This window comes from Rosenbergiella sp. YN46, from assembly GCF_036620675.1.
Taxonomy (GTDB): Bacteria; Pseudomonadota; Gammaproteobacteria; order Enterobacterales; family Enterobacteriaceae; genus Jejubacter.
The window spans coordinates 1-56462 of record NZ_JAZHEE010000027.1 but is presented as its reverse complement, the minus strand read 5'-3'; the positions used below and the strand labels follow the sequence as shown (position 1 = coordinate 56462).

At 57.0% G+C, this 56462-nt stretch carries 59 protein-coding genes and 1 pseudogene (1 of these 60 running past the window's edge); 45 read left to right on the top strand and 15 right to left on the bottom strand.

Annotated features, from left to right (window positions below; all coding sequences use genetic code 11):
- The 5 genes from V3W49_RS16945 to trxC all read right to left on the bottom strand — a co-directional run.
- Positions 1-197: the 5' portion of a YfiM family lipoprotein gene (locus tag V3W49_RS16945; protein WP_500147044.1), read on the bottom strand. The gene continues 133 nt to the left of window position 1, outside the view; only the first 197 of its 330 coding nucleotides appear in the window; its start codon is at positions 195-197; the stop codon falls past the left edge of the window.
- Positions 198-244: 47 nt separating this feature from the next.
- Entirely contained in the window at positions 245-1600 is a 1356-nt protein-coding gene (pssA, locus tag V3W49_RS16940) for a CDP-diacylglycerol--serine O-phosphatidyltransferase (RefSeq protein ID WP_500147053.1), read from the bottom strand.
- A gap of 111 nt (positions 1601-1711) precedes the next feature.
- A complete protein-coding gene (locus V3W49_RS16935; protein WP_500147043.1) occupies positions 1712-4372 on the bottom strand; it encodes a bifunctional acetate--CoA ligase family protein/GNAT family N-acetyltransferase in 2661 nt (886 codons plus the stop codon).
- A gap of 31 nt (positions 4373-4403) precedes the next feature.
- Entirely contained in the window at positions 4404-5105 is a 702-nt protein-coding gene (locus V3W49_RS16930) for a tRNA-uridine aminocarboxypropyltransferase (RefSeq protein ID WP_500147042.1), read from the bottom strand.
- Between the two features lie 78 nt (positions 5106-5183).
- On the bottom strand, positions 5184-5603 hold the full coding sequence (gene trxC, locus V3W49_RS16925) for a thioredoxin TrxC (RefSeq protein WP_500147041.1): 420 nt from the start codon (positions 5601-5603) through the stop codon (positions 5184-5186).
- Positions 5604-5808: 205 nt separating this feature from the next.
- On the opposite strand from trxC, the gene V3W49_RS16920 reads away from it, so the two are divergent.
- The gene (locus V3W49_RS16920) at positions 5809-6831 is read left to right on the top strand and encodes a tRNA/rRNA methyltransferase (RefSeq protein ID WP_500147040.1); all 1023 of its coding nucleotides are present in this window, start codon (positions 5809-5811) and stop codon (positions 6829-6831) included.
- A gap of 21 nt (positions 6832-6852) precedes the next feature.
- Here the strand turns inward: V3W49_RS16920 and ung are convergent, their stop codons facing one another.
- A complete protein-coding gene (gene ung, locus V3W49_RS16915; protein WP_500147038.1) occupies positions 6853-7545 on the bottom strand; it encodes a uracil-DNA glycosylase in 693 nt (230 codons plus the stop codon).
- Between the two features lie 320 nt (positions 7546-7865).
- On the opposite strand from ung, the gene grcA reads away from it, so the two are divergent.
- Complete coding sequence (gene grcA, locus V3W49_RS16910; RefSeq protein WP_500147037.1) at positions 7866-8249, top strand: autonomous glycyl radical cofactor GrcA; 384 nt, start codon at positions 7866-7868, stop codon at positions 8247-8249.
- 109 nt (positions 8250-8358) lie between these two features.
- On the opposite strand, the gene srmB is transcribed toward grcA, so the two are convergent.
- Entirely contained in the window at positions 8359-9696 is a 1338-nt protein-coding gene (gene srmB, locus V3W49_RS16905; RefSeq protein WP_500147036.1) for an ATP-dependent RNA helicase SrmB, read from the bottom strand.
- Between the two features lie 131 nt (positions 9697-9827).
- On the opposite strand from srmB, the gene trmN reads away from it, so the two are divergent.
- The gene (trmN, locus tag V3W49_RS16900; protein ID WP_500147035.1) at positions 9828-10565 is read left to right on the top strand and encodes a tRNA(1)(Val) (adenine(37)-N(6))-methyltransferase TrmN; all 738 of its coding nucleotides are present in this window, start codon (positions 9828-9830) and stop codon (positions 10563-10565) included.
- On the opposite strand, the gene nadB is transcribed toward trmN, so the two are convergent.
- Entirely contained in the window at positions 10558-12168 is a 1611-nt protein-coding gene (nadB, locus tag V3W49_RS16895; RefSeq protein WP_500147034.1) for an L-aspartate oxidase, read from the bottom strand. The genes trmN and nadB overlap by 8 nt on opposite strands.
- A 309-nt stretch (positions 12169-12477) precedes the next feature.
- Between nadB and rseD the strand changes: the two genes are divergently transcribed.
- The 12 genes from rseD (at position 12478) to acpS (ending at position 22000) form a co-directional block, all read left to right on the top strand.
- Positions 12478-12609 (top strand): rpoE leader peptide RseD, encoded by a 132-nt coding sequence (gene rseD, locus V3W49_RS16890; protein ID WP_500147033.1) that lies wholly within the window; start codon positions 12478-12480, stop codon positions 12607-12609.
- Positions 12606-13181 carry an RNA polymerase sigma factor RpoE gene (rpoE, locus tag V3W49_RS16885; protein ID WP_154774607.1) on the top strand — a complete coding sequence of 192 codons (576 nt, stop codon included), beginning with the start codon at positions 12606-12608 and terminating at the stop codon, positions 13179-13181. The genes rseD and rpoE overlap by 4 nt, the downstream gene beginning before the upstream one ends.
- 31 nt (positions 13182-13212) lie before the next feature.
- A complete protein-coding gene (gene rseA, locus V3W49_RS16880) occupies positions 13213-13875 on the top strand; it encodes an anti-sigma-E factor RseA (protein ID WP_500147032.1) in 663 nt (220 codons plus the stop codon).
- Positions 13875-14825 (top strand): sigma-E factor regulatory protein RseB, encoded by a 951-nt coding sequence (rseB, locus tag V3W49_RS16875; protein WP_500147031.1) that lies wholly within the window; start codon positions 13875-13877, stop codon positions 14823-14825. The genes rseA and rseB overlap by 1 nt, the downstream gene beginning before the upstream one ends.
- Positions 14822-15301, top strand: coding sequence for a SoxR-reducing system protein RseC (rseC, locus tag V3W49_RS16870; protein WP_500147030.1), 480 nt, complete (start codon positions 14822-14824; stop codon positions 15299-15301). The genes rseB and rseC overlap by 4 nt, the downstream gene beginning before the upstream one ends.
- Positions 15302-15489: 188 nt before the next feature.
- Positions 15490-17289 (top strand): translation elongation factor 4, encoded by a 1800-nt coding sequence (gene lepA, locus V3W49_RS16865; RefSeq protein ID WP_500147029.1) that lies wholly within the window; start codon positions 15490-15492, stop codon positions 17287-17289.
- An 18-nt stretch (positions 17290-17307) separates the two neighbouring features.
- On the top strand, positions 17308-18267 hold the full coding sequence (gene lepB, locus V3W49_RS16860) for a signal peptidase I (RefSeq protein ID WP_500147028.1): 960 nt from the start codon (positions 17308-17310) through the stop codon (positions 18265-18267).
- 157 nt (positions 18268-18424) lie between these two features.
- Positions 18425-19105: a ribonuclease III gene (gene rnc, locus V3W49_RS16855; RefSeq protein ID WP_500147026.1), complete on the top strand. Its 681-nt coding sequence runs from the start codon at positions 18425-18427 to the stop codon at positions 19103-19105.
- Positions 19102-20004, top strand: a complete 903-nt coding sequence (gene era / locus V3W49_RS16850) for a GTPase Era (protein ID WP_500147024.1) — start codon at positions 19102-19104, stop codon at positions 20002-20004. The genes rnc and era overlap by 4 nt, the downstream gene beginning before the upstream one ends.
- An 11-nt stretch (positions 20005-20015) precedes the next feature.
- Complete coding sequence (recO, locus tag V3W49_RS16845) at positions 20016-20735, top strand: DNA repair protein RecO (RefSeq protein WP_500147022.1); 720 nt, start codon at positions 20016-20018, stop codon at positions 20733-20735.
- Between the two features lie 153 nt (positions 20736-20888).
- Positions 20889-21620 (top strand): pyridoxine 5'-phosphate synthase, encoded by a 732-nt coding sequence (gene pdxJ / locus V3W49_RS16840; protein ID WP_500147021.1) that lies wholly within the window; start codon positions 20889-20891, stop codon positions 21618-21620.
- Complete coding sequence (gene acpS, locus V3W49_RS16835; protein ID WP_500147020.1) at positions 21620-22000, top strand: holo-ACP synthase; 381 nt, start codon at positions 21620-21622, stop codon at positions 21998-22000. The genes pdxJ and acpS overlap by 1 nt, the downstream gene beginning before the upstream one ends.
- Positions 22001-22136: 136 nt before the next feature.
- Here acpS and V3W49_RS16830 read toward each other — a convergent pair whose 3' ends face one another.
- Positions 22137-22406 (bottom strand): YfhL family 4Fe-4S dicluster ferredoxin, encoded by a 270-nt coding sequence (locus tag V3W49_RS16830; protein ID WP_500147019.1) that lies wholly within the window; start codon positions 22404-22406, stop codon positions 22137-22139.
- Between the two features lie 97 nt (positions 22407-22503).
- The gene (locus V3W49_RS16825) at positions 22504-23178 is read right to left on the bottom strand and encodes a S24 family peptidase (protein ID WP_500147017.1); all 675 of its coding nucleotides are present in this window, start codon (positions 23176-23178) and stop codon (positions 22504-22506) included.
- Between the two features lie 184 nt (positions 23179-23362).
- Here V3W49_RS16825 and V3W49_RS16820 point away from each other — a divergent pair, with 184 nt between their 5' ends.
- The 19 genes from V3W49_RS16820 (at position 23363) to V3W49_RS16730 (ending at position 37291) form a co-directional block, all read left to right on the top strand.
- Complete coding sequence (locus tag V3W49_RS16820) at positions 23363-23791, top strand: antiterminator Q family protein (protein ID WP_500147016.1); 429 nt, start codon at positions 23363-23365, stop codon at positions 23789-23791.
- 521 nt (positions 23792-24312) lie between these two features.
- Positions 24313-24765 (top strand): lysozyme, encoded by a 453-nt coding sequence (locus tag V3W49_RS16815; RefSeq protein ID WP_500147014.1) that lies wholly within the window; start codon positions 24313-24315, stop codon positions 24763-24765.
- 24 nt (positions 24766-24789) lie between these two features.
- A complete protein-coding gene (locus V3W49_RS16810) occupies positions 24790-25116 on the top strand; it encodes a phage holin, lambda family (protein ID WP_500147013.1) in 327 nt (108 codons plus the stop codon).
- 50 nt (positions 25117-25166) lie between these two features.
- On the top strand, positions 25167-26327 hold the full coding sequence (locus V3W49_RS16805; protein ID WP_500147012.1) for a lipase family protein: 1161 nt from the start codon (positions 25167-25169) through the stop codon (positions 26325-26327).
- 60 nt (positions 26328-26387) lie between these two features.
- Positions 26388-26888, top strand: a complete 501-nt coding sequence (locus V3W49_RS16800; RefSeq protein WP_500147011.1) for a DUF2514 family protein — start codon at positions 26388-26390, stop codon at positions 26886-26888.
- Positions 26889-27110: 222 nt separating this feature from the next.
- Positions 27111-27653 carry a phage neck terminator protein gene (locus V3W49_RS16795; RefSeq protein ID WP_500147010.1) on the top strand — a complete coding sequence of 181 codons (543 nt, stop codon included), beginning with the start codon at positions 27111-27113 and terminating at the stop codon, positions 27651-27653.
- 3 nt (positions 27654-27656) lie between these two features.
- Positions 27657-28802, top strand: a complete 1146-nt coding sequence (locus V3W49_RS16790) for a DUF3383 family protein (protein ID WP_500147009.1) — start codon at positions 27657-27659, stop codon at positions 28800-28802.
- Between the two features lie 10 nt (positions 28803-28812).
- Positions 28813-29253 carry a phage structural protein gene (locus tag V3W49_RS16785; protein ID WP_500147008.1) on the top strand — a complete coding sequence of 147 codons (441 nt, stop codon included), beginning with the start codon at positions 28813-28815 and terminating at the stop codon, positions 29251-29253.
- A 3-nt stretch (positions 29254-29256) separates the two neighbouring features.
- Positions 29257-29667 carry a phage tail assembly chaperone gene (locus V3W49_RS16780; protein ID WP_500147007.1) on the top strand — a complete coding sequence of 137 codons (411 nt, stop codon included), beginning with the start codon at positions 29257-29259 and terminating at the stop codon, positions 29665-29667.
- A 68-nt stretch (positions 29668-29735) separates the two neighbouring features.
- Positions 29736-29852, top strand: a complete 117-nt coding sequence (locus tag V3W49_RS16775; RefSeq protein ID WP_431810042.1) for a DUF6889 family protein — start codon at positions 29736-29738, stop codon at positions 29850-29852.
- Entirely contained in the window at positions 29845-31539 is a 1695-nt protein-coding gene (locus tag V3W49_RS16770; RefSeq protein ID WP_500147006.1) for a hypothetical protein, read from the top strand. The genes V3W49_RS16775 and V3W49_RS16770 overlap by 8 nt, the downstream gene beginning before the upstream one ends.
- Positions 31539-32171: a phage baseplate protein gene (locus V3W49_RS16765; protein WP_500147051.1), complete on the top strand. Its 633-nt coding sequence runs from the start codon at positions 31539-31541 to the stop codon at positions 32169-32171. Before V3W49_RS16770 ends, V3W49_RS16765 begins: the two co-directional genes overlap by 1 nt.
- A complete protein-coding gene (locus tag V3W49_RS16760) occupies positions 32171-32473 on the top strand; it encodes a phage baseplate plug family protein (protein WP_500147004.1) in 303 nt (100 codons plus the stop codon). The genes V3W49_RS16765 and V3W49_RS16760 overlap by 1 nt, the downstream gene beginning before the upstream one ends.
- Complete coding sequence (locus V3W49_RS16755) at positions 32474-33442, top strand: hypothetical protein (protein ID WP_500147002.1); 969 nt, start codon at positions 32474-32476, stop codon at positions 33440-33442.
- Between the two features lie 52 nt (positions 33443-33494).
- Complete coding sequence (locus V3W49_RS16750; protein WP_500147000.1) at positions 33495-34151, top strand: Gp138 family membrane-puncturing spike protein; 657 nt, start codon at positions 33495-33497, stop codon at positions 34149-34151.
- Entirely contained in the window at positions 34151-34504 is a 354-nt protein-coding gene (locus tag V3W49_RS16745) for a contractile injection system sheath initiator (protein ID WP_500146999.1), read from the top strand. Before V3W49_RS16750 ends, V3W49_RS16745 begins: the two co-directional genes overlap by 1 nt.
- A complete protein-coding gene (locus V3W49_RS16740; RefSeq protein WP_500147049.1) occupies positions 34504-35703 on the top strand; it encodes a baseplate J/gp47 family protein in 1200 nt (399 codons plus the stop codon). The genes V3W49_RS16745 and V3W49_RS16740 overlap by 1 nt, the downstream gene beginning before the upstream one ends.
- Positions 35700-36356, top strand: coding sequence for a baseplate wedge 1 family protein (locus tag V3W49_RS16735; RefSeq protein WP_500146998.1), 657 nt, complete (start codon positions 35700-35702; stop codon positions 36354-36356). The genes V3W49_RS16740 and V3W49_RS16735 overlap by 4 nt, the downstream gene beginning before the upstream one ends.
- A 2-nt stretch (positions 36357-36358) precedes the next feature.
- On the top strand, positions 36359-37291 hold the full coding sequence (locus V3W49_RS16730; RefSeq protein WP_500146996.1) for a phage tail protein: 933 nt from the start codon (positions 36359-36361) through the stop codon (positions 37289-37291).
- Between the two features lie 116 nt (positions 37292-37407).
- Here the strand turns inward: V3W49_RS16730 and V3W49_RS16725 are convergent, their stop codons facing one another.
- A complete protein-coding gene (locus V3W49_RS16725) occupies positions 37408-37848 on the bottom strand; it encodes a tail fiber assembly protein (RefSeq protein ID WP_500146995.1) in 441 nt (146 codons plus the stop codon).
- Positions 37849-37870: 22 nt separating this feature from the next.
- Positions 37871-38203: a gp53-like domain-containing protein gene (locus V3W49_RS16720; RefSeq protein WP_500147048.1), complete on the bottom strand. Its 333-nt coding sequence runs from the start codon at positions 38201-38203 to the stop codon at positions 37871-37873.
- Between the two features lie 104 nt (positions 38204-38307).
- Here V3W49_RS16720 and V3W49_RS16715 point away from each other — a divergent pair, with 104 nt between their 5' ends.
- A complete protein-coding gene (locus V3W49_RS16715) occupies positions 38308-38859 on the top strand; it encodes a recombinase family protein (protein WP_500146994.1) in 552 nt (183 codons plus the stop codon).
- Between the two features lie 3 nt (positions 38860-38862).
- Here the strand turns inward: V3W49_RS16715 and V3W49_RS16710 are convergent, their stop codons facing one another.
- Positions 38863-39711 (bottom strand): MurR/RpiR family transcriptional regulator, encoded by an 849-nt coding sequence (locus V3W49_RS16710; RefSeq protein ID WP_500146993.1) that lies wholly within the window; start codon positions 39709-39711, stop codon positions 38863-38865.
- A gap of 133 nt (positions 39712-39844) precedes the next feature.
- Here V3W49_RS16710 and murQ point away from each other — a divergent pair, with 133 nt between their 5' ends.
- The 4 genes and pseudogenes from murQ to tadA form a co-directional block, all read left to right on the top strand.
- On the top strand, positions 39845-40738 hold the full coding sequence (gene murQ / locus V3W49_RS16705) for an N-acetylmuramic acid 6-phosphate etherase (protein ID WP_500146991.1): 894 nt from the start codon (positions 39845-39847) through the stop codon (positions 40736-40738).
- Between the two features lie 16 nt (positions 40739-40754).
- Positions 40755-42119, top strand: a complete 1365-nt coding sequence (locus V3W49_RS16700) for a PTS transporter subunit EIIC (protein ID WP_500146990.1) — start codon at positions 40755-40757, stop codon at positions 42117-42119.
- A 3-nt stretch (positions 42120-42122) separates the two neighbouring features.
- Positions 42123-42758, top strand: coding sequence for a phosphatidylglycerophosphatase C (yfhb, locus tag V3W49_RS16695; RefSeq protein WP_500146989.1), 636 nt, complete (start codon positions 42123-42125; stop codon positions 42756-42758).
- Between the two features lie 12 nt (positions 42759-42770).
- A pseudogene (tadA, locus tag V3W49_RS16690) lies at positions 42771-43289 on the top strand (tRNA adenosine(34) deaminase TadA); the annotation flags it as partial.
- Here the strand turns inward: tadA and mltF are convergent.
- Positions 43201-44751 carry a membrane-bound lytic murein transglycosylase MltF gene (mltF, locus tag V3W49_RS16685; protein ID WP_500146987.1) on the bottom strand — a complete coding sequence of 517 codons (1551 nt, stop codon included), beginning with the start codon at positions 44749-44751 and terminating at the stop codon, positions 43201-43203. The pseudogene tadA and the gene mltF sit on opposite strands and share 89 nt — an antisense overlap.
- Before the next feature lie 267 nt (positions 44752-45018).
- Here mltF and purL point away from each other — a divergent pair, with 267 nt between their 5' ends.
- The 5 genes from purL (at position 45019) to glnB (ending at position 53382) form a co-directional block, all read left to right on the top strand.
- The gene (purL, locus tag V3W49_RS16680; RefSeq protein WP_500146986.1) at positions 45019-48903 is read left to right on the top strand and encodes a phosphoribosylformylglycinamidine synthase; all 3885 of its coding nucleotides are present in this window, start codon (positions 45019-45021) and stop codon (positions 48901-48903) included.
- A 551-nt stretch (positions 48904-49454) separates the two neighbouring features.
- The gene (locus V3W49_RS16675) at positions 49455-50888 is read left to right on the top strand and encodes a sensor histidine kinase (RefSeq protein WP_500147046.1); all 1434 of its coding nucleotides are present in this window, start codon (positions 49455-49457) and stop codon (positions 50886-50888) included.
- Positions 50885-51616, top strand: a complete 732-nt coding sequence (gene qseG / locus V3W49_RS16670) for a two-component system QseEF-associated lipoprotein QseG (RefSeq protein ID WP_500146984.1) — start codon at positions 50885-50887, stop codon at positions 51614-51616. Before V3W49_RS16675 ends, qseG begins: the two co-directional genes overlap by 4 nt.
- On the top strand, positions 51613-52950 hold the full coding sequence (gene glrR, locus V3W49_RS16665) for a two-component system response regulator GlrR (protein WP_500146983.1): 1338 nt from the start codon (positions 51613-51615) through the stop codon (positions 52948-52950). The genes qseG and glrR overlap by 4 nt, the downstream gene beginning before the upstream one ends.
- 93 nt (positions 52951-53043) lie before the next feature.
- On the top strand, positions 53044-53382 hold the full coding sequence (gene glnB / locus V3W49_RS16660; RefSeq protein WP_138098924.1) for a nitrogen regulatory protein P-II: 339 nt from the start codon (positions 53044-53046) through the stop codon (positions 53380-53382).
- A gap of 226 nt (positions 53383-53608) precedes the next feature.
- Here glnB and hmpA read toward each other — a convergent pair whose 3' ends face one another.
- A complete protein-coding gene (gene hmpA / locus V3W49_RS16655; protein ID WP_500146982.1) occupies positions 53609-54799 on the bottom strand; it encodes an NO-inducible flavohemoprotein in 1191 nt (396 codons plus the stop codon).
- Between the two features lie 295 nt (positions 54800-55094).
- On the opposite strand from hmpA, the gene glyA reads away from it, so the two are divergent.
- Positions 55095-56348, top strand: coding sequence for a serine hydroxymethyltransferase (gene glyA, locus V3W49_RS16650; RefSeq protein ID WP_500146981.1), 1254 nt, complete (start codon positions 55095-55097; stop codon positions 56346-56348).
- Positions 56349-56462 lie beyond the last annotated feature (114 nt).

Genomic DNA, 56462 nt, shown 5'->3' with positions numbered 1-56462 from the left:
GAAAACATCAGACCAATAGAGGTGCTGCGATCCCGACTGTAGCCCTGGTGCAGACCGAACTCGGCACCGGCAGCCGCCAGCATCGCGGATGCGATAAAGTGTTGCGCCTTATCCTCTCCTCCCCAACTGTCATTGGCCATATGGTGGCCGCAGCCGGACAGAAGCAGGGTGGCGATGACGACAGCGGAGCGACGCATAGCTTATCCCTGAACGTTAATGCCCCGCGGCACGGGGCCCGTAGTCATTAGAGGATACGGCTGATCAGCCTGTCGATACGGATGCGACGCAGGCGCCGTATCAGCTTGCGTACTTTTACCGGATAGTCTGCGATGCTTTGCAGATCGCGGTAGTGATGTACGACAGTGGTGTGGGTGCGAATCAGCGACAGCTCGTGTTCGCGCCGGGCAGCCAACTGATGCTGAGGATCGTGAATCAGTATGGCGTTTTCCAGATCCAACCGCCAGGCACGGGGATTCAGGTTATTACCCGTCAGCAGCATCCATTCATCATCTACCCACATCCCTTTCAGATGATAGCTGTTGTCCTCGTCTTTCCAGAGCCGGACGGTCAGTTGTCCGTTATTCACATAGTATTGCAGACGGCTGAGGAAACGGCGTAGGTTGATCTCGTAGAGGTAAGGCAGGGCGCCGATGATTTTAAAAGGCTGATCTTCGGGAATGTAGAAATCGTTAGCGGTCTTGTCGCCGACAATAATCTCTACCTGTTTCCCGGTACGTAGCAGATGAATAATACTGCGTACCAGCACGGCCGGCAGGTTGAAATAAGGGGTGCAGATGGTCAGCTTATGCTCGGTACAGGGCATCAGGTGATAGATGGCCTTATTCAGCTGGCTGGATTTACCCAGCCCCACCAGAGGCGTAACAGAAAGCCGATCGTCGCTGGCATCGCCCTTAAAGCGCAGCGGTGCATCGCGCAGCGCCTGGCGATAGAGGCGGATCTCGTTTTTTATCTCCGGGCTTTTGGGACGCGCTTTGCTGTCCAGCCGGTTTACCGCGCTGCCGTTCGCCAGCTGCGTTTGTACCCAGTCGTACATCACATCTGCAAGCCGAGAATTGCGGAGCAAATGATAGCGGTCGTAGCGGTACTTATCGTGCTGATGCAGATAAACATCATTCAGGCTGGCGCCGCTGTAAAGTACGCTGTCGTCAATGATAAAACCTTTAAAATGGAGTACGCCCAGGGCTTCGCGAGTGTTGATCGGCACGCCGTAAACCGGAATGCTGACGTCGGGGTTTTCCTGGGCCATGCTACAGTACCAGTCAGCGTTGGTTTGCGAAGCGGCATCGCCGATGCGTCCACGCTGGGCGCGGTGCCAGTCCACCAGTACGCTCACCTCCAGCTCGGGACGGCGGCGCTTAGCCTCATACAGGGCGCAGAGCACCCCTTTTCCGCCGTCGTCCTGCTCAAGGTAGAGCGCGACGACGCAGATGCGCCGGGTGGCGTTGGCTATCTTCTGGAGCAGCGTCTGCCGGAAGTCAGCGGGGGTATAAAAGAACTCTACGTCATCAACAGACTGAGAAAGTTTTGGTAGCTGAGCAAGATGTTGTTGATGTTTATTACGTTTAAATTTAGACAACATCACAGTGCGTTTCTTCTCTATTCATTAGATGGCCTTCTGTTCCATGCAGATGACAGAAGCTGACGATAATACCATTACTGCCCGCCGATGTGGGGGAAGATTTCCGCTTGCTCAGGAATCATCCTGACCGGACAACGGCAGCGTCAGGTTAACGATTCCGTCTTCAAGATCGGTTTTTATCTTAAAGCCGAGCTTGCGCGCCAGGGCAATCATTCCCTGATTGCCAGGCATGGTAATCCCATTGAGCTGCTGCAAACCGTGATCCCGGGTATAACCGATCAGTTTTTCCAGCAGTCTTCGACCCAGCCCCAGTCCTTTGAGATCCGATCGTATTAATACCGCAAACTCGGCATCGATATTATCCGGGTCGGAGATAGCCCGGGTTACGCCAAGGATCTCCGCGTTGTCGCCCTGGCGACGCACTGCAACGAACGCCATTTCCCGATCGTAGTCGATCTGGGTCATGTTGGCTAAATCGTCGTGAGTAAATTCGTTGATTTCACTGAAGTAGCGGTAGTAGAGATCCTCTTTGGTCACCTGAGCGATAAAGCGCTGCAGCAGTGGTTCATCTTCCGGAAGGATGGGGCGAAACAGGCAGCGTTCGCCGTTTTTCATCACCACCCGCTCTTCCAGCTGTTGAGGATAGGGGCGAATGGCCAGCCGACTGTCGGCGTCGCCGTGAAACTCCGCCAGCTGGAGCGTGACATCCAGCAGCGTAAATTCGCTGCCGGAAGCGAGCAGGGGATGAATATCGAGGCGTCGGATCTGCGGGCAATCCACCACCAGGTTGGAAACCTGCACCAGCAGGCGGCTCAGGCCGTCGATATCCAGCGGCCTGAGCGCGCTGCGCCCGCGGATCTTCTGGCGTTTAATGGCCTGGAGAACCAGATAGCGCGCCAGATTCATATTCAGCGGCGGCAGGGCTACGGCTGCCTGCTGGTCCGGCCGCCAGGCGACGCCGCCTTCACCCAGCATAATCAGCGGGCCAAATACCGGATCCTGCTCCACGACGACTCGTAATTCCTGGGCGCCGGCCCTGTTGGCCATGCTCTGAACCAGCAGGCCATGAACCCGTGCCTGAGGCCAGGTCAGGCGAACGCGATCGAGGATGGCATCGGCCGCCTGCTGAACTTCGGCCGGCGTTCGCAGATAGAGCATCACCCCCTGAACTTCCGATTTATGGGGAATATCTGGCGAGCGTAGCTTGAGCGCCACCGGATAGCCGATCTGTCCGGCGATATGCACCGCTTCTACGCTGTCGCCGGCAATCCAGGTCGGTAGCGTCGCCAGGCCATAGGCGCGCATAATCGGCTGTACTTCGTGGGTATCCAGCGTCGTAGCGCCATCCTGCAACGCCTGGCGAATCAGGCTGTGGGCCTCCCGTGTATCGGCCGTCAGCGTTGCGGGAAGAGCGGGGGTTTCACGTAGCTGCTTCTGGTTACGGCGGTATTCCACCATATGCATAAACGAGGTAACTGTGCCTTCCGGCGTGCGGTAGGTGGGAATACCGGCATCGCTGAATAACCGGCGGGCTTCCTGGGAAGAGAACTCTCCGCACCAGTTGGTCAGCAGCGTCACGCTCTTGCCGCGCGGATGGCGGCGAATGAGATCGATAATCTGGCGCGCGCTCTCGGTGCCTGGCGCCGCGGCGCTTGGGGCATGGATAACCATCAGCGCATCGACCTGTCGGGTATCCAGCAGAATCTCCAGCACCTGCAGATAGCGTTCTGCAGTGGCATCATCGCGTAAATCCAGCGGATTGCCGGAGGCTTCGCCTGCGGGCAGCACGCTATTCAGGCGAGCCAGGGTTTCTTCATCCAGTTGCGCCAGCTTGCCGTTGCGCGCTTCCAGTTCATCCAGGGCCAGTGCGGCGGGGGCGGCGCCGTTACTGATAATCATCAGCCGCTCGCCGCGTAGCGGTCGCATATGGCTGAGCGTTTCGACCGCCGAGAAGAGTTCGTGAGTATCCTGCACCCGCAGCAGACCGGCGCGCTGGATTGCCGCGTCCCAGGCGGCATCCAGCCCCGGTTGGGCTTTCAGTAGCGTCTGGGCCCGGGGGCCGCGGCCGCTTTTAATGACCAGGATCGGTTTATTGCGTGACGCGCTGCGCGCCGCAGAGACGAAGCGCCGAGCGTCGTTCAGGTGCTCCAGATGTAGCAGAATGGCGCTGGTTTTACTGTCACGGGCCAGGAAGTCAAGCAGCTCATCGACGTGAATATCCACGCTGTCGCCAAGCGCGATAAACCAGGCAAAGCCCAGCTGGCGCTGCTGCGCCCAGTCGAGAATGGTATTGGAAACCGCAGCGGACTGAGACACAAAGGCCAGTCGGCCTTTATGGATAGGCACAGGCGAGAAGCTGGCGTTCAGCCCCTGCCAGGGCGCCAGCAGGCCAAGACTGTTAGGGCCGAGCAGGCGAATCTGCCAGCGGGCAGCGCAGGCCAGCAATTCCGCATGCTGTTCCGGCGGGGAGGAGAGCACAATGCAGGCTTTGCATCCCTTACGTCCCAGCGCTTCCAGCAGTTCCAGGTTGCGCCGGGCATGGGTACAGATCACCGCCAGATCGGGGGTGAAGGGTAGACTAGCCACGTCCGGCCAGGCCAGCACGCCGCATACTGCCTTCCAGGAAGGCGTTACCGGAAGTATTGGCCCGGAAAACCCGCCGGACAGCAGGTTGCGCATCATCAGATAGCCGGTGCGCTGCGTTTTATTCGACGCGCCAATCACGGCGATCGATTTGGGGCGTAGCAGGGCCTCTAACCCGCGTTGACTCATGGCGCTCTCCTCCTGGAAATCTTCCCTGAGTTTAAACGCTTTCCCGTTCCGTTGCTGTGATGGCGTACTGATGATGCGGTTTTCCGGCAAGGTAACGTTCCCGGAATAGCGCGAAATGCTGTTGCAGTCCCCGGGCGGCCGCATCGTCACCGGCCAGAGAGAGCAGGGCGCTGGCCACTTCCGCCGTGCAGTAATGATCCCGGGCATGGGCTTCACGCAGTCGATAATCGCTCAGGCGATCGAGTTCGACGGAGATCACCGGAAAGCTATCCAGCCACGGGCTCTTACGGAACATTTTGCGCGCTTCCGACCAGGTGCCATCCAGCATAATAAATAGCGGCGTTTTACCATTATCCGGCGGCGTATTGATGACCTGGCGATCGGCGTTAGCGAAAGAAGCGGGGAAGACCACCATTGGCTGCCATTGAGGTTCGCGCAGCAGCGCGAGCATCTCTGAGGGGGGAGCTGTGCGCGACCATGCAAAAGCGAGAGTATCCGGTAGAATATCGGCGATCAGCCGTCCGGTATTGCTGGGCTTCATCGGCTCGGTATCGTACATCACCAGGCAGAAACGACTGCGGGCAGCCTGTGGTTGAATTACGCTGCACAGGCACCGCTTTAGCGGTAACAGACAGCGCTGGCAGCGGCGAACCCGGTTGCCGCGGGCGAGGAATGGGCGGGTCGCCCGCGCCAGGCGCTCGGCGCGCAGGCGAAGAACGGCGTTTTCAGTCATCAGGGACGATTCAGTCAGGGGGATATAATGAAAACGCCATTCTTACAGAGTAGGGGCGGTGGAACAAGCATCCGGGAATCAGAGATTCTCGTCCAGCCACTCTTCGAATGGCGCCTTCGGCATGGCGCCGCTCAGCATATCAACTAACTCGCCATGCTTAAAGATCATAATAGTGGGGATACTGCGAATGCGGAATCGGGCGCTTAGTTCCGGTTCAGCTTCGGTATTTACTTTCACAAAACGCAACTGTCCGCTACGCTCTTCGGCAACCTCTTCGAAGACGGGCGCAAAGTTGTGGCAGGGGCCGCACCAGGGGGCCCAGAAATCCACCACGACCGGCAGGGAATCCTTCAGTAGCGTATCCAGCGTGGCGCTGGAGGCATGAGTTACCTTGCCATCGAACAGCGCGTGGCCGCAGCGTCCGCACTTCGCCGCATCGCCGGTACGTTCATCGGGTACGCGATTAATTGCCTGGCAGGCGGTACAAACGGTATTCATAGTAACCTCAGAGTACAGATGTTCAGTCAATGGCCGGGGCCACTAATGTTTCAATTATGTTAAACAGTATTCGCAAAAAAGTCGTCCGGCACAATTCGTTTTGTTCAATGAGTACAATAGCCGTCGGCTTTTGATGAAAGACAATGGCTAACCGGGGGCAGTTCGGGTAATCTGCGCGCTTCGCGCAGAGCTGGTGGAGAAAAAAATGAGCGACGACGATTTCAAAGGTAAAAGCGGCAAGGTCAAAGTAATGTATGTCCGCGGCGGTGATGATGATGACAAACGCGGCCGTAATCCCCGCACCGGGAAAGGTGGGGCAAAAAGCAAGGTTTCCACCGGCGGCAAACGGCGTCCCACGCGCGACGATCGTGGCGGCGAGCGCGAGCGTTCACCATGGCGCACCGTATCCCGGGCACCGGGCGACGATGCATCGACCACGCCGGATCATGGCGGTATCAGCGGTAAGAGCTTTATCGATCCTGAAGTGCTGCGCCGCCAGCGAGCGGAAGAGACCCGGGTTTATGGCGAAAATGCCTGTCAGGCGCTGTTCCAGAACCGTCCTGAATCCATCGTTCGCGCCTGGTTTGTACAGAGCGTCACGCCGCGCTTTAAAGAGGCGCTGCGCTGGATGGCGGCAAATCGTAAAGCCTATCACGTGGTGGATGATGCTGAACTGGTGAAAGCTTCCGGTACCGAGCACCATGGCGGCGTTTGTTTCCTGATTAAAAAGCGCAATGGTGTGGCGGTCGAACAGTGGATCGAACAGGCCTCTGACCAGGAGTGCGTACTGGCCCTGGAAGAGATAGGCAACCCCCATAATCTGGGCGGGATCGTACGTAGCTGCGCCCACTTTGGCGTACGTGGTGTTCTGGTGCAGGACGCCGGGCTGCTGGAGTCCGGCGCGGCGGTGCGCACCGCCGCAGGCGGTGCTGAGCACGTTCAGGCCATCACCGGGCCGAGCTTTAACGGCGCGCTGGAACAGTTCCGCCAGGCCGGTTACCGTATTGTGACTACCTCCAGCCATAAAGGCACGCCGCTTTCACAGGTGGAACTGCCGGAAAAAATGGTTCTGGTGCTGGGGCAGGAGCAGGATGGAATTAGCGACGCCACCTTTGCGAACGCCGATCTGAATATCAGCATTGACGGCACCGGCAATGTCGAAAGCCTGAACGTTTCGGTGGCGGCCGGGGTGATTCTTTCCAACTGGTGGCGTCAGAACAGCCGCTAAATAGCGGGGGGCGCCCCCCCGCTATTCCGCTTCGCTTTCCGGCAGGCGAGGCGTCCAGTCAATGGGCGCCTCGCCGCGCGATTCCAGATACGCATTCGCCTTCACAAAGTGACCGCAGCCGAAGAAGCCCCGGTGGGCTGAAAGCGGTGAAGGATGCGGCGCCTGCAGCACGCAGTGGCGCTGGCGATCGATAATTTTACCTTTCTTCTGGGCATGGGCCCCCCATAGCAGGAAAACCACGCCTTCACGATGCTGGTTGATAATGGAGATAACCTTGTCGGTGAAGGTTTCCCAGCCAAGGCTGGCGTGAGAGTGCGCTCTTCCGGCTTCGACGGTCAGCACCGTATTCAGCAACATCACCCCCTGGCGCGCCCAGCTTTCCAGATAGCCGTGATTCGGCCGCACAAAACCAGGTATGGACTGTTCCAGCTCTTTATACATATTTTGCAGCGAGGGCGGCGTTGCTATACCGGGACGAACGGAAAAGGAGAGACCGTGCGCCTGACCCGGGCCGTGGTAGGGATCCTGACCGAGGATAACGACCTTAATATCGCCCAGCTCGGTATAGCGAAAGGCGTTAAAAACGTCTTTCTGCGGTGGGTAAATGGTCACGCCCTGCTCCCGCTTAATGGCGACAGTCTTAAGGGTTTCAATAAAATAAGGCTGTTGCTTTTCATCCGCCAGCACGTCGTGCCAGGTGAGGTTCGTTGTCATTCCGCTCTCCTGCGATTATTGTCTGCCATAGATTAACCTCTTCTTTCCTCACCACAAAATGAAGTCCGGAGTGCAGAGGCTATTCGCTTAAAAAATGTTGAAAATTTACAAAAATATTTGCGTACCCCTTTGGGGCTAAGTTGATGTAAAACAAATAAATGATTTTATCTCCACAGATAGCGGGTGGTTTTTATTGATTTAAATCAAAGAATGCCCCCATCCCGACTGGTATACAGAACAGTAAAGCAACAAAGGTTTTACCAATGAGCCAACAGGTGGCTCAGGCATCACCGAATAATGAAGCCTATAGGGAGACGAAAATGATTACTGGTATCCAGATTACAAAAGCCGCTAATGACTCACTGATGAACTCATTCTGGCTGCTGGACAGCGAAAAAGGCGAAGCCCGCTGCGTATGTGCGAAAGCCGGTTTTTCTGAAGATGAAGTTGTTCCGGTAAGCAAGCTGGGTGAAATCGAATACCGTGAAGTGCCGATGGAAGTTCAGCCTCAGGTTCGCGTAGAAGGCGGCCAGCATCTGAACGTTAACGTACTGCGTCGTGAAACCCTGGAAGACGCGGTTAAGAACCCGGAAAAATATCCGCAGCTGACCATTCGCGTATCCGGTTATGCCGTGCGCTTTAATTCGCTGACGCCGGAACAGCAGCGCGACGTGATTACCCGTACCTTCACTGAAAGCCTGTAATACTGGCTGAAGAGAACAGGTAAACGCCGTCGGGGCAACCCGGCGGCGTTTTTCTTTGTCTGGCCAGCAAGCAAAAAAAAACGCCGGGCGAACCGGCGTGGATAGGGCGTTATTTGCTCTCGTTCTGGGATTCAGACGGGCGGCTGGCGTTGGGCTTGCGGCGCTTACCGATATTCTTGGTATCGCGATGGCGTTTTTTGACTCGCGTCTTCCCCTTGTCCTGCTCTTTTTTCTTCTCTTCCCGTTTCAGTTTGGTCTTTTTGGACGGCTTGCCTTTGAGCTTATCGCTGGGCGCGCGGGTGGTGGGGCGCAGCTCGTCGATCACCCGAACTTTAAGCGGCTCCTGGATGTAACGGCTGATTTTGCCAAGCAGCAGGTGGTCGTGCGCTTCCACCAGCGAAATGGCGGTACCCTTACGGCCCGCACGACCGGTACGGCCGATACGATGCAGATAGGTGTCGGCGGTACGCGGCAGATCGAAGTTGAATACGTGGCTGACATCGGGAATATCGATGCCGCGAGCGGCGACATCGGTCGCGACCAGTACGCCTACCCGACCTTCGGTCAGACGTTTGATCGCCTCATTGCGCTTTGCCTGGGGCATTTCCCCTTCCAGCCAGCAGCTTTGGATCCCCGCTTCATGCAGCCATTTCACCAGCTCGTGCACCCGTTCGCGTTTGCGAACGAACACTATCGAGCGGCTGGCGTCCGGCTGTTTCAACATATGGGTCAGCAGCGCCGTTTTGTGTTCGATGTTATCGGCACGGTAGTACCACTGATGAATTTTTTTACGCTCGCGGGTGGATGGGTTAGCGGAAACCTCCACCGGCTCATTCAGCAGGCGCCGTGAGAAATCGGCGATGGCTTCGCCTTCCAGGGTCGCGGAAAACAGCATGGTCTGGTTACGCCAGCGGGTTTCGCCGGAGATATGCTCAATGTCCTGGGCAAAGCCCATATCCAGCATCCGGTCCGCCTCGTCCAGAATCAGCATTTCAACGGCGCGGCAGTCAAAATTCTCTTCTTTTATATACTGAAGCAGACGGCCGGTGGTGGCGACCACGATATCCTGGTTTTCGCTGAACACCTCGGCGTGGTTCATATAGGCAACGCCGCCGGTGATGGTGGCGATATCCAGATGGGTATGAGCGGCCAGCTCCCGGGCCTGGTCGGCAACCTGCATCGCCAGTTCGCGGGTTGGCGTGAGAATCAGCACCCGCGGTGGCCCCGATTTCTTACGTGGAAAGTCGATCAGATGCTGTAGCACGGGCAGCAGGTAAGCCGCAGTTTTACCGGTACCCGTCGGGGCGGAGCCGAGGACGTCGCGGCCGTCCAGCGCCGGCGGAATAGCGGCTGCCTGAATTGCCGTGGGGCGGGAAAAACCCTTCTCCTCCAGCGCGTCCAGCAGGCTTTCGTCAAGTTCGAGTTCGGAAAAAGTGGTTACGGTCATGGTCTACCTCTGTGTGGGGCGCCGATTATAGACGTAATAGCGCCGATGTTCGACCTCTTTCCGCCGCGGCCATCTTTTCCCCGCTGCGGCTTTCACCTATGCTACTGCGGTCTTTCTTCCTGGTGGTGAAAATGTCTCAACATAAAGCGGTTCTGCCAAAAAATGGATTTACCTTCAAACAATTTTTCGTCGCGCACGATCGCTGCGCAATGAAGGTAGGAACGGATGGCATTCTTCTGGGCTCCTGGGCGCCAGTGGCCGGGGCTGATAGCATTCTGGATATCGGTACCGGTAGCGGCCTGCTGGCGCTGATGCTGGCTCAGCGTACCGGGCCGGAAGTCGTCATCGACGCCGTAGAGTTGGATCCCGATGCCGCGACTCAGGCGATGGAGAACATTGCGGCGTCGCCCTGGTCTGACAGAATTCAGGTGCATCAGGAAGATATTCAGACCTGGACCAGGCGGCAGACCGGGCGCTATTCGCTTATCGTCAGCAATCCGCCTTACTACCCTCAGGGCGTGGCCTGCGCCAGTGAGGCCAGAGAGCGGGCGCGCTATACCAGTGAACTGGATCACAAGACGCTGCTATCCTGCGCCGCCCAGTTGATTACCGAAGAGGGCTTTTTCTGCGTGGTGTTGCCGGAATCTCTGGGGGAACGCTTTACCGTGGTCGCCCGGGAGCAGGGCTGGCACTGCCGTTTTCGCACCGATGTCGCGGAAAATGAGATGCGGCCGCCGCACCGGGTATTACTGGGGTTCTCCCCCAGGGCGGGGGAGTGTTTTAGCGAGCGTATCGTTATCCGCGATGCCCATCATAATTACTCGCAAGCCTGGTGTGGACTGACCCAGGATTTTTATCTGTTTATGTAGCTGACGGTACGAGCAGCGTTGGGCCGGACTCCGCCAGCGGCTGGGGATAGTCGAGCGTATAGTGCAGCCCGCGGCTCTCCTTACGCGCCAGTGCGCAGCGTACCATCAGTTCGGCCACCTGGGTGAGGTTGCGCAGTTCCAGCAGATCGCCGGAGACCCGGAAATTGGCGTAGTATTCGTCGATCTCCTGCTGCAGCATACGGATACGGCGCAGGGCGCGCTCCAGTCGTTTGGTGGTGCGAACAATTCCTACGTAGTCCCACATGCACAGCCGTAACTCATGCCAGTTGTGCTGAATCACCACCTGTTCATCGGCATCTATCACCTGACTTTCATCCCAGTCGGGCAGCGTCGCGGGCAGGGGAAGGTTCGGCAGCTGGCGTGTGATATCCTGCGCGGCCGACCAGCCATAAACCAGACATTCCAGCAGGGAATTCGACGCCATACGATTGGCACCGTGCAGGCCGGTATAGCTGACTTCGCCGATAGCCCACAGCCCGTCGACATCGGTTCGTCCATGGGTATCCACCACCACGCCGCCGCAGGTGTAGTGCGCCGCTGGCACAACGGGCACCGGATCGCGGGTTAAATCAATGCCCAGCGCGTTAAGTTTTTCAGCGATAGTGGGAAAGTGCTGGCGCACAAACTCCGCTGGTTTGTGGCTGATATCCAGATACATGCAGTCCACGCCCAGGCGTTTCATTTCATGATCGATAGCCCGGGCTACGATATCGCGGGGTGCCAGTTCGGCACGGGGATCGATTTCTGGCATAAAGCGAGAGCCGTCCGGACGAGTGAGCCAGGCGCCTTCGCCGCGCAGGGCCTCCGTTAGCAGAAAATTGCGCGCCAGCGGGTGGTAGAGCGCGGTGGGATGAAACTGGTTAAATTCGAGATTCGCCACCCGGCAGCCCGCGCGCCAGGCCATGGCAATACCGTCGCCGGAGGCAACATCCGGGTTAGTGGTATACTGATACACCTTAGCCGCGCCACCGGTCGCCAGTACCACGCTTCTGGCCTGGCAGGTCTCCACCCTGTCGGCCTGCTGATTCCAGATCCAGGCGCCGACCGCACGCCGTGGGCCGTCCATTGCGCACTTATCAGACAGGATGATATCCACTGCATGATAATGCTCGAGAATCTGAATCCTGGGGTGGTTGAGCGCCTTGCCGACCAGGGTATTTTCCACCTCTTTCCCCGTGGCGTCCGCCGCGTGCAGGATCCGGCGGTGGCTGTGCCCCCCTTCGCGGGTCAGATGATACTCCCGCTCGCCGTTAGGGCGAGGCTCTGTATCGAAAGCGACGCCGTTATCGATGAGCCACTGCACGCATTCCCGGGCGTGACTGGCAACGAAACGTACCGCTTCGGGATCGCAGATACCGGCGCCGGCGATTAAGGTATCGTCGACATGAGCGTCAATGCTGTCATCTTCATCAAACACAGCGGCGATTCCGCCCTGAGCATAAAAGGTCGAGCCTTCGCTGACCGGGCCTTTGCTCAGAACGACTACCCGGGAATGTTCGGCCAGACGCAAGGCAAGGCTAAGGCCCGCAGCGCCGCTGCCGATAATCAGTACGTCACAGGAGAGGTCATTGGCGTGGTTCATGATGCTTTGTTTAATTTACTAAACGATATTTGCGCAAGAATAGCACCGGAAGCTGAACATGCCCACGTTTTTTTCTTTTTTGTTATGTAAAATAAACACGTGATTGTCTGATGCCGTTTGAGTAAGGCATCCCGGGATTTAAGGATGAAAAAAGGTGATGCATGAGATACTCTGCTGATGTTTGTTTAGCGCTGGTTCATTTTGGTGCGTTACGCTTAACATCGCGAAATGAGAACGATTGATAACCCTGATTCGCGAAAACTGCAGAACTACAGTGGTTACACTCAATCATTCAAAGAGGCAGGCTGAATGATGCAGTGTATCAAGGGAACTAATTGGATAACCGGCACTCTATATCCTCTGCTTGCTCACGGTGCAGAGTTCGGGTGGCATTTCGATTACGCGTGGGAATTTAGTTTGAGGAGACATTACCTCGGATGAGCGAGCAGCTAACGGATCAGGTTCTGGTCGGGAGAGCGCAGAAAAACGATCAGCAGGCGTTTAACCTGCTGGTGGTACGCTATCAACATAAAGTGGCGAATCTGGTCTCCCGTTACGTTCCGTCGGGGGACGTGCCGGACGTGGTACAGGAATCATTCGTCAAGGCATGGCGAGCCCTGGATTCTTTCCGGGGAGATAGTGCGTTTTATACGTGGCTTTACCGCATTGCGGTAAACACGGCGAAGAATTACCTGGTGGCTCAGGGGCGGCGCCCGCCTTCCAGCGACGTGGATGCAAACGACGCGGAAAATTTCGAAAGCGGCGGTGCGTTGAAAGAAATATCGAACCCTGAGAACTTAATGTTGTCAGAAGAACTACGGCAGATAGTTTTTCGTACTATCGAGTCACTCCCGGAAGATTTACGCATGGCTATCACGCTACGGGAGTTGGATGGACTGAGCTACGAGGAGATAGCCGCCATCATGGATTGCCCTGTTGGAACCGTGCGTTCCCGTATTTTCAGGGCGAGGGAAGCTATTGATAATAAAGTCCAACCGCTTATCAGGCGCTAACGATAGCGGATACTGAAAAAGGTATTTAGGCATGCAGAAAGAACAACTTTCCGCTCTGATGGATGGGGAGATGCTGGACAGCGAGTTGCTGAACAATATCTCCGGCGATGAAAGACTGCAAGAAACCTGGCAGAGCTATCACCTGATCCGCGATACCATGCGCGGCGATACCAGCAAAGATATCCTTAACATCGATATTTCTGCTGGCGTGATGGCTGCCATTGCCAATGAACCTGTTCACCGAGCAACTCCCTCTATTGAAGAGTCACAGCCTGCGCCGCATCAGTGGCAAAGAATGTCATTCTGGAAAAAGATGCGTCCCTGGGCTTCCCATATCACGCAGATCGGCGTGGCTGCTTGTGTGTCGCTGGCCGTCATCGTCGGTGTTCAGCAGTATAACTCGCCTTCCACCGACAGCGATGGCCAGTCGGAAGCGCCGGCGTTCAATACGCTGCCGATGATGGGTAAGGCCAGTCCTGTCAGCCTCGGCGTTCCTTCCGGGAATGAGGTCAGCACTCAGGGCGGCCAGCAACAGCAGCTCCAGGAGCAGCGTCGTCGTATTAACGCTATGCTCCAGGACTATGAACTGCAGCGTCGTTTACACGCCGAGCAGCTCCACTTCGATCAGTCGCAGCACCAGCAGGCCGCGCTGCAGGTTCCCGGTAATCAATCATTAGGAAGCCAGTCCCAGTAATGAAGCAGCTTTGGTGTGCTCTTTCTCTGGTCGCTGGCTGTCTGTTCTACTCCAACGCCTCGGCGGATACCTCGTCCGGGGCGTTGTTACAGCAGATGAACCTGGCGAGCCAGTCCCTTGACTATGAACTCTCGTTTATCAGTATTAACGCCCAGGGCGTAGAGTCGTTACGCTACCGTCATGCCCGACTGAATAACAAGCCGCTTGCGCAGTTGCTGCAACTTGATGGCCCGCGTCGGGAAGTACTGCAACGCGGTGACGAGATCAGCTATTTTGAACCAGGGCTGGAACCCTTTACCCTGACTGGCGATTATATCGTTGATTCGCTTCCCTCTATCGCCTATAGCGATTTCCGTAAACTGGCGGCGTACTACGACTTTATCTCGGTCGGAAAAACGCGTATTGCCGATCGCCTGTGCGAAGTGATTCGCGTTGTGGCGCGCGACGGCACCCGATACAGCTATATCGTCTGGCTCGATTCTGAAACTAAACTGCCGATGCGCGTTGATCTGCTCGACAGAGACGGGGAAACCCTGGAGCAGTTCCGGGTTATTTCTATGACCGTGGACAGCCAGATAGGGCAGGGGATGGCGGAACTGACTCAGGCGAATCTGCCGCCGCTGCTTTCCATGCCGGACAGTAAGAAATCGACCTTTAACTGGGCGCCTTCCTGGCTGCCTCAGGGCTTCCGCCTGGTTTCCAGCAGCCAACGCCCTTTGCCGGGCGTTGGCGTACCGGTAGAATCACGCCTTTATTCGGATGGACTGTTCAGCTTTTCGGTTAACGTCAGTCGCGGCTCGGGCAACAACGGCGATCGGGTGCTACGCACCGGGCGGCGTACAGTTAGCACTGAACTGCGCAACGGAATGGAGATCACCGTGGTCGGTGAACTGCCGCCCCAGACCGCGAAGCGAGTCCTTGATAATGTAAAACTGGATAATGCGCAATGATTAAAGAGTGGGCGACCGTGGTGTCGTGGCAGAACGGTGAAGCGCTGGTAAGCTGCGACGTGAAATCCTCCTGTAGCAGCTGCGCTTCCCGCGCCGGCTGTGGCAGTCGGGTGCTTAACAAGCTGGGCCCCCGGACTGAACATACCATCGCCGTACCCTGCCGTGAGCCGTTAACTGTCGGACAAAAAGTAGAGCTGGGCATAGCGGAAAGCAGCCTGCTTGGTTCTGCTGTCCTGGTCTATATGACGCCGCTGGCTGGCTTGTTCCTGATGGCAGCGCTGTTTCAGGGACTATTCGGCACCGATCTGGCCGCAGTATGCGGCGCTCTGTTGGGCGGTGTGGGCGGCTTTCTGATGGCCAGGGGGCTGTCGCCGCGTTTTAGCCGCCGCCAGTCATGGCAGCCGGTGATTTTGAGCGTGGGGCTGGCACCGGATGCGCTGCGCGTCGATACCTCTCCCGCCGCGGAACACAAATAGACGCCGCCGCTCTTCTTTGATATCCCTCCTTTATTCTCAGGGTGTCGGTCAGACATGCAGTTTCCCCGCTTTCTGGTTGTAGTGTAGAATGCGGCATTTCCGGCACAATTAGGCTGCAGGCTCCCTGGCCCAGAATAGCGCAAAGCGCGGCGCCCTTGAGGCATAAGTAAGGCATAAAATCTCCAGATATGAAGAATATACGCAACTTTTCAATCATCGCTCACATCGACCACGGCAAGTCGACGCTGTCTGACCGTATCATCCAGATTTGCGGTGGTCTTACCGACCGTGAAATGGCGGCCCAGGTGCTTGACTCCATGGAGCTGGAGCGTGAGCGCGGCATTACCATCAAAGCGCAGAGCGTGACGCTCGACTATAAAGCCGCCGACGGCGAAACTTATCAGCTTAACTTTATCGACACCCCGGGCCACGTGGACTTCTCTTACGAGGTTTCTCGTTCTCTGGCCGCCTGCGAAGGGGCGCTACTGGTGGTGGATGCCGGGCAAGGGGTGGAAGCCCAGACCCTGGCGAATTGCTATACCGCCATTGAAATGGATCTGGAAGTGGTGCCGGTACTCAATAAAATTGACCTGCCAGCCGCCGATCCAGAGCGGGTAGCCGAAGAGATTGAAGATATCGTCGGTATCGACGCCAGCGATGCAGTACGCTGTTCGGCCAAGACAGGCGTTGGCGTACAGGAGGTGCTGGAGCGTCTGGTGCGCGATATTCCGCCGCCGGAAGGCGACCCGGATGCGCCGTTACAGGCGCTTATCATCGATTCCTGGTTCGATAACTACCTGGGGGTGGTGTCGCTGGTGCGTGTGAAAAACGGCACCCTGCGCAAAGGCGACAAAATTAAGGTAATGAGCACCGGTCAGGTGTATAACGCCGATCGCCTGGGCATCTTCACCCCGAAACGCGTCGATCGCTCTGAACTGAAGTGCGGCGAGGTGGGCTGGCTGGTCTGCGCCATTAAAGATATCCTGGGCGCCCCGGTGGGGGATACCCTGACCGGCGCCCGCGCCCCGGCTGATAAAGCGCTGCCTGGCTTTAAGAAGGTGAAGCCTCAGGTCTACGCGGGCCTGTTCCCGGTCAGCTCCGATGACTATGAAGCCTTCCGCGACGCGCTGGGCAAGCTGAGTCTGAACGACGCCTCTTTGTTTTACGAGCCGGAAAGCTCCAGCGCGCTGGGCTTTGGCTTCCGCTGCGGTTTCCTCGGCCTGCTGCATATGGAGATAATCCAGGAGCGTCTTGAGCGCGAATATGACCTGGATCTGATCACCACCGCGCCGACGGTCGTGTACGAAGTGGAAACTACTGGCGGGGAAACGCTTTACGTCGACAGTCCTTCCAAGCTGCCAGCGGTCAACAACATCGAGGAGTTGCGCGAGCCTATCGCGGAGTGCCACATGCTGATGCCGAAGGACTATCTGGGCAACGTGATCACGCTGTGTATCGAGAAGCGCGGCGTGCAGACCAATATGGTCTACCACGGTAACCAGGTGGCGCTGACTTATGAAATCCCGATGGCGGAAGTCGTACTCGACTTCTTTGACCGTTTGAAGTCCACCTCCCGCGGTTATGCGTCACTGGACTATAACTTCAAGCGTTTCCAGGCTTCCGATATGGTGCGCGTCGACGTGCTGATTAACGGTGAGCGCGTCGATGCGCTGGCGATGATCACCCACCGTGATAACGCGCCGTACCGCGGCCGCGATCTGGTGGAAAAGATGAAAGAGCTGATTCCGCGCCAGCAGTTCGATATCGCGATTCAGGCCGCCATCGGCAATCATATTATCGCCCGTTCAACGGTAAAACAGCTGCGTAAAAACGTGCTGGCGAAATGTTACGGCGGCGACGTCAGCCGTAAGAAGAAACTGCTGCAGAAGCAGAAAGAAGGTAAGAAGCGTATGAAGCAGGTTGGAAACGTCGAGCTGCCGCAGGAAGCGTTCCTCGCCATTCTGCACGTAGGTAAAGACGGCAAATAAACCTTTAAAGGAGTTGGCATGGCGAATATGTTTGCCCTGATCCTCGTGGTCGCCACGTTAATCACGGGATTATTATGGTGCCTTGACAAATTTGTCTTCGCGCCAAAGCGTCGGGCACAGCAGGAAGCGGCGCAGGCTGCGGTGACAGAACCGCTGGATAAAAAAGCGCTGAAAAAGGTGGGGGCAAAGCCTGGCTGGCTGGAAACCGGGGCGTCTATCTTCCCGGTGCTGGCGGTGGTGTTGGTGGTGCGTTCATTTATTTATGAGCCGTTCCAGATTCCATCCGGTTCGATGATGCCGACGCTGCTGGTGGGCGATTTTATTCTGGTCGAGAAGTTCTCTTACGGCATTAAAGATCCGCTGTTCCAGAAGACGCTGATTGAAACCGGCCACCCAAAACGCGGCGATATCGTGGTGTTTAAATATCCGCGCAATCCTTCCGTGGACTACATTAAGCGCGTGGTGGGGCTGCCAGGCGATCGCGTCAGCTACGACCCGCTGGCGAAAGAAGTAAGCGTTGCGCCGAACTGCAGTTCCGGCCAGGCCTGCGACAAGCAGGTACCGGTGGTTTACAGCGGCGTGGAGCCTGCCGAATTTATGCAGACCTTTGGTCAGCGCAGCAGCGGTTTCTGGCCGGTGCCGAAAGACGAAACCAAAGCGGGCGCTACCCGTCTGCTGGAACGTCAGGAGTCTCTGGGGGATGTCACGCATCGCATCCTGATGGTGCCTATCGCTCAGGATCAGCCAGGCGCATACTACCGCGAGCCAGGTCAGAGCGCGGGAACCTGGATAGTGCCACCGGGTCAGTACTTCATGATGGGTGACAACCGCGATAACAGCGAAGACAGCCGTTACTGGGGTTTCGTTCCCGAGAAAAATCTGGTGGGGAAAGCCGTCGCTATCTGGATGAGTTTCGAAAAACAGCAGGGCGAATGGCCAACCGGTGTCCGCTTAAGTCGTATTGGCGGAATTCATTAAAATCAAATAACGACATCCCCTGTCGTTACGTATAGAATATTTCCCCGGATTTTCAGGTGCGGCCCCCGAAAGGGGGCCGCGGCACACCAAAACGTTCTGTTTTCTTCAGCGCGGTTTGGTGTGCTGAATTGTTGACGCATCCATAAACTGGTATCACATGAACCCCATCGTAATAAACAGGCTCCAGCGTAAACTGGGCTACACTTTTCAACATCATGAGCTGTTGCAGCAGGCGCTGACTCACCGTAGCGCCAGCAGCAAGCACAATGAGCGTCTGGAGTTTCTGGGTGACTCCATTCTGAGTTTCGTTATTGCCAATGCGCTGTATCACCGTTTCCCGCGCGTTGATGAAGGTGATATGAGCCGCATGCGCGCCACCCTGGTGCGCGGTAACACGCTGGCGGAGATCGCCCGGGAATTCGAGCTGGGCGAATGTCTGCGCCTGGGGCCGGGTGAGCTGAAAAGCGGCGGTTTCCGCCGTGAATCGATCCTGGCGGACACCGTGGAAGCGCTGATTGGCGGCGTGTTCCTGGATAGCGATATTCAGACCGTCGAACGGTTAATCCTTGAGTGGTACCAGAAACGCCTTGACGAGATTAGTCCGGGGGATAAGCAGAAAGATCCCAAGACGCGGCTGCAGGAGTTCCTGCAGGGGCGTCATCTGCCGCTGCCCTCTTACCTGGTGGTTCAGGTGCGCGGCGAAGCGCACGACCAGGAATTTACCATCCATTGTCAGGTGAGTGGCCTGAGCGAGCCGGTTGTCGGAACCGGATCCAGCCGCCGCAAAGCGGAGCAGGCAGCCGCTGAACAGGCGCTGAAGAAGCTGGAGCTTGAATGAGCGAAAAAAGTTATTGTGGGTTTGTCGCCATCGTCGGTCGACCCAATGTGGGCAAATCGACGCTGCTAAATAAGCTGCTGGGGCAGAAAATCTCCATCACTTCACGCAAGGCGCAGACCACCCGCCACCGTATTGTCGGCATCCATACGGAAGGAGCGTATCAGGCTATTTACGTTGACACCCCGGGCCTGCATATGGAAGAGAAGCGGGCGATTAACCGGCTGATGAACCGCGCCGCCAGCAGCTCCATCGGCGATGTTGAACTGGTTGTCTTCGTGGTGGAAGGCACCCGCTGGACCGCTGACGACGAAATGGTGTTGAACAAGCTGCGCGACGGCAAAGCGCCGGTGATCCTGGCGGTCAATAAGGTGGATAACGTCACTGAGAAATCGGAGCTTCTGCCACACCTGCAGTTCCTGGGCAGCCAGATGAACTTCCTGGATATCGTGCCCATCTCGGCCGAAACGGGTATGAACGTGGATACTATCGCCGGTATCGTGCGTAAGCATTTGCCGGAAGCGATTCACCACTTCCCGGAAGATTACATCACCGATCGTTCCCAGCGCTTTATGGCGTCGGAGATTATCCGCGAGAAGCTGATGCGTTTCCTGGGGGCTGAACTGCCCTATTCGGTCACCGTGGAGATCGAACGTTTCGTCACCAACGAGCGCGGTGGCTACGATATCAACGGCCTGATCCTGGTAGAGCGCGAAGGGCAGAAGAAGATGGTGATCGGTAATAAAGGCAGTAAGATCAAAACCATCGGTATTGAAGCCCGTAAAGATATGGAAGAGATGTTTGAAGCCAAAGTTCACCTTGAACTCTGGGTTAAGGTTAAATCTGGCTGGGCCGATGACGAGCGCGCGCTGCGCAGTCTCGGTTATATCGACGATCTCTGAGGCAAATCGCGATGGAAGGCTGGCAGCGGGCTTTCGTTTTGCACAGTCGCCCCTGGAGCGAAACCAGCCTGATGCTCGATCTCTTCTCTGAAGAGTCCGGGCGGGTAAAGGTTATCGCCAAAGGCGCCCGTTCCCGCCGTTCCAGCCTCAAAGGGGCGCTTCAGCCCTTTACTCCTCTGTTGGTTCGCTGGGGCGGTCGCGGGGATGTCAAAACCCTGCGCAGCGCTGAAGCGGTTTCCCTTGCGCTGCCGCTCTCCGGCATCCACCTCTACAGCGCGCTCTACATCAATGAGCTGGTCTCTCGCGTGCTGGAGCAGGAGACGCGCTTCTCCGGACTGTTCTTCGATTACCTGAACTGTATACAGACGCTGGCGGCGGGCAGCGGCTCGCCGGAGCCTCAGCTTCGCCGCTTTGAGCTGGCGCTGCTCGGCCACTTGGGTTACGGCGTAGATTTTCTGCACTGTGCGGGCAGCGGAGAAGAGGTCAGCGATACCATGACCTACCGCTATCGTGAAGAGAAAGGCTTTATCGCCAGCCTGGTTGTCGATAACAGCAGCTTTACCGGCCGCGATCTGCGGGCGCTGGCGACCCGGGAGTTTCCCGATGTTGAAAGCCTCAGGGCCGCCAAACGCTTTACCCGCATCGCGCTGAAGCCCTATTTGGGCGGGCGCCCGCTCAAGAGCCGTGAACTGTTTCGTCAGTTTATGCCGAAAAAGCGGCCGGCGGTGTAGGCTGTGTCCCCGGCGGGCTTTTCGCTCAGCGCCAGCGTCATGAGGGGTTAAGGGACACAGCCTGGTAGCCCGCAGCGATATCGCGGTGTAAACTGCTGACACTGAAAATCGATTCTATGCCTGTCCCGTCAGGCGACGACGTAAGGTAAATTCATGGCTGAATTACTGTTAGGGGTCAATATCGACCATATCGCCACGCTGCGCAACGCGCGTGGTACCTGCTATCCGGATCCGGTTCAGGCGGCGTTTATCGCCGAGCAGGCGGGGGCAGATGGAATCACCGTACATCTGCGCGAAGATCGTCGTCATATCACCGACCGCGACGTGCGTCTGCTGCGCCAGACCCTTCAAACCCGCATGAACCTGGAGATGGCGGTCACTGATGAAATGGTGGCTATCGCCTGTGAACTGCGCCCCCATTTCTGCTGCCTGGTGCCGGAAAAGCGTCAGGAGGTGACCACCGAAGGCGGTCTGGACGTAGCCGGCCAGGCCGAAAAAGTGGGGGCGGCCTGCAGTCGTCTGGCCGGGGCCGGTATTCAGGTTTCTCTGTTTATTGACCCTGAAGAGCGGCAGATTGATGCGGCCGTTGCGGCGGGGGCGCCTTATATTGAAATTCACACCGGTGCTTATGCTGACGCGCCTGATGAGGAAACCCGGGCCAGGGAACTGGAGCGCATCGCTCACGCCGCTCGCTATGCCGCCCGGAAGGGCATTCGGGTCAACGCCGGCCACGGTCTGACTTACCACAACGTGAAGCCCATTGCGGCGCTGCCGGAAATGCACGAGCTGAATATCGGCCATTCGATTATCGGGCGGGCGGTCATGAGCGGCCTGAATGAGGCCGTGGCTGAAATGAAGCGCCTGATGCTGGAAGCGCGCGGCTAATGGCGGTGCTGGGGCTTGGTACCGATATCGTCGAAATCGCGCGTATCGAGGCGGTCATCGAGCGTTCCGGAGAGCGGCTGGCGAGAAGAGTGCTCAGCGATGGAGAGTGGGCACAGTATCAGGCGCATCAGCAGCCGGTGCGCTATCTCGCCAAACGCTTCGCGGTGAAAGAGGCGGCGGCCAAGGCATTTGGTACCGGTATTCGCAACGGTCTGGCGTTTGCTCAGTTTGAAGTCTTTAACGACGAGATGGGCAAACCGCAGCTGCGCTTTCACGGCGCAGCCCAGGCGCTGGCTATTCAGATGGGTGTGACGGCGGTACATGTTTCGCTGGCGGATGAACGGCGCTATGCCTGTGCGACGGTGATTATCGAAAGCTAATACCCGTCATACTGCGAGCTGCAGGTGTGTTGGCGGTACTCAGCTATGTGGCCCTGCCGGGCCACACCCCCTTCGGGGCCGTGCTGAAGCAGGTTCATATCTGCCAGTGGCGGATATGTCCTGCAACTCGAATTATTCAGGGTATAGATATTTTATCTGCATGATGAAGCAGCACAAACTTATCCCACAGCTGCTCCTCATCTTCGATGTGCGCCGGGTCCTTCACAATGGTATTGGGGATTGGACACACCTTCTGGCAGGTCGGCGTCTCATAGTGGCCGATGCACTCGGTACAGCGATCGCTGTTAATTTCATAGATACTTTCCCCCATGGAAATCGCTTCGTTCGGGCACTCCGGCTCGCACATATCGCAGTTGATGCATTTTTTCGTGATAAGCAGCGCCATGGGGCAAATTCTCTACGGCTGAAACGGGCGGCTATTATACGCCGCCGGGCGCTGAATGCCAGCGCCAGGGAGAGGGGATTTATGCGTTAACGCATTGTTACGGCATCCACAGCGTGGATTTGGCAATACCGGCCACATACTGGATCTTCGCCACATCGCTGCTGGCCAGCCGGATCGGTGCATGATCCTCATTGACCGGCAGCAGGTGGTAGTAGCCGTCGCGTTCGAACAGAAAGGTTTTCACCATCACTTCGCCGCCGTGGGTCACTACCAGTACCTCATCACCCGGATGATAGCTGTGGTTGGGTTCGATAATCACGAACTCTCCTTCTTTAATGCGCGGCATCATCGAATCCCCAACGCACTTCAGGGCATAGACATCGTCGTCGCTGGAAGGCCAGCGCAGATAGCCGTCACCGCTGCCGACCGGATATTCCATATCGCTCCAGTAGCCGCCATGGCCCAGTTGAGTATTGCCCAGTACCGGAACTCCTCGCGAGTGGAACTGCCAGGCCTGTTGCGCCAGTGAGTCGTTATTAGGCCCTTCCTGTTGCAGATCGCGCTCGATAAGATCGATGGGGGATACCTGAAAGAAGGCGGCGATATTGCTAAGCGTGGTGTATTTCGGATCCCGGACTTCGCCTGCCAGCATCCGGTGTAGCGTGGATTGCTGCATTCTGAGCTGGCGGGCCAGTTCGCTGACGCTGGCTACCCCGGATTTATCCATCAGGTATTTTATGTTTTTTTGCAGAATGTCCGCGGCCTGTCCCATCTCCTGCTCGCCTCCTTAATGTCTTTAATGCATAATTGCATAGAAAAATGCGGAATTCAAGGGAGGAGGGGTAGACGGTCTATGCGTTTTCGTATAATCTTCGAGTTGTGGTTATACGAAAGCGGATTTTACGCGGTGCGTTACCGCTGCGTAGGACAGGGTTTTCTGACGTGGAGGGGACATAATGCGCAATATTCAGCAGGTACTTGAACGCTGGGGCGGCTGGGCCGCCAGAGACAACAGCGGTCTGGACTGGTCGCCGGTGGCGGCGGGCTTTAAAGGTCTGGTGGCAACCCGGCGTTCTAACCGCCCCAACTGTAGTGATGATGATGGTCTGGCCATCGATGCCTGTATCTCAAGGCTGCGCCAGACCCGCCAGAGCGGAGAGTACGATCTCCTGATGGCACATTACGTATACGGCGTTCCTAAACGGACGCTGGCGAAAATGCTTAAACAGGATGAAAAAACGGTGCGGGTGCAGATGCAGGTGGCGGAAGGGTTTATTGATGGCTGCCTGAGCATGCTTAATATTCGGCTGGAAATGGACCCTGAAGTGGAGCTTCAGCGAGTGATTCCCGCAATGAATACCCGGCGGATGAGAATGCTGGCATAAAAGTGATTTAAATATAAATCACTTCCCTGAATTAAAGTATTCAGACTGATGACTATCGTCGAAATAAATATTGATGAGGCGCCATGTTGGGCGCCTTTTTTTCTTATAAAAAAGATAATATAATGTCTTGCGCGGCCCGCAAATTGAGTGCTAGCCTGATAAAAATCAAATTCTATGCTTAAGGATGCCCACTATGGCGTCCTTTTTTATGCTGTAAATAATTTATTGTAATGACTTGTGCGGCCCGCAAAAGCGGTGCTAACCTGATAAAAATCGCAAATCAGACGCTTCTCGGATTTAATTAAGGCGCCTTTTTGTTTTGCGATAAAGTAATTAAATAAGGGCTTGCGCGGCCCGCAAAACAGATGCTAGTCTGGTAAAAATCGCAGAGTAACAAACAAAAGAGCTGCATTTTTTATTATGCTGTAAATATAAAGGCTACCTTCGGGTGGCCTTTTTTATTTGCACATTAATGACTCCCGCTGTTTTCGGTTGCCGGCCAATAAAATCAGGAGTGATTAATGAATATCAGTGATAACGGGCTGGCGCTGATTAAGCGTTTTGAAGGTTGCAGCCTGAAAGCGTATCCGGATCCCGCTACCGGCGGTTCACCATGGACGATCGGCTACGGATGGACCCGGCCCGTGGACGGCGTAGCGGTGCATCCGGATATGGTTATCAGTAAACAGAAGGCGGAACAGCTGCTGCGTTGCGGCATCGTCAGCTATGAGCAGGCCCTGAACCGGCTGATTCGGGTGCGCCTTACCCAGAATCAGTTCGACGCTCTGGTGAGTCTGGCCTGGAATATCGGCACCCGGGCTTTTTCCACCTCGACGCTGCTTCAGAAACTGAACGATGGGGATTATCAGGGGGCCGCGGATCAGTTCCTGCGCTGGGTACACGCCGGAGGCCAGGTTATGCCCGGTCTGGAAAGACGGCGTCGGGCCGAACGGAGGCTGTTCCTTACCGCGTAATTCGTTACAGGTAAAAGGGCCGATATGCAAAGTATCTACGAACTTTTTGAACACACTATGAAGTGGATAGAGGATTTTCTTCCGTCGCTGTATGCCGCGCTGGCGGCAGGCAGTATCTCCGCACTGATGAGCATTTATGATGGCAAATCGGTGGTGAAAACCGTTACCGGCGCGCTGTCGTGCGGGATTCTGACCCTGGCGATAGCCGGATCGCTGGAGCTGTTCGGTTTGCCCGGCAATTCGGTCACTTTTGTTGGCGCCACCATTGGTTTTGTTGGCGCTGAAAAGGTGCGCGACAAGGTACTGGCTTTGTTTAATCGCCGCACTGATGGTCGCCACGGAGAGAATTAAGGAATAAACCATGTCGCACTTTTATCACTTCAATACCATCAGTCTGGCTGGTGTCTATTTATTTAGTATTTAAAGATAGCGGCTTTTATCTTTCCGTCTTCGTCACAAAAGCGAGTTGTGCGCCTGCAAGGGGAGTACCCAACCTGGTTTTATCTGTATCGCCATATAACATGGCTAAATTAAATCAAGAGAGGTATACCATGACAGAGAATGTATCTACGATTAAACAAAACCTTGCCCTTTGTGTAATTGCCGGAAATGGCGTTAATAACACCAGTGGTTCTCCGGTTTATGTGCATGATAAGATCGTTAATAGTTTGGAATTATCTTTGGCGACAAAGGATGATTTTGAACTGGTCTGGGGGCCAGCGGTTGTCCGTAATGATGATAATGATGGTGATGACCGGGATGATTATGTGCTGTATATGGTGCGAAATAAAAAGGATAGCCGTGATTTTCGATTGGCTATCCGGTTTACCCTGAGCGTCAAAAATTCTGCGGAAGATTTTAATTTTGTTCCTGACTTCAAACTTAATAAATACATTCCAGCTGCTGGGGATGATGTTTGTATAACCCGGGGAATGGGGACGGTTCTTGATGATATTTGGGATGTCCGTAGTAATAACTCACCAGGCCTGGGGAAAACCGTTGTTGAATTTATCAGGGAGCAACTTACCTCTGCAGAAGGGGAAGGTCTGTCACTCACCGTTTGTGGTCATAGCTTTGGCGGTATGGTTGCACCAGTATTAGGTATTTATTTACAGTCGCAGCTGAGTAATGACAATGTTGAAGTAAAAATTCATTCAGGAGGCGCCACAACGGTAGGCAATAAAGAATTTGCTGATTATATTAATGGCTGCTTCGGTGAAAACTATACCCGGCTGGTAAATGAGCATGACATTACCGGGTATCTGTGGGACGTCAATGAGATGCCAAAAATTCTGGATCTTTATTCTCCGGACTATGAGGCGGATATACTATTTAAGATTTTCTTTTTGGGGATTAGAGATGTTCTGGCATTCACTAACATGGGAGGAACTCAGGCTGGTCAAGTCGTTTCATTTACTCAGAAATTAAACGTAGGCTATGACAGTTATGGCACGCAGGCATTGTACCAACATTCAGCGGGGTTTTTAGATTATTACGAAATCGGTCAGACCACGGAAAATGAGTTGGATATTATAATGTCGACTGACAATGGCGACGCGTGATTTAACACTACGTTTGCTTTTATTCCAAAAATAATCGGGCGATAACCCATGACGTTAATTATGGCTCTATTCAGGAACTGGCGCCTGTTGGGCTTCGGTCTGACGTTAATTCTGGCGTGCGGTTCTGGTTATCTGACAGGTAAACGGTTATCGGATAACCGCTGGCAGGCGCGCTGGAGCCAGCGTGACGCCATGGATGCCCGGGAAGCCGCCCGCCGCCAGGCGCAGATTAGCGCGCTGGAGGCGCGGCGGCGTCGTGAAATTGAGCAGGTCACCCAACATGCGCAACAGCAACTTTCCGCATTGCAGGGCGATGCCGCTGCTGCTCGCACTGGTGCTGAGCGGCTGCGCCGCGAGCTCGAACGACTGCGCCAGTCGCGCCCGGCTGCCGCCGCTTCCACAGGCGGCACAACAGCCGACGGTTCCGTCGTTTTGCTCACCGGGCTGCTCGCGGAATCTGTCGAACGCAATCGACAGCTGGCGGCAGAGGCTGACCGGCGACGCGCAGCCGGGCTCGCCTGCCAGCAGGCCTGGCAGGCCATGACCGACAGCCGGCCGTAACCATTTATCGTCACTACGCAGGAGACGATGGCGAACCCGGGCCGAACCGGTTTGGCCAGAAGCACCTGAAAAATAAACAAGGAAAATCAATTTATTGATTTTCGACGGATATCCACAAAGGGGGAAACCACGTTTTTCTCTCTTTATCCTCAAACTAAGGCCCCGATGATTCGGGGCCTTTTTTATTGGGCATGCATCGGCGCAGGGCGCCGGGGAGGTGATGTGAGCAACAGCAGTAATACGCCGGGCTGGCTGACGCCCCGGTCAGAAGAGCCCGAATACGATGCCGCGCTGGACGCGCTGCTGGCCGACTGGATTGGTGGCGTAGCGGCGCTGGTGCCAGACGCGGTCATAGTCAGGCGGGAAGAGGAGGAGGCGGCCCCCCCGGGGGATAACTGGTGCGAATACGCGGTAAGCGAAATCGCCCGCGCCACCAGCGCCGCCTTCTCCAGGCAGGGGGAAGAGCAGGTAACCCAACGGCGGGATGAAACCCTGACCTGCGCGCTCTCTTTCTTCGGCCCTAACGGGCAGGGCATTGCTACCCGATTTCTGGATGGCCTGCTGGTCAGCCAGAACCAGGATGAACTTCGGACGCTGGGGTTCGCCTTCGGCGGCCACGGTGCTCTGACCGGTAGTTCGCAGCAGATCAACAATCAATGGGTAAAGCGTTATGACCTGACGCTGCGCCTTTACCGGACGGTGGCCCGCGAGTACGGCGTTATGGCGCTGACCCAGGCTCCCGTCATTTTCTTTACAGGAGAATAAAGTATGTCACAGGGTTTACCTGTTTCTGATGTGGTGAATGTAGACATCATTATGGCGCCCGGTGCGGCATCGGGCCGTAACTTCGGCTCGCTGCTGATTCTGGGCAGTACGCCGGTAATTCCGGTCAGCGAGCGCGTTCGCCTTTATACATCGGCTGCCGATATCGGCGAAGATTTTGGTATCGAAAGCCCGGAATATGCAGCGGCAACGGCGTTTTTCTCCCAGTCTCCGCAGCCGCGCGAGCTCTATGTGGGGCGTTGGGCCAAAACACCGGACGATGAAGAAAATGGCAGCGCCGAAACGCTGCCGGAGGCGGTTAATGCCGCCCTGCAGTTCACTAACTGGTATGGGATCGGGATTGCCGACAGCGAAGCAGTTTCCGACGCGGACTATCTGGCCGTAGCGGCAGCAATCGAATCGGCTTCGCCCAGTCGTATTCTGGCAATCACCTCGGCAGACGCCGCGATCCTCGACGCGACCAATACGACCGATCTGGCATCGAAGCTGAAGGCGGCGGGCTTTGCTCGTACTTTCCTGCAGTATTCGTCCGCTAATCCGTATGCGGCTATCTCTGCGTTTGGTCGCGCTTTCACGGTCGATTTTACCGGTAGCCAGACCACGATCACCCTGAAATTTAAACAGGAGCCGGGAGTCACTTATGAATCCCTGCGCAGCAATCAGGCTGGCGCAGTGGATGCCAAAAACGCGAACGTCTTTGTGCTCTATGCCAATGACACCGCCATTCTACAGCAGGGCGTTATGGCCAATGGCGACTTCTTCGATGAGCGCCACGGCCTGGACTGGTTGCAGAATTATGTACAGACCAACCTTTACAACCTGTTGTACACCAGCACCACTAAGGTTCCTCAGACCGAGGCGGGAATTACGCGCCTGCTGAGCAACGTTGAGCAGTCAATGGATCAGGCGGTTCGCAATGGCCTGGTGGCGCCAGGCGTCTGGAACGGCGGCGATATCGGTGAACTGGGCGCGGGTGAAACCCTGACTCGCGGCTACTACGTTTACGCTCAACCGCTGAGCCAGCAGGCGCAGGCCGATCGTGAGGCTCGTAAAGCGCCGCTGATTCAGGTGGCCTGCAAGCTGGCGGGTGCCGTGCATTACGCCGATGTCGCTATCAACGTAGTACGTTAAGGAGAAACTAATGAGCACCTATTCTTTTATGGATGTGACCGCGTCTTTCGCGGGGCCGACTGGCATTATCGATCTCGGTGCGGGTTCCGGCCTGTCTGAAGAGGGCATCACCGTCGCCATGGCGGAAGAGAAGAACAGCATGAAGATTGGCGCAGATGGTGAGGTAATGCACTGCATGCGCGCCAGCAAGCATGGCACCGTGACCGTGAAGCTTCAGCAGACCTCGCCGGCCAATAAGAAACTCTCTCTGGCTTATAACGCTCAGAGCCAGTCTTCAGCGACCTGGGGCAACAACGTGATTGTGATCCGCAATAGCGCGTCTGGTGACATCACTACCGCCCGCGGCGTGGCCTTTAAAAAGCTGCCCGACCATGCGAATGCCAAAGAAGGCGGCACGGTTTCCTGGGAATTTGAGTGCGCCAAAATCGATCAGGTGCTGGGGGAGTTCTGATAGATGGAAATCGCGATTAAAGCAGCTAATTACCGTATTGCCCGACTGAACGTCTTCGATCAACTGAAAGTGGCCCGTAAGCTCCTGCCGGTACTGGCAGGGATGCTCACTGACTTTCAGACGTCCCGTCAGCAGGAGGAGGGCGCCATGGCGGCGCTATTGCCAAAAATCGCCGACGCCATCAGCACCATGAGTGAAGAGGACTGCAATGCCATTATCCACCCCTGTCTGGGGGTGGTTTCCCGACAGCATATGCAGGCCTGGGTGCCGGTGTTTTCTCAGGGAGAACTGGCGTTTGACGATATCTGCCTGATGACCATGCTGCAACTGGTGGCCCGGGTGGTGGCCGATTCGCTGGGAAATTTTTTGCAAGAACTCCCCGGCGCGGCGATGCCCGACCAGCCAGCGGCCTGATTCTCGACACGCTGCCGGGTGGGGAAGATTACATTCTGCGCCCGGCAGAGGTCTTTCATATTAGCTGGATGGATCTGAAAAACGGCGCGGTGGATCTCTGTGACATCGCGCTGATGAATGACTATCTGGCCATGAAAGGGGACAACCAGGCGCGTATTGCACGCTGGAGGGAACAACATGGCTGAAAACGAGGAGAAAACTCAGGATTCCGGCGACGCCGTAGAGGCCACCGGAACCCTGAAGAGCCTGTTTAAACAGCTCGAAAGTGGGTTGGGAAAAGTGGCGCTGTCGCTTGCACAGGCACCGCTGACACTGACCGAATTTACTACAGCAACAGCCCGCTCGCTGGGCGAGCTGGGACAGAAAGCGCGTGAAGCGAATGTCACGCCTGCGCAGTGGCAGGCGCTTAACTATGCCGCGAAGCAAAGTGGTGGCGACCCCCAGGCGCTGATAGCGGCTTTTCGTCAGTTGCAGGAAAGTCTGGTGCAGTCGCCGGCTAAGACGGCTCAACTGGCGACACTGGGCGTTAGCGTGCTGGACGGACAGGGAAATCTGCGCGATGCCCTGACGATATTCCAGTCGTTTAGCGAGCGGATGGCGCTGCTAGCGCCTGAAAGCGCTGAAAAACTGGCTCAGCAGTTTGGGATTAGTTCGCAAGCTCGCGAAGCGATGAGCCTGGGAGCGGGAAGCAAGGTCGCAGAGTATCGGAACGTATCGGGGAGAGCCATGGAAGGCGTACCGTCAGGGTCGGGAGCGGAAGACTACCTGGATGCGATACAGCGAATGACGCTACTGAGGGACGGTATTGAGCAACGCTTTACGGTACAGCTCACCAGCCAGCTGAGTGAGCCGCTGAACCGCGCGGTAGACCTGATCGTGCAAAAGGCGCCGATGGTTTTGCCGGTAGTGGACAAGCTGGCCGATGTTGCCGGAACTCTGGCTACGTTGGTTGTGAACGCAATGGCGGATATCGTGGCATCCATTGAGCAAGTCATCGGTTGGTGGCAGGGGTTGGACGATGAGGCCCGAAATCTGATCGCAACGCTGGGAGGCGCTGCTGCTGCGGTGTGGTTGTTGAATATGGCGTTTCAGGCTTCGCCGCTGGGGCTGATTCTGGGGCTGGCAACGGCTATCACGCTGCTATATCAGGACTTCCAGTTATGGAGGGCCGGAGGCGACAGCCTGATCGACTGGGAAAGCTGGGCGCCAGGTATTGACTACGCGCTGAAGAGTGTTGCCAGCCTGAAGCAGAGTTTTATGTCGTTGATGAATGGCATTGTCACACTGGGGAGCGGAATCAATCGACTGTTTTTGTGGTTCGATAAACTGTTGGGGATCGATGTTTCCAGGTTTAGCGCCAGGAAGGTGTTTGACTGGATTATCGAGGGGGTTCGTCGTTCGATTAATGAACTGGATGGGCTCATTAGAGCGATGAATCTTTTGTTTGATGGCGATATCAGAGGATCGCTGAAAGTGCTGGGCGATACTTTTCTCTCTTCTGATGAGACTAAACATCTGAGAGATTTGTCGGCGGATGCGGCGGCGGATTCCCGGATGTTAACCAGCGGAGGGCGAGATATTCGTCTGAGTGGAGCACAGGGACTTTCCGCGGCATTCCCTTTCCCGGCTCTGAACAGTGAGCATTATGCGCAACTGAATACGTCGCTGGGGCCAGAACCGGGGCGTGCGCCACTGCCCGGGGAGATCCGTGAGCCGGGAAGTCCGGCAGTGATCGCGCCGAATCTGCAACAGGAGACCCATATCAATATCTATGGTGCGACGGATCCCAGAGCGACTGGGCTGGAGGTCGCGGATCGCCAGCAGGGGGTCAATACCTGGCTGGCAGAACAGTACCGAACGGGGGTAGCGTGATGGATATTCTCTCTACACTTCTGAATCAGCAAACGCGCAGTATCAGCCTGATACAGCCAAAGAATAAGGAGACCAGCCTGCTATTACCCAGCGTGGTAATAAGTGAAAGCCATTCGGATACGCTTGAAATCACCGACCACCCGATTGAAGTTCCCACGGCAGAGGGGTATGGCAGTGTCACCGATCACGCCTGGCGTAAGCCCGGCTCGGTCACTATGAAAGTGGGTTTCGGCAGTAGTGGATCGCTGCTTGACCTGTGGGACACCACTGGCGTTGTCTCCATGCCGTGGCAAAGCCCAAAGCAGGTCTATGAGACGCTACAGGGTTTTCAGCGTGCCCGTTGTCTGCTGGAGGTCAACACAGGTAAGCGCCTGTATAAGAATATGTTGCTGAAGTCCCTGACGGTAACCACGGACAAAGATACCGAGAATGTACTGTCAGCGGATCTGATATTTCAGGAGGTGCTTATCTCTCGGGCGATCAAAACAATTGTGGAGGATAAGTCCCGAATGCGCGACAGGCAGAGTACCGCGGCGCAGCGCGATACCGGCAATAAGAGCGCGGTATCGGTCAGCAACAATGCACTGGTCACTCAGATCGGCGGTACGCGGGCGGAGAGGGGGTTTGGCTAATGCAATTAAGTGAAATTCCGCTGACGCCGGATAATCAGAGCTTTAACCTGGTGGCTGGCAATGGTCGCTGGCGTTTGCAGCTACTGTGGCGTGACAGCGCCTGGTTCCTGGACCTGCTGGGTGAGAGCGGTAACGAGGTGCTAACCGGTATGCCGCTGGTCAATGGCTATAACCTGCTGGGGCAGTATGAGTATCTGGATATCGGATTCGGGCTACTGGTGATGAGTGAAGATGATGGGCTGGGAGCGCCGGGGATCGACGATCCTGGTGTACGTAGCCGTCTCTATATAGTAACGGAGTAAATGATGAGCCAGAACTGGATGCGTCATTTCGAACTGAAACTGCTTGATAAGGATGACGGGCAGATTGAACTGAATGACTTTAAGGTGACCTTTCGCATCGACTGGCGTAACGACTCTTCACCGGTGGTCGCCGACGTAAAAATCTGGAACCTGTCGGATAATCTCTGTAATCGCCTGATGAAAAAGGAGTATAGCCAGATGACGATTGTCGCAGGCTATGACGGAGGCGGCGAAAACGAAGAGGATCACAACTACGGTACGCTGTTCAGCGGCGAGATTCGCTTTGCCGTTAAGGGCAGGGATGACCTGAAAGACACCTGGATTCAGCTACAGGCGGCGGGGAATTATAGCGCCTGGATTGATATGACCACGGAAACCACTCTGGCCGGAGGGCATACGGTTGCCGATATTAACCGCTTAATGATGCGTGACTTTAATACCCGGGGAATTACCCAGGGGGTGACAGGCGCAATGCCGGAGGTGGTTTACCCCCGTGGTCGCGTCATGATGCGACCGGCGCGTGAACAGATGGATCTGGTTGCTGAAATGTGCTCGGCCACCTGGCAGATGGTCGAGGGACAGTTACGAATGGTGCCGGTGGATAACTATATCGATAACGTCGTGGAACTGAATGGTGAATCCGGGCTGGTGGGTATGCCGCAGCTGACGCTGAATGAGCAGATCAACGTAAAGTGCCTGATTAACCCTAATATTCAGCTGAATTCGTTGATTAAGCTTACTAAAAAGCAGATCTACTCGCCGCTGCCAGCGTCGATGAAGCTGGACGGTAAGTTGCCGGACAAAACGCAACCCGCACCGGAATCACCAAAGCCGGGAATTGATAGCCTGGGCGAATATATCGTGCGGGCGATTACCTATAAGGGAGATACCCGGGGAAATGACTGGTATATGGAGATGACCTGTGAAGCGAAAGGCGATAAGCAACCGCTGGGCTGGTCTTCGCAATAACGACTATCTGGAATAACCACCCGCTACGGCGGGTTTTTTTATGGGAGGAAGCATGCCGGTTGCAATGCAATCTCTTATCGGCGGCGAAGGATATACCGCCGCCGCAATGATGAAAAAACTGCAGGCCGGTTTGCGGGTCGCGCTACCGGGCATTATTCAGTCTTTTAATCCCGATACGGTGACCTGCGAGGTTCAGCCAGCGCTGCGTGGTCAGCGCACCACCAGCGACGGCAAAACCGTTTCTGTGGCGCTGCCGCTGCTGGTGGATGTGCCGGTGGTTTTTCCCCGCGGGGGCGGTTGTACGCTGACCTTCCCGGTGGGCAAAGGGGACGAATGTCTGGTGGTCTTCGCCGATCGCTGTATCGATTTCTGGTGGCAGAACGGTGGGGTTCAGGAGACGGTCGATCCCAGGATGCACGATCTGTCTGATGCTATCGCCATCGTGGGGCCGATGTCGCAGCGCGAAAAGATTGGCGCTATCAGCCAGGACAGCGCGCAGCTGCGCACTGACGACGGCGCCGCCTTTATCGAAATTGCGACCGACGGTGCCATCACCATGACCAGCCCGCAGGTCACCATTAACGGGCCGCTTCAGGTTAACGGCGAAATCCACTCCACCGACGATCAGGTCGCTGGCGGCATCAGCCAGATGACCCATAAGCATGGCGGCGTGCAGAGCGGCGGCGGAACAACGGGAGGTCCGCAGTAATGCGATACAGACGTGAAGACAGCCACGGCGATTACACCTTTGGTCAGGGGGACGGCGCCTGGCTGATTGATTCGCCGGAAACGGTGGCTCAGGCGGTAAAAACCCGCTTTGAACTCTGGTATGGGCAGTGGTTTTTGGATAGTCAGGAAGGAACACCGTGGATGCAGACGGTACTGGGGCGTCATGACCCCAGCCTGCGCGATATGGCCATCCGCCAGCGCATTCTGGAAACCCCTGGCGTCACTGCGGTTTCGGCCTTTGACGCCACCTTTAATTCTATCACTCGCCGGGTCCGCTTTACGGCCACGATCGAGACCCGATACGGGGAAACAACGGTTACAAGTGAGGCATGATGGCTCTTAATCCTGAAACACTGGGGCTGGCGGCGGAGGTCACCCCGGCGGGGATCAGCGCGCCTGATTACCCGACCATTTTAAGCCGTATGACGGACTATTTTCGGCAGATTTACGGTGAAGACGCATACCTGGAGCCAGACAGTAAAGACGGCCAGATGCTGGCGCTTTATGCGCTGGGTATTCACGATGCCAATAACGCCGCCATTGCGGTTTATAACGCCTTCTCGCCGGTGACCGCCAGCGGTCGGGCGTTGAGCAACAACGTAAAAATTAACGGTATTGCCCGCAAAGGGGCCAGCTACTCGTCGGTGGATGTGGTGCTGACCGGAGAGGTAGGCACGCTAATCGCGTCAGGCAGTCTGCGTGATGAAAACGGCCAGCTCTGGGATCTGCCTGCCAGTATCACCATTCCGGTTTCCGGAACGATGACGGTTACGGCAACCTGCCAGACAGCGGGCGCGGTTCCGGTCAGAGCCGGAGCGCTGAATCAGATAGCCACGCCAACCCGGGGTTGGTACAGCGCTACCAATCCTCTGGCGGCAACGCCCGGCGAGGCGGTAGAGAGTGATGCCGAGCTGCGCCAGCGTCAGTCGCGCAGTACGGCGCTGGCTTCCCGAACCACGGCCGACGGGCTGGACGGCGCACTGCTGAATATTGATGGCGTGAGTCGGGTACGTATCTATGAAAACGACAGCGATATCAGTGACGATAACGGCCTGCCGCCCCATTCGGTAAGTAGCATTGTCGATGGCGGCGATGCAACGCAAATTGCGCAAACCATCGCAGGCCGTAAAGATCAGGGAACCTCCACCTGGGGAACGACCCAGGTGACGGTAATGGGGCGCTATGGCGAACAGAAAAATATCCGCTTTTCTCGTCCGGTAGCGGTGCCGATTTATGTCCACATTGAGCTGGCGGCTCTGCCGGGCTACAGCAGCCAGACCGCAGAGGCCATTAAAGAGCAGGTGGTGACTTATATTAACGGCTTGGGGATCGGTGAGTCGCTGCTGCTGAGTCGGCTTTATTCCCCCGCCAACCTGGGCGTAATGAGCGGCGGTGATAGCCGTTATTACGATATCCGCGTACTGGAGATAGGAAAAAGCGAGCAGGATCTGGCGAGCGCCAGTATTGAAATTCTGTTTAATGAAGCGGCCCAGTGCAGTATGGAGAATGTCGAAATAACGGTGGTCGCATGAGCAAGTATCTTGAACGGATCACCAATTATCACGTTACGCGTACCCGATTTCCCCGGCATATCGACCTTATCACCCGGCCTTTTGGCGATGTCGCGATAACGCTGTCAGGCCTGGTTCGCCAGTTTGATATCGACCAGGCCCGGGGGGAGCAACTGGATATTCTGGGGCAGTGGATCGGCCGATCGCGCCAGGTCAAGACCCCGCTTACCGATGTCTATTTCACCTTTGATAAAGAGGGGCTGGGCTGGGAACAGGGAACCTGGGCCGGGCCTTACGACCCGGAAACCGGGTTTACTTCACTGAGCGATGACGTTTACCGGCTGGTACTGAAGGCGCAAATCGCCATTAACGGCTGGGATGGCTCGGTCGCCGGACTGGATGACCTGCTGTCGGTGGTTTTCGCCGGTTCAGGTATCGAAATGCAGATTATCGATAACCTGGATATGTCTATCACCATTAACGCCATTGCGCTTAATGGCATTGCCGCTACGCCAGCCGAGCTGATTGCAGTGATTAAGGCGGGCGAACTCAATGTAAAAGCGGCAGGGGTACGGATTAAAGCGCTGAATATTATCGACCCGGCGCGGCCGCGCTTTGGGTTTGATATGGAGACCGATACGGTCCTGGGATATGACAAAAGTTACTGGAGTTAATAATGGCAACGAATGAATTTAAGGCTTTTGCCACCGCGGGTGGCGCCAATGTGCTAAGCCAGGAAGAGTATCTGGCTTTGGCGGCACTCTCGACCGGTTTTCAGTCCGGCATTGCAAAGTCGGCCGAGATAAATAAGGCGCTGCGTCAGGCCACCACCGGCGTGGCGGCGCTGACCCAGTTTATCAGCGAAGCGACGGACAGCGATATTAACGATAACGGAGACGTTAGCGCGCTGGTAGACAAACTGGCTGCCGCCCTGGCCGCCCGCGGCCTGAGCCGCGAGAATCCCTTCGCCGATATCGCCGCCGATGGCACGGAAAATCAGGCTCTCGCAAACCTTGGTTTGGGAGAGGGCAGTGCGTTACCGGTGGGGGTGCCCGTTCCGTGGCCCGGAGAGACCGCCCCTGAAGGCTGGTTGAAATGCAATGGGGCGGCCTTTGATACAGCAAAATATCCGAAGCTGGCGCTGGCTTATCCGTCGGGGAAATTGCCCGATTTAAGGGGCGAGTTTATTCGTGGCTGGGATGATGGGCGTGGGGTTGATAGCGGGCGGTCATTGCTGAGTATTCAAAATTATGCATTTGAAGATCACGCATTAAACTTACCAACAGGAATGGGATTAGCTGGAGTAGAGCTAGGTAGTACAGAAAAAGATATTTATGCAGCATTTGCTGATAGTATGAAATATATAGGTACAGTAAATAGTAATGGAGGGTGGACGGACGGAAGTCAACCTAAAATTTATCTCCGAAGTGATGGAATGCCTGTTGGGAATAATAATGGACTTGCATCTACAATAGATGCTCCATATTCATTTATCAGAACCTATAAAGCTAGTACGGGCTGGAATAACCCTGGGCTGAACACCCCTAAAACAGCTAATGAAACCCGACCTCGGAACGTAGCATTTAACTATATTGTAAGGGCTTCATAATATAAATTTACTTGGCATCTATCATTTCTAGATAAAAATGTGATTATGCAAAGCCAGCCTGATTGACTGGCTTTTGTATATCAAAGAGTTACAGTTTATTGATATGGCCTCAGATATCAACTGGCCTGCTGCTCCGGTTGTGTAGGCCATTTAATATCTGGCGCGGTGGAGGTGTCTACAGCATTCACCGCATCCAGATAGTCCAGCCATTCGTTGAACTGTAGCTTTTCATTGTCTGACAAGCGGCCCAACACCAGTTTTGAGGGCCATTGCTGACCATTGATATAGTCATTCGCTATGTCGACACGTAATTTCTTTTCGGTGATTGTCGCTTTAATTTCGTCCTCTACAGTTAGGGGCGGCACATTAATCCATACGGGTAACCCCCTTTCCCCAACTCCTCTGGTTTTACCTTCAGGAGGTATCCCAGTAAATTCAATAAAAACTTTATCGCCGACTTCAATTAAGTTATCCGGAAGGCTTCCGGCATCGGTATACTCTTCTTTTAACGCTTCAGGATAAAAAGCGTTACTCTCAGGGTCAAACCAATATTTCATGATGCACACCTTTTTTGTTCAATTAATACCCAATAGCAACTATGAATCCTCTAAGAACTATGGAACTGCTCGGATCTGTTTTTACAGCAACACCTCCTAACCGGAGTGTTGCTGTCGAATTTCCAGATAAATTAGCGGTAGCAGTCTCCACAAATGTTTCTGCTGAATCCATAGGGGTTGCATTAACTATGAGGGCTGAGTTGGGGAAAGAAATAGGATAGTTAAAAGAAGTTTGTCCGTCATATGCTTTAACTCCAGAACCACTTGATAAGGCAGCTGTCACAGAGAATTGCCCCCATTGAATAATGACAGACTTTCTGTCGAGCAGCGGAATTCTAAGCCACCCTGAATACACGAGAGAGCCAGTAACTGCATCTAACTTAGCCCCCTCTCCCAAACCAAGGTTTCCAGGAATCCCCACCAGCCGCTAGCATAACCCCTTTTAATCGGGAGGCAGCGATGCGGATAGGCTATATCCGGGTATCCACCAGTGAACAGCATACGGCGCTACAGCGCGACGCGCTGGAAAATGCCGGTTGCGATTTAATCTTTGAGGATAAAATCAGCGGGCGCAGTACCGAACGGCCAGGATTAAGCCAGTTGTTAAAGCGACTGGCGCCGGGGGATACCCTGATGGTCTGGAAGCTGGACAGGCTGGGTCGCAGTATGCGCCATCTGGTGGCGCTGATTGAGGAACTGCGCGAGCGCGGGGTGAATTTCCGTAGTCTGACCGATGCTATCGATACTTCCACCCCAATGGGGCGTTTCTTCTTCCATGTGATGGGGGCGCTGGCGGAAATGGAACGCGAACTGATTGTCGAGCGCACCCGGGCAGGGCTGGCGGCGGCCAGGGCCCAGGGGCGCATCGGCGGGCGGCGGCCAAAGCTTACGCAATCGCAGATAGCCCAGCCAGGTCGCCTGATTCAGGCTGGCCATTCGCGGGATGCCCTGGCGCGTATCTACGATGTCTCGGTGAAAACCATCTATCGCTATCACCCGGCCGGCCGCTAAACGTTACACCAGCCTCTTCACCAGCGCCTCGCTCTGGCGTATCCGCACCGGGGCGTGCTCCAGATCTTGCTGGATAAGCCCCATAAACAGCAGATCGGTGAGCAGCGCCTGGGCGCTGGTGGAAGAGATGGCCGCGCTGCGGGTGGTCTGCTCTTCGGCCAGGGTGAACAGGCAGTGGCTGGCGTGTTGATGCAGGCTGTTGGGGGCGAATCCGGTGATGGCCAGCACCGGCATCCCCACGCGCCGGGCCTCTTCGGCCGCCAGGTTGATTTCGCGGCGCTCGCCGGAATAAGAGATAGCTACCAGCAGATCCTGGGGCGTCATGGCCTGTACCGTCGCCAGCAGGGCGTGCATATCCTGTTCCGCCAGCGCATTCACTCCAATCTTCATCAGCTTCCACGCCAGATTCTTCGCCACCAGCCCCGAAGCGCCGATACCCACCAGCATAATGCGCCGCGCGCCGTAGAGCATCTCTACGCTGTGCGCCAGCATCTGTTCGCTGTTGAGTTCCAGGGTGGCATTCATCGCCGCCAGATTTTCCTGAATCAGTTTTTCCCCCACGTTGCGCAGCGGATCGTTGCCGTAAATACCGTTATGCAGCGGCACTGGCCCGGCGGCCGCCTGGCTTGCCAGGGCGTCGCTCAGAGCCAGCTTCAGGGCGGGAAAGCCCCGATAGCCTATCTTCTGGGCGAACTTCACCACGCTCGACTGACTGACGCCAGCCTCCGCCGCCAGCTGCTGCGAACTAAGATGGCGGGCCCGATCCGGCTGTTCCAGCAGATAGTCCGCAAGGCGCTTGTCGCTTTGAGCCAGCAGGGGATAGCGCTGGCGGATAACTGTCAGGCAGTTCACATCTCTTCCTCAACGTCGGTAGTCGTCACTCTGTGATCGTTACCGGAAATTATCACAATTACTGCTCGCGATTATGAATTTTATATTCCATTATAGCCTCTGTTTTGTGAATTAAATATTCAAGAGGGCAATAATGAATCTTGGCGCACTGGTTTCTGAATCTCGTAATCCCGAAACAATGGATCTGGACGCACTCTCTACGCTTGAGATGGTCACCCGGTTTAATCAACAGGACGCCACGGTGGCGGAAGCGGTAAAAGCCACGCTGCCGCAGGTGGCGCAGGCGGTGGATGCCGCAGCCGAAGCGCTGCTGGCGGGCGGGCGAATTATCTATATGGGGGCCGGTACCAGCGGTCGTCTGGGGATACTGGATGCTGCCGAATGTCCGCCTACCTTTGGAGTGCCGCACGATCTGGTGGTGGGCCTGATCGCCGGTGGGCCGGGGGCGCTGCTCAGGGCGGTGGAAGGGGCGGAAGATAATCCGCAGTTTGGCGAACAGGATCTGTGCGGAATCAACCTGGAGGCGCGGGATCTGGTGGTCGGGCTGGCCGCTTCCGGGCGTACGCCTTATGTCCTGGGGGGGCTGGCCTATGCCCGTCGCTGCGGCTGTACCACGGTGGCGGTCTCCTGCAATCCGGATTCGGCTATCGCCCGGGCGGCGGATATCGCTATTTCGCCCGTTGTGGGGCCAGAGGCGCTGACCGGCTCCACCCGCCTTAAGTCGGGCACTGCCCAGAAGCTGGTGCTGAATATGATCTCCACCGGCGCGATGGTGAAGTATGGCAAGGTGTATCAGAACCTGATGGTGGATATGAAAGCGACCAACGCGAAACTGGTGGATCGCGCCTGTCGAATGCTGATGGAGGCCACCGGCGCGTCACGCGAGCGGGCCGAGGCGCTGCTGGCACAGACCGACTACGAGGTGAAGCCCGCTATTCTGATGGAACTGAGCGGCGTGGATGCGCCGACCGCCAGGGCGCGTCTTGCCGCGCACCGCGGCTATCTGCGCGCCGCGTTAGATCAATAATAAGGAGAAAACAGGGATGGACAGACAGCAACTGGCCCAGGCCATTCTGCAGGGCGTGGGTGGGCAGGGCAATATCCTGCGCCTGGAAAACTGTATGACGCGAGTACGGCTCACAATACGTGACGAGGCGCTGCTGGCGCTGGATAAGCTAAAAGGTTTGCCTGGCGTCAGTGGCTATGTGAAGCAGGGGGAACAACACCAGTTGATAGTGGGCCCTGGCCGGGCGGCGCAGGTGGTAGAAGCGATGCAGGCGCTGATGAGCGGCGCACCGTCTCGGGCGGAGCCGGTGGATGTAGCCACCCGCACCAAAGCCGAAGCGAAGGCGCGCTACAAGGCGCCGATGAGCGATGCGCTGCGTCAGTTAGCCAACGTTTTCATTCCGCTGATTCCGGCGTTTATCGCCTCGGGCCTGATTACCGGTATCGTTAATATCCTGAAGCGGCCGGATATCGTCGGCGATTTTGCGGTGCAAAACCCGAATCTGCTGGGGCTGATGGGCATTTTCGGCAGCGCGGTCTTCGCCATCATGAATATTCTGGTGGGGGTTAATGCCGCGAAGGTCTACGGCGGATCGATGGCGATGGGCGGCGTTATGGCCGGGATCCTCTCCAGCCCGCAGCTGGCGCAGATCGAGCTGTTTGGCGAACATCTGCAACCCGGGCGCGGCGGGGTGATTGCCGTGCTACTGGTGGTCGCGCTGATGTGCTGGATCGAAAAACGGCTGCGCAACTGGCTGCCCGGCTCGCTGGAGCTGATTCTCAACCCGCTGCTGACCACGCTTATCGCCGGTACGGTGGCGATTGTGGCGCTGCAGCCGCTGGGAGGCTGGATCTCCGATGCTATCGCCCACGGCGCGACCCTGGCGATTGATAAAGGCGGGTTGCTGGTCGGCGCTATTCTTTCCGGCGCCTTCCTGCCGCTGGTGCTGACGGGGCTGCATCAGGGGCTGGTACCGATTCACGTCGAACTGGTGCAGGCGCATGGCTACAACGCGCTGCTGCCGATCCTCTCCATGGCCGGGGTTGGTCAGGTGGGGGCGGCCATCGCCGTTCTGATGAAAACCCGCAATGCGCGCCTGAAGCAGATGATTAAAGGGGCGCTGCCGGTGGGGCTGTTGGGCATTGGCGAACCGCTGATTTTCGGCGTCACCCTGCCGCTGGGGCGCCCGTTCCTGGCTGCCTGTCTGGGGGGGGCGGTCGGTGGGGCGCTGATCAGTTACTGGAAGGTCTCTACCGTCATTACCTTTGGGCTTTCCGGGCTGCCGCTGGCGTTCACTATGGTTTCCGGTAAAGTGATGTTGTATCTGGCAGGGTATCTGATTACCGTGATTGCCGGTTTTCTGTTTACCTGGCTGATTGGCTTTAACGATCCGGAGGAGTAACGATTGAGCGATAACGGGCGTCGGGTGGTATTTTTCGACCTGGATGGCACCTTGCACCAACAGGATATGTTTGGCTGCTATCTGCGCTGGCTGCTGCGCCGTCAGCCCCTGAATTTGTTACTGGTGGCGCCGTTGCTGCCCGTCGTAATTCTGGGGCTTCTGATTCAGGGGCGCGCCACCCGCTGGCCAATGAGCCTGCTGCTGTGGGCCTGCAGCTTTGGCCACAGCGAACGTCGACTTCGCCGGTTAGAAGAGGACTTTGTCGCGGCGTTTCGGGCCAGGGTCACCGCCTTTCCGGTGGTTCAGCAGCGGTTGAACGACTACCTTAATAGCCGTGATGCCGATGTCTGGCTGATAACTGGCTCGCCCCAGCCGCTGGTGGAGCAGGTCTACAGCGACACGCCCTGGCTGCCCCGGGTGAAGCTTATCGCCAGCCGTATGACCCGACGCTACGGCGGTCAGGTGCTGACCCTGCGCTGTCTGGGCCATGAAAAAGTGGCGCAGCTGGAACAGCGGATCGGTGCGCCGCTCCGGCTCTATAGCGGCTACAGCGACAGCAGCCAGGATAATCCGCTGCTGAGCTTTTGCCAACACCGCTGGCGGGTCACGCCTCAGGGGCGGTTGCAGCAGCTGGAGTAAGGCCCGGGCTCCATGTATAATGCGCGCCCCATTCATCCGGAGGTCGCCGTGCCCGAACAGCCTGTCAGTCATGAATACTGGATGCGCCATGCGCTCACCCTGGCTCAACGCGCCAGGGAAGAGGGCGAAGTGCCCGTCGGCGCGGTGCTGGTCTGGCAAAACCGGGTTATCGGCGAAGGCTGGAACCGTCCCATTGGCCGCCACGATCCCACCGCTCATGCCGAAATTATGGCGCTGCGCCAGGGGGGAATGGTGCTGGAAAATTATCGTCTGCTGGATACCACGCTGTACGTGACCCTGGAGCCCTGCGTGATGTGCGCCGGGGCCATGGTGCACGGCCGGGTCGGCCATCTGGTTTACGGTGCCAGCGACGCTAAAACCGGCGCTGCCGGTTCGCTGATGGATGTGCTGGGCCACCCGGGAATGAATCACCGGGTGCAGGTTACTGGCGGGATTCTTGCGCCAGCGTGCTCGGCGCTTCTGAGTGAATTTTTTCGCCAACGGCGAGCGCAAAAAAAGGCGCAAAAGGAAATGGATCGTAATCGGGAAGCGCCGCCTCATCGGGGGTAACCACCGGGTATCCCTGGGCGAGCCGGGTGCTCTTCGCTTTTTGCCTCTCTTTTTCTCGCAGATAACCCACCAGACTTTGCTGATAGCGGCGGATATTCTCTACGTAAGCGTGAGCCTCGTGGCCCCGGGCGTAGCCGTATGTGGTTAGGGTGTAATAGCGCTTCTGACTCAGTAGCGGCAGCGTCTGCTTGACATCCGCCCAGCTGTCGGGATTCTTTTTCAGTTTCGCGGTCAGCGCCCGGGCGTCCAGCATATGGGCATAACCCATGTTATAGGCCGCCAGTGCGTACCAGATGCGCTCCTCTTCCGGTACTGATTCCGGTACCTTGTTCATCATTTTTTGCAGATAACTGGCGCCGCCGCGAATGCTCTGTTCGGCATCCAGTCGATCTTCAATCCCCAGACTTTGCGCCGTATTACGGGTCAGCATCATCAGGCCGCGCACGCCGGTGGGGGAGGTGGCCTGCGTATTCCAGTGCGATTCCTGATACGAAATCGCCGCCAGCAGGCGCCAGTCGATGTTGTGCGCATACTTTTCGAATAGTGGCTGAATCTCTGGCAATACGTTATCGATGGCGCGCAGGAAACTGCGGGTATCCACGTAGTCGAAGGCGCCGACGTGGCCCAGATATTTCTCTTCCAGCCGCGCCAGGGTGCCGTCGCCGCTGATGCCGCTAAAAAAGTCGAGCAGGGCGGCGCAGAGGCTGTCGTCATCGTCCCGGGACGAAAACCAGGTCACAGGCTGCTCTTCGGTCACGTCCAGCGCTACCGCCAGTTGGGGATGAATACGCTGGAATATGCTGATAGCGATGGAATCGGCGATGGTATAGGTAATTTCGCCGTTCAGCACCTGGCGCAGCAGCGCATTGCTGCCACGGCGTTCATCAATGCTCCAGCTCAGCCCGGGATACTGCTCCTCGCGCAGCTTACGCAGTTCGCTCAACGCCGCCAGCCCGGGAGTGATGGTCAGTTGCTGCGCGGTTACCCCCTTAAGGCTCTTTGGCCTGGGGCTGCCTTTACGATAAACCAACTGCTGAGATACCGCGTAATAGGCTGGCCCCGCCTGGTAAGCCCGGCTGCGGTCGTTGTTATACACCAGTCCGGCCGCCAGAATGTCCGCCTTACCGTTGTCCAGATCGTCGAATAGCTGATCGATGGTGGCTCGAACGTTGATTTCCAGCTTAACGCCCAGATAGCGGGCGAACTGCTGCGCCAGCTCATAGTCCAGTCCGGTGATTTTATTTTTCTCGCGATACCAGGTTAGCGGTGTGGCGATGGTGCTAACGCGCAGCACTCCCCGGCCCTGAATCGCCGCGAGGCGGTTTTCAGCTTTGCCAAACCAGGGAATGGAGGGCCATAGCGCAATGGCTAACAACAGGGCGACCACGCCAACAAGCAGATAGTTAATCTTTAGTTTCTTCAATAAGTTAAGTCTCTGCGCTGTCTGAAGTCTCGGCCGGGAAATCGGAAAATTTCATTATTATACGGGCTGTCGGAGCTGCATTTTGCTCAACAATGCCTGTGCTGGCAACCAGTTAGTGCGTTTTTTGACCGTTTTACATACAGCGTCGCAGGGATTTTATTTGTGCGCAAACGGTTTCGTCGTCGCTGTGGATTCTCTATAATGACGCCCGTTTTCCCCTGACGCCACCAATGGCGCCATACAGCCGCTTCGAAGACGAGAGATCTTATGATGGAAATTCTGCGTGGTTCGCCCGCCCTGTCAGCCTTCCGAATCAATAAATTGCTGGATCGTTTTAACGCGGCCCGGCTGCCGGTGACCGGCGTATATGCCGAATATATGCACTTTGCCTCCCTGGCAGCCCCCCTGGACGATGAAGCGCGCGCGCGGCTTGTACGCTTGCTGGAGTATGGCCCGACTCTGGCCAGCCATACGCCTGGCGGCACGCTGCTGCTGGTGACGCCTCGTCCCGGCACGCTGTCTCCCTGGTCCTCCAAAGCGACCGATATCGCCCGTAACTGCGGTCTGAGTCAGGTGAAGCGCCTGGAGCGCGGCGTAGCCTGGTATCTGGAAGGGGAACTGAGCCCTGCCCAGCGCGATGAGGCGGCGGCCCTGATTCACGACAGAATGATGGAAAGCGTGTTCACCTCTCCCGAACAGGCGGAATCTCTGTTCGCCTGCCACGATCCGCGTCCGGTACAGAGCGTCGATCTGCTGGGACGGGGCCGTGAAGCGCTGCTTGAGGCCAACGTTCGCCTGGGACTGGCGCTGGCGGAAGACGAAATCGACTATCTGCAGCAGGCGTTCACCGCGCTGGGTCGTAACCCTAACGATATCGAACTCTATATGTTCGCTCAGGCGAACTCCGAACACTGCCGCCATAAAATCTTCAACGCCGACTGGGTCATCGATGGTGAAGCCCAACCGAAGTCGCTGTTTAAGATGATCAAAAATACCTTCGAGCAGACGCCTGACTACGTACTGTCCGCCTATAAAGATAACGCGGCGGTCATGGAAGGCTCCGAGGTTGGACGCTTCTATCCACAGGCAGCCGATGGTTATTATCAGTATCATCAGGAGCCGACGCATATCCTGATGAAGGTGGAAACCCATAACCATCCGACCGCTATCTCGCCCTGGCCGGGCGCGGCCACCGGATCAGGCGGTGAAATTCGTGATGAAGGCGCTACCGGACGCGGCGCCAAACCCAAAGCGGGAATGGTGGGTTTTTCGGTCTCTAACCTGCGTATTCCCGGTTTCGGGCAGCCCTGGGAAGAGGATTTCGGCAAGCCGCAACGCATCGTTTCGGCGCTGGATATCATGCTGGATGGCCCGCTGGGCGGCGCCGCTTTTAACAACGAATTTGGGCGCCCGGCCCTGAACGGCTATTTCCGCACCTACGAGGAGCGGGTGAACAGCCACAACGGCGACGAGGTGCGCGGTTACCACAAACCCATCATGCTGGCTGGCGGTATCGGCAATATCCGCGCCGATCACGTTCAGAAAGGGGAGATTCCGCCGGGAGCGAAGCTGATTGTACTGGGTGGCCCGGCGATGAATATCGGGCTGGGCGGCGGCGCCGCTTCGTCAATGGATTCCGGACAGTCCGACGCCGATCTCGATTTCGCTTCAGTACAGCGCGATAACCCGGAAATGGAACGCCGGTGCCAGGAGGTGATCGACCGCTGCTGGCAGATGGGCGAAGACAACCCGATCCTGTTTATCCACGACGTGGGCGCGGGCGGCCTTTCCAACGCGATGCCGGAGCTGGTGAGCGATGGCGGGCGCGGCGGACGTTTCGAACTGCGGGATATCCTGAGCGATGAGCCGGGCATGAGCCCGCTGGAAGTCTGGTGTAACGAATCCCAGGAGCGCTATGTGCTGGCGGTTGCGCCGGAGCGGCTGGCGGATTTCGACGCCCTGTGCCGCCGCGAGCGCGCGCCCTGGGCTGCGATCGGCGAAGCGACGGAGGAGCTGCACCTGACCCTGAACGATAGCCACTTCGGCAACCAGCCTATCGATATGCCGCTGGATGTTCTGCTCGGTAAAACCCCGAAAATGACCCGCGACGTGACCAGCCGGAAGGCGCAGGGCCAGGCGCTGGATCGCACCGGTATCGAACTTGGCGAGGCGGTGAAACGAGTGCTGCATCTGCCTGCGGTCGCCGAAAAAACCTTCCTGATAACCATTGGCGACCGCACCGTTACCGGTATGGTGGCCCGGGATCAGATGGTTGGCCCCTGGCAGATACCGGTCGCCGACTGCGCGGTGACCACCGCCAGCCTGGACAGCTATCACGGCGAAGCCATGGCGATGGGCGAGCGCGCGCCGGTGGCGCTGCTGGACTTCGCCGCCTCTGCCCGTCTGGCGGTGGGCGAGGCGCTGACCAATATCGCTGCGGCCCAGATTGGTGAACTCACAAGGGTGAAACTGTCCGCTAACTGGATGGCCGCCGCAGGGCACCCCGGCGAGGACGCCGGTCTGTACCAGGCGGTAAAAGCGGTGGGCGAAGAGCTGTGTCCGGCGCTGGGGCTGACCATTCCGGTGGGTAAGGATTCGATGTCTATGAAGACCCGCTGGCAGGAAGGCGGGGAATCGCGCGAGGTGACATCGCCGCTGTCGCTGGTGATTAGCGCCTTCGCCCGGGTGGAGGATGCCCGTCGTACCGCCACGCCGCAGCTCAGTACCTCAGATAATGCCCTGTTGCTTATCGATCTGGGCCAGGGCAACAATGCCCTGGGCGCCACCGCGCTGGCTCAGGTTTATCGTCAGTTGGGCGATAAAACGGCGGATGTGCGCGATGCGCGGCAGCTTAAAGGCTTCTTCGACGCTATCCAGGCGCTGCTGGCCCGCGGTTCGCTGCTGGCTTACCACGACCGCGGCGACGGCGGCCTGCTGGTGACGCTGGCGGAGATGGCCTTCGCCGGTCATTGTGGCCTGGACGTGGATATCGCCGCCCTGGGCGACGATCGCCTGGCGGCCCTGTTTAACGAAGAGCTGGGCGCCGTTATCCAGGTGCCGGCCGATGAGCGCGCAAGCGTGGAAGCGCTGCTGGCATCGCACGGCCTGGCGGCATGTACCCACTATCTGGGTCAGGCTGGCGTCGGGGATGACTTTGTCGTTCGGGCCGGAGGTGACATTGTGTATCGCGAGAGCCGCAGCCAGTTGCGTCAGTGGTGGGCGGAAACCACCTGGCAGATGCAGCGCCTGCGCGACAACCCGGCCTGTGCTGACGAAGAGCACGCGGCGAAGGGCGATAACAGCGATCCGGGGCTGAACGTGGCGCTGAGCTTTGATATAAACGAGGACATTGCCGCGCCCTTTATCGCCACCGGCGCGCGTCCGAAAGTCGCGGTGCTGCGCGAACAGGGGGTTAACTCGCATGTGGAGATGGCGGCGGCGTTCCATCGCGCTGGTTTTGACGCCGTGGACGTGCATATGAGCGATCTGATGGCCGGGCGCCGTGACCTGAACGATTTCCATACCCTGGTCGCCTGCGGCGGCTTTTCTTACGGCGACGTGCTGGGCGCCGGGGAAGGCTGGGCGAAATCGATTCTGTTCAACGAGCCGGTGCGTGAAGCGTTCCGCAGTTTCTTCCTGCGTCCGGATACCCTGGCGCTGGGAGTTTGCAATGGCTGTCAGATGCTCTCTAACCTGCGGGAGCTGATTCCGGGCAGCGAGCTCTGGCCGCGCTTTGTGCGTAACCAGTCCGAGCGCTTTGAAGCGCGTTTCAGCCTGGTGGAGGTGACGCAAAGCGCTTCGCTGCTGATGGAAGACATGGCCGGTTCCCGTATGCCGATCGCCGTTTCCCACGGCGAAGGACGGGTAGAGCCGCGAGTCGGTGCGCCGCTGAGCGAACTGGAAAGCCGGGGGCTGGTAGCGCTGCGCTATGTCGATAACTTCGGCAAGGTGACCGAGCGCTATCCGGCTAACCCGAACGGTTCGCCAAACGGTATTACGGCGGTGACCAGCGAGGATGGGCGCGTCACTATTATGATGCCGCATCCCGAACGGGTGTTCCGCAGCGTCGCGAACTCCTGGCATCCGGCACAGTGGGGTGAGGATAGCCCCTGGATGCGTCTGTTCCGTAACGCCCGTCGCCAGCTGGGCTAATGCTCCTGCCTCCCGTTATCCAGGAAAGTCGTAACGGGAGGCAATAATAGTGTCGGGAACAGGCGACATGGCCCGGAGGTGGTTGTCGCCAAAAGGTGACATGTAAATAATTGATTTATATATCCTGGCTGTAACCTGGCCATCAGTGTCGCTATAAAGAGACAGTCTGGCGGCGGCGTCTTACGGAGCGTTTTAATATGCTCTGATAAAAAATATTTTTAAATCAGGTTGTTAGGGTTTTTATTTTTGTTTTGGCATAAATCGTGCAAAACATCACTCAGTGGCTCATTCAACTTCTTATGTCAGCCCCGCCAGTCGGACGCGCTACATAAACCTGCGAATGACGCACAAAAAGGTGCCTGCCGTCCACCTTCTGATAATAGCGAGTTCGCTCCTTTATCAGGCATCGGGCGAAACGTTGAGTAAGGCACCGCCTGATTCCGGTAAAACGGCAGAGTCGATAAGGCTCTGCCGTTTTCGCATATGGCGCTTTCCTCCGGCGCCGCGCTCCGTTAGCATCATGGCATTATGGATAACCAGAGAGAATGCCGTTGAAACGCTGGCTCGTCTTCCCCCGCTCCCTGCGTCAGGTGGTTATGATGGCGTTTTTGCTGGTGCTGGTACCGCTTCTGGTTCTGGCCTGGCAGGCATGGCAGAGCCTGAACGCCCTGAGCGATCAGGCCGCCTGGACCAACAGAACCGCGCTGACCGATGCCCGACGTAGCGAAGCCATGACCAATGCCGCTCTGGAGATGGAGCGCAGCTATCGCCAGTACTGCGTGCTGGACAACCCCACCCTGGCGAACGTTTACCAGAGCCAGCGTCAGCGCTATGCCCGGATGCTGGCCGCGCACGCCAGCGTATTGCCCGATGAACGTATCTGGCGCACTCTGAGTACCGTCCTTGAAGGACTGAGCACCCTGAAGTGCCGCAACAGCGGCCCGGACGAAGCGGCGTCGGCGCAGCTCGAAACCTTTGCCCACGCCAATACCGAGCTGGTTCAGGCGACCCGTTCGGTGGTCTCTGCACGCGGCGTTCAGTTACAGCGCGAGATAGCCGAGCGCGGCCGCTATTTTGGCCGTCAGGCGCTGGCCTTATTTCTGGTCAGCCTGGCGCTGGTGATGCTGTTTACCCGGATGATTATTGGCCCGGTTAAGGGGCTGGAGCGCATGATTAACCGGCTGGGGGAAGGGCAGGGGCTGGATGAAACCCCGCTGTTCAAAGGGCCGCGGGAGCTGCGCTCCGTCGGTCAGCGGATCATCTGGCTGAGCGAGCGTCTGAGCTGGCTGGAGTCCCAGCGCCATCAGTTTTTGCGGCATATATCCCACGAGCTAAAAACCCCGCTCGCCAGCCTGCGTGAAGGCACTGCGCTGCTGGCCGACCGGGTGGCGGGGCCGCTTACGCCGGAACAGGAAGAGGTGGTGGCTATCCTGGACAGCAGCAGCCACAATCTACAGCGGCTGATCGAACAACTGCTGGACTATAACCGCAAGCTGACCGACGGCGCGGGTAGGCTACAGCGGGTAGCGCTGGCGCCGCTGGTGGAGCGAGTTATCGCCGCGCATGCGTTACCGGCGCGGGCTAAACTGATGAAGACACAGATGGCGCTGGCGCCGGAGGAGTGCCTGGCAGATCCCGCGCTGCTGCTTCGGGTGCTGGATAATCTCTATTCCAATGCGGTGCACTATGGCACTGAATCCGGTACCATTTATCTGCGTAGCTACCGGTCTGGCGCCAGTCTGACGATTGAGGTCGCGAACGATGGCCCGGCGATTCCGGAAAGCGAACGGGCCATGATTTTCGAACCCTTTTTTCAGGGCAGCCAACAGCGCAAGGGGGCGGTCAAAGGCAGCGGCCTTGGGCTGAGTATTGCGCAGGACGCTATCCGACGTATGCAGGGTTCACTGCGTCTGGTGGACGATAACGACGCGGAGGTCTGTTTCCGCATCGAACTGCCGGTCTGTACCGGAAATGAGATGATATGACGAATGGATTTACTGGCGCTGCGCGATGGCGGGGCGCCCAAAGCCGATTTTTCCCGCTGCTGGTGGCGGTATTACTGATGCTGCTGGCAGGCTGTACGACCGTTAAAGAGCGCGGCGCGTACTCACCCGGGCCGCGTCCGGCCGAACCGGAGCACCAGGTGGCAGACTATCTGGCGGTTGACTGTAAGGCGCTGTGGCGGCTTAAAGGCGCCGTCGTGGAAGAAAACCCCCTGTACTGGCTGCGGGGCATTGATTGCGCCGGACGTCTGGCGCCTGCCGATGCCCGCTCGCTGGCGCATCGCTTTGACGAAGGAACCTGGCAGGCGGCGTTCCGTCAGGGGATTTTGTTAGCGAAGGCCAGGATTACGCCCCAGGAACGGAGACACAACGTCGATAAGCTGGATAGCATGGGGGATGCAGTGCCGCGCCAGGTGCGTACTCTTTATCAGATGCTGCGCGACAGCCAGGCGCAGGAGCTGGCGCTGTCCGACGCCCGCTGGCGCTACGGCGCACTTCAGGAACGCAGCGACAGCGAGCTGGATAAACTGCGCCAGCAGCAGAAGCATCTGCATACTCAACTGGAGCAGACCCGGCGTAAGTTACAGAATCTGACCGATATTGAGCGCCAGCTTTCCAGCCGCAAAGGAGAATCCAGCTATCTGCCTGACAGCGATATCCCGGCATCTAAGGCGCCGCAAAATGATGACGCTAAGGAGGCCAGACCATGACGCAACACAGCGGCGCGCGGCTGCTGCTGGTGGACGACGATCCGGGGCTACTGAAGCTGCTGGGGATGCGCCTTACCAGCCAGGGCTACCGGGTCACCACCGCGGAAAGTGGTCAGGAAGGGCTGAAACTGCTGGCCCGCGAGCGGCCGGATCTGGTTATCAGCGATTTGCGGATGGACGAGATGGACGGCATGCAACTGTTCGCCGAAATCCAGAAGGCGCAGCCCGGGCTGCCGGTGATTATCCTGACCGCCCACGGTTCGATACCTGACGCGGTGGCCGCCACCCGTCAGGGGGTATTCAGCTTTCTGACCAAGCCGGTGGACAGAGACGCGCTGTACAGGGCCATCGACGAGGCGCTGTCTCAGACCGTCAGCACGGGCGATAACCTGTGGCGCGAAAATATCGTCACCCGCAGCCCGGCGATGCTGCGCCTGCTGGAACAGGCGCGCATGGTGGCCCAGTCGGACGTCAGCGTGCTGATTAACGGTCAGAGCGGTACCGGTAAAGAGGTGCTGGCCCGCGCCATCCATCAGGCCAGTTCCCGGGCCGGTAAAGCGTTTATCGCGATTAACTGCGGCGCGCTGCCGGAACAGCTACTGGAGTCCGAGCTGTTCGGCCATGCCCGCGGCGCTTTTACCGGCGCGGTCAGCAGCCGCGAAGGGCTGTTTCAGGCCGCCGAGGGCGGCACGCTGTTCCTGGACGAAATCGGCGATATGCCGGTGCCGCTTCAGGTGAAGCTGCTGCGGGTATTGCAGGAGCGCAAGGTGCGGCCGCTGGGCAGCAACCGCGATGTCGACATTGATGTGCGTATCCTTTCCGCCACCCATCGTGATTTACCGAAAGCGATGCAGCGCGGCGAGTTCCGTGAGGATCTGTACTATCGTCTGAACGTCGTCAGCCTGAAAATACCGGCGCTGCACGAGCGGGCCGAGGATATACCGCTACTGGCCAATCACCTGCTGCGCCAGGCCGCGGAGCGCCATAAGCCTTTTGTGCGCAGCTTTTCCACCGACGCCATGAAATGCCTGATGGCCGCCAGCTGGCCGGGTAATGTTCGCCAGCTGGTGAACGTGATTGAACAGTGCGTGGCGCTGAGTCCGGCGCCGGTGATTAGCGAAGCGCTGATCCAGCAGGCGCTGGAAGGAGAAAACACGGTGCTGCCGACTTTTGTGGAGGCCCGTAGTCAGTTCGAACTGAACTATCTGCGCAAGCTGCTGCAGATAGCCAAAGGCAATGTGACCCACGCCGCGCGCATGGCGGGCCGTAACCGTACCGAGTTCTACAAGCTGCTGGCGCGTCACGAGCTGGACGCCAGTGACTTTAAGGAATAGGCTGTGTTTCCGCAAAGCCAGGCAGTTTATAACCGACAGGGCTCCGACACAGAGGCGAGCGCTGCGAGTACACGAGTTGATTAAGGATGCACCATGAAAAAGATTGATGCGATAATTAAACCCTTCAAACTGGACGATGTGCGTGAAGCGCTGGCCGAAGTAGGGATTACCGGGATGACGGTGACGGAAGTAAAAGGTTTTGGCCGTCAGAAAGGGCACACCGAGCTTTATCGCGGCGCTGAGTATATGGTTGATTTTCTGCCAAAGGTGAAGATTGAGATTGTGGTGGCGGATGACATCGTCGATACCTGCGTCGACACCATTATTCGCACCGCCCAGACCGGTAAGATAGGCGACGGTAAGATTTTTGTCTTTGACGTGGCGCGGGTGGTGCGTATTCGTACCGGCGAAGAGGATGATGCGGCGCTGTAGCCGTTACGCGCTGAGGTTAACAAAACGGCCCGCTTTGGCGGGCCGTCAGGTCGATGACAAAGAGGTAAAAAACGTGGTTTTTCCCTCTTTGTGGTTATCAGCCGAAAATCAATGAATTGATTTTCCGTATTTATTTTTCTGATGATTCTGGCCAAACCTGTTCGGCCCAGGTTTGTCATCAGTCTCACGGCCCGCTTTGGCGGGCCGTTTGCTTATGGCATAAACCTTACAGCACTTTATGAGGGCCGAAGCACTCGTAGTGGATGCGTGATTTATCCACGCCCAGCTTCACCAGCTGTTCGGCGGCGAACTGCATAAAGCCCACCGGGCCGCACAGATAGAACTGGGTGGCCGGGTCGCTGAAGTGGTCGGCTTCATCCGCCAGCACCATCAGCCCTTCGCTGTCAAAGCGTGGCTTCTCACGATCGTCGGCGTCCGGCTGGCTGTACCATACGTGGCTGTGGAATGCCGGGAGCTGTTTGCCCAACTGGGCCACTTCATCGGCAAAGGCATGCACCTTGCCGTTTTCCGCCGCGTGGAACCAGTTAACCTGGCCGTGATGGCCGCTGGCGGCCAGGGTATTCAGCATCGCCAGCATCGGGGTCTGGCCGACGCCGCCGGAAATCAGCGTCACCGGCGTGTCAGGCGTGACGTCCATAAAGAAGTCGCCCGCTGGCGCCACCAGGTTAATTACATCACCTTCTTTCGCGTGCTGATGCAGCCAGCTGGAAACCTGGCCTTCGCCTTCGCGCTTCACCGCAATGCGGTAGCTCTTACCGTTGGGATTGCGGGTCAGGGAGTACTGACGAATCTCCTGGTGAGCGAAGCTTTCAGGCTTCAGCCAGACGGCAGTGTACTGCCCGGGGTGGTAGTCGGCGACCGGCTTGCCGTCCACCGGCTCCAGCTCGAAACTGGTGATAAGCGTACTCTGGGGCTTTTTCGCCACGATACGGAACGGGCGGGTGCCTTCCCAGCCTCCGGTTTTGGCTTTGGTTTCATCGTAAATTTGCCCCTCGCGATCGATAAAGACCTGCGCCAGTACGCCGTAGGCTTTACCCCAGGCATCCAGCACTTCGTCGCCCGGGCTGAACATTTCGTCCAGCGTCGCCAGCAAATGGTGACCGACTATCTGATACTGGTCGGGGCGAATCTGGAAGCTGGTGTGCTTCTGGGCGATTTTCTCAACGGCTGGCAGAATTTCTGCCAGGTTTTCAATATGGGTGGCATAGGCGCAGATGGCATTGAACAGCGCTTCACGCTGATCGCCGTTGCGCTGGTTGCTCATATTGAAGATCTCTTTCAGCTCCGGATTGTGCCGGAACATGCGGTCATAAAAGTGGGCGGTGAGTTTGGGGCCGGTTTCGGCGAGCAGGGGGATGGTGGATTTCACGACGGCGATGGTCTGGGCGTCTAGCATTGCGCACTCCTTTTCTCAGATTTATTAATCTTGCATTTGTTATGCATCTTATAGAAATGTCATAACCCTGTAAAGAAGGGTGTTATGCAAGTGAATAAAACGCAACTTGACGTTGAGTATATTTCCTGTAACGCCATCAGTTGAAAATATCGCTCAGCCCTTGCGCCACTTAAAGCCAAACGTTTGCGTAAAATCCTTTGTCAAGACCTGTCATCGCAATATGAATCAGTTATACTGGGAGCCGTTGCCCGCCGTGGGCGAGTCCTTTTATCGTTAGCTGAGTCAGGAGATGCGGATGTTAAAGCGTGAAATGAACATTGCCGATTATGATGCCGAACTGTGGCAGGCTATGGAGCAGGAGAAAGTACGTCAGGAAGAGCATATCGAACTGATCGCCTCCGAAAACTACACCAGTCCGCGCGTTATGCAGGCGCAGGGCTCTCAGCTGACCAACAAATATGCCGAGGGTTATCCCGGCAAGCGCTACTACGGCGGTTGTGAATATGTTGATATCGTTGAGCAACTGGCTATCGATCGCGCGAAAGAGCTGTTTGGCGCTGACTACGCTAACGTTCAGCCTCACTCCGGCTCTCAGGCTAACTTCGCTGTCTACACCGCATTGCTGCAGCCGGGCGATACCGTGCTGGGTATGAATCTGGCGCACGGCGGCCACCTGACTCACGGCTCGCCGGTTAACTTTTCCGGCAAGTTGTACAATATCGTACCTTACGGTATCGATGAAAGCGGCCATATCGACTATGCGGATCTGGAAAAACAGGCTAAAGAGCATAAGCCGAAGATGATCATCGGCGGTTTTTCCGCCTATTCCGGCGTGGTGGACTGGGCGAAGATGCGTGAAATCGCCGACGGCATCGGCGCATACCTGTTCGTTGATATGGCGCACGTCGCCGGGCTTATCGCCGCTGGCGTTTATCCGAACCCGGTTCCCCATGCGCACGTGGTGACCACCACCACCCATAAAACCCTGGCCGGCCCGCGCGGCGGTTTGATCCTGGCGAAAGGGGGCAGCGAAGAGCTGTACAAGAAACTGAACTCCGCGGTCTTCCCCGGGGGCCAGGGCGGCCCGCTGATGCACGTGATTGCCGGTAAAGCGGTGGCGCTGAAAGAAGCCATGGAACCGGAATTCAAAACCTATCAGCAGCAGGTGGCGAAGAACGCTAAAGCCATGGTGAAAGTGTTCCTGGATCGCGGTTATAACGTGGTTTCCGGCGGTACTGATAACCACCTGTTCCTGTTGGATCTGGTGGAAAAAAACCTGACCGGTAAAGAGGCGGATGCCGCGCTGGGTCGCGCCAACATCACCGTTAATAAGAACAGCGTCCCGAACGATCCTAAGAGCCCGTTCGTGACTTCTGGCGTCCGTATCGGGACTCCGGCGGTGACTCGTCGCGGCTTTAAAGAAGCGGAAGTTCAGGAGCTGGCGGGCTGGATGTGTGACGTGCTGGACAATATTCAGGACGAAGCGACCATCGAGCGCGTGAAGCAGAAGGTGCTGGATATCTGCGCCCGCTTCCCGGTTTACGCGTAATCGACTCTTGTTGGTAAAAACGCCGGCCTCAGTGGCCGTAATGCCAGTCAGTTAAGCAACTGACTGGCTGTTTTTCTCCGGGCCCTGCTGTATTTCTGGGGCCTCTCTTTTACC

Bases quoted from the DNA above. Each gene is read 5' to 3' on its own strand.
- pssA (WP_500147053.1), bottom strand. From the start codon at position 1,600: ATGTTGTCTAAATTTAAACGTAATAAACATCAACAACATCTTGCTCAG.
- V3W49_RS16935 (WP_500147043.1), bottom strand. From the start codon at position 4,372: ATGAGTCAACGCGGGTTAGAGGCCCTGCTACGCCCCAAATCGATCGCC.
- V3W49_RS16930 (WP_500147042.1), bottom strand. From the start codon at position 5,105: ATGACTGAAAACGCCGTTCTTCGCCTGCGCGCCGAGCGCCTGGCGCGG.
- trxC (WP_500147041.1), bottom strand. From the start codon at position 5,603: ATGAATACCGTTTGTACCGCCTGCCAGGCAATTAATCGCGTACCCGAT.
- V3W49_RS16920 (WP_500147040.1), top strand. From the start codon at position 5,809: ATGAGCGACGACGATTTCAAAGGTAAAAGCGGCAAGGTCAAAGTAATG.
- ung (WP_500147038.1), bottom strand. From the start codon at position 7,545: ATGACAACGAACCTCACCTGGCACGACGTGCTGGCGGATGAAAAGCAA.
- grcA (WP_500147037.1), top strand. From the start codon at position 7,866: ATGATTACTGGTATCCAGATTACAAAAGCCGCTAATGACTCACTGATG.
- srmB (WP_500147036.1), bottom strand. From the start codon at position 9,696: ATGACCGTAACCACTTTTTCCGAACTCGAACTTGACGAAAGCCTGCTG.
- trmN (WP_500147035.1), top strand. From the start codon at position 9,828: ATGTCTCAACATAAAGCGGTTCTGCCAAAAAATGGATTTACCTTCAAA.
- nadB (WP_500147034.1), bottom strand. From the start codon at position 12,168: ATGAACCACGCCAATGACCTCTCCTGTGACGTACTGATTATCGGCAGC.
- rseD (WP_500147033.1), top strand. From the start codon at position 12,478: ATGATGCAGTGTATCAAGGGAACTAATTGGATAACCGGCACTCTATAT.
- rpoE (WP_154774607.1), top strand. From the start codon at position 12,606: ATGAGCGAGCAGCTAACGGATCAGGTTCTGGTCGGGAGAGCGCAGAAA.
- rseA (WP_500147032.1), top strand. From the start codon at position 13,213: ATGCAGAAAGAACAACTTTCCGCTCTGATGGATGGGGAGATGCTGGAC.
- rseB (WP_500147031.1), top strand. From the start codon at position 13,875: ATGAAGCAGCTTTGGTGTGCTCTTTCTCTGGTCGCTGGCTGTCTGTTC.
- rseC (WP_500147030.1), top strand. From the start codon at position 14,822: ATGATTAAAGAGTGGGCGACCGTGGTGTCGTGGCAGAACGGTGAAGCG.
- lepA (WP_500147029.1), top strand. From the start codon at position 15,490: ATGAAGAATATACGCAACTTTTCAATCATCGCTCACATCGACCACGGC.
- lepB (WP_500147028.1), top strand. From the start codon at position 17,308: ATGGCGAATATGTTTGCCCTGATCCTCGTGGTCGCCACGTTAATCACG.
- rnc (WP_500147026.1), top strand. From the start codon at position 18,425: ATGAACCCCATCGTAATAAACAGGCTCCAGCGTAAACTGGGCTACACT.
- era (WP_500147024.1), top strand. From the start codon at position 19,102: ATGAGCGAAAAAAGTTATTGTGGGTTTGTCGCCATCGTCGGTCGACCC.
- recO (WP_500147022.1), top strand. From the start codon at position 20,016: ATGGAAGGCTGGCAGCGGGCTTTCGTTTTGCACAGTCGCCCCTGGAGC.
- pdxJ (WP_500147021.1), top strand. From the start codon at position 20,889: ATGGCTGAATTACTGTTAGGGGTCAATATCGACCATATCGCCACGCTG.
- acpS (WP_500147020.1), top strand. From the start codon at position 21,620: ATGGCGGTGCTGGGGCTTGGTACCGATATCGTCGAAATCGCGCGTATC.
- V3W49_RS16830 (WP_500147019.1), bottom strand. From the start codon at position 22,406: ATGGCGCTGCTTATCACGAAAAAATGCATCAACTGCGATATGTGCGAG.
- V3W49_RS16825 (WP_500147017.1), bottom strand. From the start codon at position 23,178: ATGGGACAGGCCGCGGACATTCTGCAAAAAAACATAAAATACCTGATG.
- V3W49_RS16820 (WP_500147016.1), top strand. From the start codon at position 23,363: ATGCGCAATATTCAGCAGGTACTTGAACGCTGGGGCGGCTGGGCCGCC.
- V3W49_RS16815 (WP_500147014.1), top strand. From the start codon at position 24,313: ATGAATATCAGTGATAACGGGCTGGCGCTGATTAAGCGTTTTGAAGGT.
- V3W49_RS16810 (WP_500147013.1), top strand. From the start codon at position 24,790: ATGCAAAGTATCTACGAACTTTTTGAACACACTATGAAGTGGATAGAG.
- V3W49_RS16800 (WP_500147011.1), top strand. From the start codon at position 26,388: ATGGCTCTATTCAGGAACTGGCGCCTGTTGGGCTTCGGTCTGACGTTA.
- V3W49_RS16790 (WP_500147009.1), top strand. From the start codon at position 27,657: ATGTCACAGGGTTTACCTGTTTCTGATGTGGTGAATGTAGACATCATT.
- V3W49_RS16785 (WP_500147008.1), top strand. From the start codon at position 28,813: ATGAGCACCTATTCTTTTATGGATGTGACCGCGTCTTTCGCGGGGCCG.
- V3W49_RS16780 (WP_500147007.1), top strand. From the start codon at position 29,257: ATGGAAATCGCGATTAAAGCAGCTAATTACCGTATTGCCCGACTGAAC.
- V3W49_RS16775 (WP_431810042.1), top strand. From the start codon at position 29,736: ATGGATCTGAAAAACGGCGCGGTGGATCTCTGTGACATCGCGCTGATG.
- V3W49_RS16770 (WP_500147006.1), top strand. From the start codon at position 29,845: ATGGCTGAAAACGAGGAGAAAACTCAGGATTCCGGCGACGCCGTAGAG.
- V3W49_RS16765 (WP_500147051.1), top strand. From the start codon at position 31,539: ATGGATATTCTCTCTACACTTCTGAATCAGCAAACGCGCAGTATCAGC.
- V3W49_RS16760 (WP_500147004.1), top strand. From the start codon at position 32,171: ATGCAATTAAGTGAAATTCCGCTGACGCCGGATAATCAGAGCTTTAAC.
- V3W49_RS16755 (WP_500147002.1), top strand. From the start codon at position 32,474: ATGATGAGCCAGAACTGGATGCGTCATTTCGAACTGAAACTGCTTGAT.
- V3W49_RS16750 (WP_500147000.1), top strand. From the start codon at position 33,495: ATGCCGGTTGCAATGCAATCTCTTATCGGCGGCGAAGGATATACCGCC.
- V3W49_RS16745 (WP_500146999.1), top strand. From the start codon at position 34,151: ATGCGATACAGACGTGAAGACAGCCACGGCGATTACACCTTTGGTCAG.
- V3W49_RS16740 (WP_500147049.1), top strand. From the start codon at position 34,504: ATGGCTCTTAATCCTGAAACACTGGGGCTGGCGGCGGAGGTCACCCCG.
- V3W49_RS16735 (WP_500146998.1), top strand. From the start codon at position 35,700: ATGAGCAAGTATCTTGAACGGATCACCAATTATCACGTTACGCGTACC.
- V3W49_RS16730 (WP_500146996.1), top strand. From the start codon at position 36,359: ATGGCAACGAATGAATTTAAGGCTTTTGCCACCGCGGGTGGCGCCAAT.
- V3W49_RS16725 (WP_500146995.1), bottom strand. From the start codon at position 37,848: ATGAAATATTGGTTTGACCCTGAGAGTAACGCTTTTTATCCTGAAGCG.
- V3W49_RS16715 (WP_500146994.1), top strand. From the start codon at position 38,308: ATGCGGATAGGCTATATCCGGGTATCCACCAGTGAACAGCATACGGCG.
- murQ (WP_500146991.1), top strand. From the start codon at position 39,845: ATGAATCTTGGCGCACTGGTTTCTGAATCTCGTAATCCCGAAACAATG.
- V3W49_RS16700 (WP_500146990.1), top strand. From the start codon at position 40,755: ATGGACAGACAGCAACTGGCCCAGGCCATTCTGCAGGGCGTGGGTGGG.
- purL (WP_500146986.1), top strand. From the start codon at position 45,019: ATGATGGAAATTCTGCGTGGTTCGCCCGCCCTGTCAGCCTTCCGAATC.
- qseG (WP_500146984.1), top strand. From the start codon at position 50,885: ATGACGAATGGATTTACTGGCGCTGCGCGATGGCGGGGCGCCCAAAGC.
- glrR (WP_500146983.1), top strand. From the start codon at position 51,613: ATGACGCAACACAGCGGCGCGCGGCTGCTGCTGGTGGACGACGATCCG.
- glnB (WP_138098924.1), top strand. From the start codon at position 53,044: ATGAAAAAGATTGATGCGATAATTAAACCCTTCAAACTGGACGATGTG.
- hmpA (WP_500146982.1), bottom strand. From the start codon at position 54,799: ATGCTAGACGCCCAGACCATCGCCGTCGTGAAATCCACCATCCCCCTG.
- glyA (WP_500146981.1), top strand. From the start codon at position 55,095: ATGTTAAAGCGTGAAATGAACATTGCCGATTATGATGCCGAACTGTGG.